The following is a 47,017-nucleotide window of genomic DNA, read 5'->3' on the forward strand; positions in this document are numbered from 1 at the left end:
ATTGGGCATTGGGCATTGGGCATTGGGCATTGGGCATTGGGCATTGGGCATTGGGAAAGAAAACTACTCCCCACTCCCTACTCCCATTCGGCTACGCTCACGGCAAACCTACTCCCCACTCCCTCTATTGAGCGATTTGAGCGCGGGCGGCTATGAGTGCTTTGCTGACCTGTACAAAGCCAGTACCACCATAACTGTTGCGGGCTGCCACAACTTGACGGGGGGATATCGCCTCATAAATATCTGCTGCAAATGCCGGATGTATTTGTTGCCACTCTGACAATTTCAAATCTTTCAGGAGTTTACCTGCGGCAATACTAGTTTTTACCACCTTACCCACAAGGTTGTAAGCTTCTCGGAAGGGGACGCCCCGTGCTGCCAAATAATCTGCTACATCAGTAGCATTGGAAAAATCTTCCGTCACGGCTTGGGCTAAACGCTGGGTACGAAATTCTAAGCCTTCCCTGAGTAAAATTGTCATTGCTTCTAGAGAGGCTTTGATTGTGTTGACGCTATCAAATAGACCTTCTTTATCTTCTTGCAGGTCTTTGTTGTATGCCAGGGGTAATCCCTTCATAATCACTAACATCGCCTGAAGATGACCGAATACTCGTCCCGTTTTCCCCCGCACCAATTCTGGTACATCGGGGTTTTTCTTTTGGGGCATGATACTGGAACCTGTGGCACAGCTATCTTTGAGGGTGACAAAGCGAAATTCTTCAGTTGACCAAAGAATGACTTCTTCTGCAAGGCGGCTGAGGTGAACCATAATCAAGCTAGCAGCAGACAAAAATTCGATCGCAAAATCGCGATCGCTCACTCCATCCAGGCTATTAGCATAAATATCATCAAAATGCAATAGTTTCGCTGTGTAGTGGCGGTCAATGGGGAAAGTAGTTCCCGCTAAAGCACCGCACCCCAAGGGTGAAATATTCACACGGCGAGAAACATCACCTAAGCGTTCCCAGTCGCGTTGCGCCATTTGAAAGTATGCCAGAAGATGGTGAGCTAAACTCAGGGGTTGGGCGCGTTGTAGGTGAGTATAGCCAGGAATCAGGGTTTCAACGTGCTTTTCGGCTATATCTAGTAAAACAGCTTGAAATTCTCGCAATTTGCTTTTGATTTGTTGGATTTGGTCACGGAGATAGAGTCTGGTATCGGTGCCAACTTGGTCATTACGCGATCGCGCCGTATGCAGCTTTTTACCGACATCGCCGACAATTTCTGTCAATCGTCCTTCAACTGCAAAATGTATATCTTCAGCATCGACACCAGGCTGAAATGTCCCCTGGCGGTACTCTTGGCGAATTTGTTCTAAACCGGCAACCAGTTGCTCTCCTTCTTCTTTTGAGATAATGCCAGTGTGAGCAAGCATTTTGGCATGAGCTTGAGAACCAGTGAGGTCATATTCGATTAGTTCAATATCAAAACCTATACTGGCATTAAAACGAGCGATCGCCGGATGTAACCCTGATTCAAATCGCGGACTCCAATTTTCTTCTTTGGTCATAAATATATCAAAAGAGTGGAGGGAGAGTTAAGAGTTAAGAATGAAGAGTTATGAGTTCTTCCTCCTAACTCCTAACTTTTAAATTTAACCGTAGCTAGTTAGATTCCGAATCATATAGCCAATGACTAAACCAATCAACAATGCCCACACTTGACCTGTCTGTATAAAGTGACTCCAAGATTTTTGAATCTGACCCATCAGGTCTGGGTCGGTAATTGTCTGTGCTAGGGCTGTGAAATTTACAGGCAGATGCCAAAATAACTGAGATATCAAATCGCTGTACTGGCTCATATTTGGTGCTTAAGAAGTTGGCGGTGGCAAATCTCAGTATCAGTTTATTTAGATTAAATACTGATAATGTACTGAAATATTCGATATAACTTTAATGTCTTAACTCAAGATGCAGCCGATGCCAACCGCAATTTCTCGGCAGTTCGCAAAATTTGCCCCGCCAAAACTGCTGCGCCAAAACCATTATCGATATTGACTACGCCTACTCCCGCAGCACAAGAGTTAAGCATTGTCAATAAAGGTGCTAAACCGCCAAAACTTGCACCATAACCGATGCTGGTGGGTACGGCAATTACAGGACAACTAGCTAAACCCGCAACAACGCTAGGTAAAGCGCCTTCCATCCCCGCCACGACAATTAACACCGATGCTGACTCAATCAGATGGCGGTTACTTAATAAGCGGTGAATCCCAGCAACGCCAACATCCCAGAGACGCTGGACGTAAAAACCAGAAAGTTCAGCAGTTACAGCGGCTTCTTCAGCAACAGCTAAATCAGCAGTACCAGCAGAAAGAATACCAATTTCACCTTGGAATTGTAGTTCGATAGTAGGGGGAGCGATCGCACAAATTCGCGCCGATGCATAATATCGTAAACCACTAACTTTTGATTCTAGTGCGGCATAAACTGCTGGTTCAATGCGAGTCGCCATCACCACCGGGTTGCGGAGGCGCATTACCTCCATAATTTGAGCAATTTGATCGGGAGTTTTACCAGGACCCCAAATCACCTCTGGGAAACCAGTTCTTAGCTGGCGATGGTGGTCAATTTTGGCAAACTCACCTACAGATTCATAAGCTAAGTCTTTAAGTGAGTCTAATGCCGTATCTGGCGTAACTTTACCATTAGCAACCGCTTCGAGGAGCGATCGCAATGTTTTTTCATCGGTCATTGGTAATTAGCCCTTTGTCTTTTGTAATTTATCAGTCGTCCAATGCCCCATGCGCCATGCCCCATAACTAATCCCTTATTTTGATTTGTTCAATATTCCAGAATGCGCCGCCAAGAGCAGAGAATTTAATGCCTTCAAAACGATTACGCACCGCTGATAATGAATAAGGATTAACCAAGTGAATAAAAGGTAAATTTTCCTGGGTAATCCGCTGTGTTTCGGCATAAATCGCTTTAACCTTAGCTTCGTCTAATTCTCGTGCCGCTTGAATGTAAAGATTCCCTATTTGCGCTTCCCAAGGAGCAACCTCCCAACCCTGAATCGGCTTTTGTCCTGCTTGGGGTTTCTGATTAAACATATGTAATCCGCCTTCAGGTGCCCAGACATTAGCACCATCATTCGGTTCTAATCCGCCGGTCAGACCCATCAAAGAAGCTTCCCAATCCAAGGAGTTAGAAATTTTGTCAGTAAAAGTATTCCATGCCAACGGGGTGAAATCAACTTGAATGCCGATTTTGCTCAAGTCTTGTTTAATCTGCGATCCCATTGCCTCACGGATTTTATTTCCAGCATTAGTAAGCAAAGAGAAACGGACGCGATTCCCCTGAGCATCTACTAACTGATTTTGGTTGTACTTAAATCCTGCTTTTAGTAGTAATTCCTTCGCTTTTTGCTGATTGTAAGGGTAAATTTTCAACCCTTCTTTAGGCGAAAGGTAATAGGGGCTTTGCACAGAAATCGGTGAATCTTGTGGTACACCCAAGCCGCGAAAAGTGTTATTAATCATCGTTTGGCGGTCAATTGCATAGGCTATAGCTTGCCGAAATTGCACATTATTGAACCACCGAGACTTAACCGGATCGACCAGTGGTTTTCCGTCCCTTTTACCTTTGTTGAGATTGAACCAAACAAACGATGTACTGGATGTTGGTCCACCATTATAAATTTTGAAATTACCCTGCTTTTCTTGCACCTTTAGCAAAGAAAAATAATCTGGCGACACTCCCACAGTATCTAACCCGCCAGAACGAAATTGCAGCAAGGAGGTATCTGTTGATTCCACAATTTCCCAAATTACCCGTTCAATATAAGGCTGGGAATTGCCTTGAGCATCCTTGCGCCAGTAGTAGGGATTGCGTCGGAAGACCACACGCTGACTCGTGTCATAGCGCTCTATTTTGTAAGGGCCGTTGGCAATAATTTGGTTCGGAGGAGTATCAACGCCCCATTTGGTCAGAAAGGTCGGATGCCCATTTTGATCTTTCGTTTTTACCGATTCTTGCAATATATGGGCGGGTAAAATTGGCGAACCTGTACTCAATAGAAAAGGTCTAAAGGGTTCGGGTACGCTAAACTCAACCCGCCGTTCATCCACTTTTTGCACAGTGGGTAGCTTCCGACTTTTACCAATCCTCAAGCCGTCTCTCACATCTGTAGGAATCGCTTCGTTAAGGTAAATATTGTTGTAGGTAAACACCACATCATCTACTGTTAGCGGCTGACCATCAGACCATTTCAACCCTTCGCGTAGGGTAAAAACAATTTTTAATTTATCATCGGAAATTTGCCACGATTCCGCTAATGCTGGCTCGACTTTCGCAGTTATCGGATTTTGGGTGATTAACCCCTCGTAAATTAGAGAAAAAACATTTGGAGATTCCTGACTGAGAGGATAGTTAAAGGTTTTGGGATCACTGAGAATGCTACTTACCAATTGCGGTACTTGAGCGGCTACGCTTTTAAAGTTAGCTGGATTGCAAGCGGTAAGTGTAAGTACTGTTGCTGTCAGAATTATTGGCAAGCAAAAATGTTTAATTGCCAAAAAGATTTTCCTAAAAGATTTCATAATTTCAATATGCGAATAGTGTAATCAATTTGATTGACATTGTAGCCAACCAAGGAAGTTTTGAGTTTTATTGAAATACTGAATGCCACTATCTCGTAAAATCTCTATAACTTCACGTCTGCCAAATTCTTTAGAATTAGCGCTTAAAAAGAATTTATTTTCATTAGAATGTAATCCAGCATGAAAAATTATACACTCTAAGATTACTCTATCTATAATGTGCTTATCAAAAATTTCTCTATTTAACGTTCGTTGAAAAATAACCGTACTTAACGTAATCATTTCTGATTTGCTGATCAGCTGATTAAAAGCTACATCCAAACGTTCTTTAACTTCGTTATTTCGTTCAAGAAAGCTAGTTATTGATTGCTCTAGACTAAACAGCAGTAATCGTGCATTATCTGAATTATCTCGCTCTGCTTGATTAATTTGTATATCTAACTTGCGGAGGAAATCTAGATTATATTTTTCTTCTTGTTCCAATGTTGTCAATGATTCTACAAAACAAATACTTGGCACTACTAGACGTAAAGAAGAGGGTGTATTTTGCAGTAATTCTTGTGCTTGTGAATCTTGTCCTTTAGCAATACTCATCAAGAAATTAGTTTCAACGTAAATTATCACTACTAATCATTAATAAAGTTGAGTTGTTCCGTCTTCTAGTAGTTGCAATAAACCAATTTCTGTCATTTCCTTTGTGAAAGGTGGTATTGCAGATTTCCAATGATAGGCCAAGTCACGTAGCCAAGCTTCTATAAGACCTTTAAGGTAAAGACTAAATATCCTTTTGTCGCGGAATTTTGGCTCGTAATGACTAAGCACATCAGCAGTATTAAGACTGATAATCGGCTCTGATAAATTATTGCCATCCCATTGAAAAATCAGAATTTTATTTACATCAACAAGCATAGCAAAGGGAATTGCTATCTTTGCAGCTTGTAAGTAATCAATCAGCCGGAAAATAGCATATTGTTTGGCTTTTGTTTCTTGAAAATTGAATGGTAAACCTTTAACTTCAGCTATGAGAATAATTTGTTCGTCTTTGTCTAAAGCAACAATATCAGGAAAGTCTATATCTTCTATGTTTGCAGCTTGTATGGCTCTAATTTCCCACCAAGTTAAGGTTTGTTTCTCCCTATAAATCATTGATTTCTATCCTCGTGAGTCTTGAATATCTTGATCAGAGACTAAAAGAAAAGTTACTCCGAAACTACTAGCAAGACAACAGCATAAGCACAGATGCCTTCCTCGCGTCCAACGGGGCCTAATTTTTCGTTGGTGGTAGCTTTGATGCCAATTTGATTCGGTTGTAATTCTAAAACCGCCGCTAGTTTGTCGCGCATGTTGTGAATATGCGGTTTTAATTTTGGACGTTCTGCTACTACCACCGAGTCAATATTTCCGATTTGCCAGCCTTGATCCCGAATTAGTTGATGTACTTGAGTTAATAGTACTAAACTATCTGCTCCTGCCCATTGGCGATCGCTAGGCGGAAAATAATGACCAATATCCCCCAAGGATAACGCCCCAAGCATGGCATCCATAATCGCGTGGGTTAGCACATCAGCGTCACTGTGCCCCAACAAACCCAGTTCATGGGGAATTTGAACTCCACCTAAAATTAAAGCGCGATCGCTCACTAGTTGGTGAATATCGTAACCGTTACCAATCCGAATTTTTGTCATTTCGAGTCCAATCCCTTAATTCCTCACTTTTTCCTACGTGCATTTAGCCTCCTGCACACCTGAATACTTAACAGTATTTACCCTGGTATTTCTGTTTCCCCTCATGTGATAAGTATTTTACCCACTTATCTGCCCTTTTTTTTAATACTTACCCTTGAAAGAGGGAACAAGGAACACAAGGGGGACAAGGAAAATAATCATGCACAATAAGCTTTTCCCTAGAATCACTCAGCTGACGTTAAAATGAGTCAGTTAAAGAAAGATTATTGCTAAATGTTTACCATCGACTTAAGCATCAAAAACACTGCTTTCCCGATCTCAGTACAACGTAAGTCAACAGAGGATGCCGAGGCTGTCTATCAGCTAATTTTGGCAGCAATGCGTTCTGGGAACCCTGACATTGTGGAACTCAAGTGCGAGGGCAAGACAGAGAAAAAAATTGCTGTCCGCGCTAGTGAAATTTCTGGAGTGCAGATTGTTCAGAAAGATGGTACAGCCATAGGTGGTGCCAGACCACCTGGCTTTTTCGCTGTAGCTGCTGAGTAACCAAGGTTGACAAATGGCTCAAGTGGGCATTGAAGTCAAGGATTTAAATTTCAGCTGGCCTAATGGAGAGAAAGTTATCAAATCTTGCTCTTTAGAAGTACCCAAGGGTGAGTTTTGGATGCTCTTGGGTACAAACGGCAGTGGGAAATCAACGTTACTTAGGCTGCTGGCGGGGCTATTAGCTCCTGAATCTGGCGCAATTCGGGTTTTGCACCCGGTTGGCTTTGTCTTCCAAAATCCCGATCATCAACTAGTGATGCCAACGGTTGGTGCTGATGTGGCTTTTGGATTGGTGGAAGAAAAGTTGCCACCTGCTGCCATCAGAGCAAGGGTTGAAGAGGCGCTAGGGGCGGTGAATTTGCTTACCCTCCAACGACGCCCTATCTATGCACTTTCTGGGGGACAGAAGCAGCGAGTAGCGATCGCTGGTGCGATCGCCCGTCGCTGTGAAGTCTTATTATTAGATGAACCCACTGCCTTACTAGATCCAGATAGCCAACTGGATTTAGTTGCTGGTGTCCGCCGCCTCGTCAAAAGTCGAGGTCTTACAGCCCTGTGGGTAACACATCGATTAGACGAGTTAAATTACTGTGACGGCGCTTTCTTACTAGAAAAAGGTTCTCTAGTAGATAGGGGGGAAGCCCAACGCCTCAAACAACGTCTGATGGAGTAGTGCTAAATTGGTAAGAAGTAGTAATTATGAATCTTTTCACTCAGCACTCACTACTCGGAACTGATTTGTGTCGAGATTGCTGACAGCCAGACACAAATCTTAATATTCTCCATACCTAACAGCACTGTTTCGGTAAAAAGTACTCAGGATTTTCACACCCAGTAAACGCTCCGCCGTTTAGATGTGGTCTTTTAACTCAGCACTCTTCATTCTCACCACTACTGAAAAAGAACTGCAATGCGCCTTTTAAACAAAGGCGCATTTTTAGTTGGTGCGTCTGTTTTAAATTTGAGTTTTGTGAGACTGCCGTATTTTTTGTTTTGTGTAGCATAGTGTTACACACAAAGCATCAATTATTATAAAACTTATGAATGAATTTTGTAAACTCTAGAAAATTGTGATTAAAAACCATGTCTCGTTCCTTACTCCAAGCCGTTTTGTTAGTGGACGGCTACAATATCATTGGCGCTTGGCCTTGCCTTAAAAAAACGCGCGATCGCGTTGGACTAGAGGCTGCACGGGGCGAACTTGTGGAAGCGATGACTGGTTATAGTGCGTTTCAAGGTTATGAAACTCAGATAGTTTTTGATGCTCAATATCAGAACTGCGCTAGCAATAAAGAAATTGTTACTGAGCTTTTATCAGTTTATTACACTGATTTTGGGCAGACAGCAGATACTTATATTGAAAAATCTTGTGCGTCTTTTCGCCAGCAAATAGCTCTATCTTTGATTTCTCGTGTGATTGTTGCGACATCAGATCGGGCACAGCAGTTGATGATACAGGGGTATGGGGCTGAATGGTTGTCGGCACAACAACTCTGTGGGGAAGTGGAAGCTACCGTCTGCCGGATGCGGCAGAAATATCATCCGCGCAAACAATCTAAGAGTAGGTTTTTAGCTAATGCCATTGATGCTAAGTCGCGGCAGCGTCTGACTGAATTACGAATGGGATTATAGTAGATATTAGTATTTTTTATTTTAAGAGTCTCTGCTTAAGTTGCTGAATGGATTTTGGCTGCAAAATTTCTATAATTAAGCATCTAAAAAAATATTGGCGAAAGTACTTGCCAAATTCTATTTTTAGCCCTAAGATTATAAATCGTGAGTGATCCTCAGTAGCTCAGTGGTAGAGCGATCGACTGTTAATCGATTGGTCGCTGGTTCGAATCCAGCCTGGGGAGTTTAGTAATTTTGGATTATCGATCATTAGCCTATGGTCACTTGACTCGGCTGTGACGTTTCTGAATCATCGGTCTTTTGGTGCTTGTCCTAAACAAGTGCTGGAATTTTAACAAAAACTGCGTAGACGCATACTCCTACAGAGAAGCAAACTACGCAAAGCGTCTCCTAGAGAAGCGGCTTGTCGTTAGGACATCGCAGTTAGAATAGGAATCCATACGCTTTTTTGGTAGAGAGTCGGAACCCCTACTAGAGGATGGGAGAAGTAGGCTAGCGGCGTTTGTAGGTGCTAATGTCGAGGATTACCTCACCCTCAATCCCTCTCCGATATATTGGAGAGGGAAGCTAGATACAGGATGAAGTTTTGCATTTTATTTAATTCACGTTCCTTAAGGGAAGTGGCGATCGCATCAACGGTCTGTTCTGCACTTGTAGCAGTGAACATTTGCCCATTTGCCAAATAAATATTTTTATCAGATACCAAGTTTAAGAGGATAAAGACATTATCAGGCTAGTGCTATTCTTTTAGGTAATTGCACTTAAGCTGAAACTAGGATAAACGCTTTACATGACTTCTAGAGCGCTGCCTGACAATCCTTTTGTGGCTGCGGGGATGATTGAAGATCCCAGGCTGTTTGTCGGTCGTCAAGATGAATTACACGCGATCGCATCTCGGATGAAGGGCGATCAGCCTACAAATATAAATATAGTTGGTGACAAGTGTCTGGATGATTTTGAAAGCCTTTTGAAATATCCCGATAAATTTGATAATGGATTTTATGACAATTTGCGATCGCTGATGGATAGGAACGCCTTGATGCTAGTGGTGGCTTCCCGTAAACAACTGGATGTTTATGCTAACGAGCATCGGTTTGTCTCTAGGTTTTTCAATATTGGTCACACTATTTATTTGAAAGAACTCACTACAGATGAGGCTATTGAACTGTCGCGCTTACCAACTCGCTCTACAATTGGTGCAGCTTTGAGTGTAGATGAACAGAATCATGCACAGCAATGGGGTAAGTGTCATCCTTACAAGTTGCAATTGGCTGGTTATTATTTGTGGGAAGCACGTCAACAAGGCAAGGCTATCAAGTGGGCGAAACAGCAGTTTGAACAACAGCTTACAGATCCTAAATCTAAAGCAAAAGGAAAGTGGTGGCAATTATGGCTGCGTTGGTTAGTTTGGGATTTACCAGTGCGCCTGGGTAGAATAGCCAAGTTTATTGGTGGGGCTGTTGATGATGTGAGCAACTGGATTATCGGGATGGTAATTCTGCTTTTGCTCGTTTTGGTTTTGGTGGGTGTGCTTCATTGGCGTAGCCTTTGGTATGGCGGGAGGCGTGGCGTTTGGCGTAGCCTTTGGCGTGGCGGTAGGCGTGACGGTAGGCGTAGCCTTTGGTATGGCGTTTGGCGTGGCGTTTGGTGTGGCGGGAGGCGTGGCGGGAGACGTGACGCGAGGCGTGACGCGAGGCATGGCGTTTGGCGTGGCGGTAGGCGTAACGTTTGGTGTGCTGGGAAGCGTGGCGGGAGGTGTGGCGTTTGGCGTAGCCCTTGGTATGGCGGGAGGGGTAACGTGGATTTTGGGTGTGTTACGGGGTTATTTCTGGTTGCCAGAATTACTGTGGATACTCACCCTCTTCTTTGTTTCTTCCAATGGCAATCGAGTAAATTGTTTACGATATCTACCCTCTCGCTTTGATGAATTGATTATTTTGCCTCTACCTTTCATGGATGTAATGATTGTGGAGGCTTATCGAAAGAACCCAGATGTTGCCCGTGAGACTATTAATTATCTAATTACATCCACCAATCAGCAAAAAGTTGCAGCACAGGCAATTTCTGGTATTGCTGGAGATATTCTCAATCGTTGTCAGAGGTTGAGCGATATTGTGCAGATTGCCAACCAACTAGCCTGGATTCCCTCACCAGCATCAAAGGAACTTGGCATTGTACTGCCGCAATTTTTAGATATTAGTCAGAATGTACGGGCATCAGAGGAAGCAACTTCACTTTATCGTAAATATGAGTTACTGAACATTCCCATTACTGAATTACGCCAACTGGGGCAAAGTCTAGCTTTGACAAAAGATGCTCGCGTTGCTGTCTCTTTTGGCAACACTGCACAAAGCTGGCTAACTATATTAGAAACGGCACAGCACACTTTAGAGGAACAGGCACAGCAATCAACAGAAATTCGACAAGTTTATATTGCTGGTAACTCACTAGACCCGGAAACAGCGAAGAATCGTTTCAAAGGGCGAATTGACATATTTCGAGAAATCGAATCTTTGGCGCTTTCTGAGCAACCGCCAGTGTTGTTAATCTATGGTGGGCGGAAGACAGGTAAAACTTCAGCGTTGAAATATCTACCTTACAGAATACAAGCAAACATTGTACCTTTGCTGGTAGATGTACAAGGAACAGCAGCAGCTACAACGTTAAAAGGATTGGCTGAAAATTTAGCTCAACAAATTATCGAAGCTGCACGGCGATTACCCCGCAAAGTATTCTTGCCTAATCCAGATGCCAAAAAACTAGCTGAAGATCCATTTCCGGCGCTGCAAACTTGGTTCGCAGAAATAGAACGCAACAACTCCGGTAAGCAATTTCTTCTCTGTTTAGATGAATATGAACGCCTGGGTGAGGTAGTGGAAGCAACAAGCAGCCGTGCGCCACTCAATTTTATTCGTAACCTGCTGCAACACCAACGCAAGTGGATTTTACTTTTTAGTGGTTCACAGGAGTTATCTGAACTTGATGATTACTGGAGTGACTATCTAATTAACACCCGTGCTTTGCGAATGACTTACCTGCATGAATTAGAAGCCCGCGATTTGATTCAACAGCCAGTAGAGAACTTCAGCGATATCTATGAACCAACTGCTATAGATGAAATTATCCAAGTTACTCGCTGTCAACCTTATCTCGTTCAGTTGGTGTGTTATGAGGTGGTGGAGTTGCTAAACCGCGATATCAGAAGAAACAGGCGAGAAGCAGATACAGCAAAAGCGACTGCACAGGATGTTAAGGAAGTTATACCTGTTGTGCTTGAGCGAGGCGATCAGTATTTTCGGGAATTATGGAAGAGTTTAGCAGATAGCGATGTCTACGACGGGCTACGCCTACGCAATTTACTCCGGCGGATAATTCAAGGGGAAACTCCCACACAGCAAGACCAAGGTGTTATCCGCAAACTAACGCGAAAAGAGATTTTGACTCAAGAAGGCAATGCTTTTCAAGTGCCTTTGGTGGAAAAATATATAGAACAGTTGCTAGAAGAAGAGTAATATAGCAATCCTATTTAAGTTGTGGAATTATATCATGTCCGCCAAATTACCCATAATACCCGGACATCATATTAGTCGTGGAGGCAGGGAACAGACAATAGGTAATAGGTAACAGATTTTTTTCACGAAGGATTTACGATTGCTATATTTGGAAATCCCTAAGCGAAGAGTCTACCCACTTTCAAAAACATGGGTGTAGGGAAGAACAAAGTTTTCATCGTTATCGTCGCAACCGACATCGCTACAGACATAACAAATGTTGCTACAGTCATGACGGAACTTGCTACAGGCAAGGCAGAAGTTGCTACAGGCTGCGCGAAACACCGAAACGTCAAGGCAGAAGTTGCTACAGGCTGCGCGAAACACCGAAACGTCAAAGCAGAAGTTACTACAGGCAAGGCAGAAGTTGCTACAGGCTGCGCGAAACACGTAAACGTCAAAGCAGAAGTTACTACAGGCAAGGCAGAAGTCACTACAGACACGACCGATGTCGCTAACGTCGCAGCTTTGGGCTGTAGTGGCTTTTTATAGCAGTTGAAATATAGTTTAGAACATAAATTGATCGTAAAACTCCGACATCAAGACACTTTCAAGCCTATTGCCTGTTGCCTATTGCCTGTTCCCTGCTATAAGTTCAACTTAACTATGAAATATCACAGCAACTAAAGGCAGCAAGGCCAAAAGAAAGCCATGCCAATACTGCCAAGTTATCTGAGGTGTTGGTTCTGGTGGCGCTAATAGGGCTTCGATTCTTTGTTCTAAGCGATCTGCACCAGAGGAACCCAATGCAGCACAGCAAATTTCCGATAATACTGGGCTGCTACTAACTACTAATAAAAGTGATTCCGCTAACACCAGAGGATCTACCTGTAATGCTGCATAACCATCAGCACGGAGTTCGCGCAAAGCTAACAGTTCTTCCCACAAAGGCTCTGTATTCGGCAACCATGCAGTGCAGGAACGCACCCAACCCAGCCAGAAAAACCAGAATGTATCCCTATAATAGTGATGCCCTTGCTCATGGGCTAAGACGCTTTCTAAATGACGTGGTGAGAGAGTTTGCAGTAATCCCTGACTAATCACTAATTCTGGTTGCCAAAAACCAATTTGACCTGCAAACAACGCGCCCGTTTGCAGTAACCTGGCTCGTTTATTCCCCAAATTCACCAGAGGACAGTTACGGGCAGATTCCACAGACTGCCAACCCTGGAAGGCAAGTTTAATACATGAAATGGCAAAAAATGCCAAATAAATTAATGCTAGTAAATAGCTGACTGAGCCTGTATACATCCCGCCCATTTGTCCTTGAGGCCCCATGAACAGCACAGCGATCGCAGTCATGAAAATTAACAAGGGGGGAAAGAGGAACAAAAATAGCGATCGCCCCCATCGCAGACTCCAATTGCCTTGGGGTTGATTCCAAGCGGATCTTAACCACCAGGCAACTGCCAAAGCATTCAAAATCATGATCAGATGCATCATTGTTCCTCCCTGGCTTGGCGTGCAGATTCAATGCGTTTAGCGATCGCGGCTATTTGCTCACTAGCGGCTTCATCCAGGCTATCGGCGAAGGCAGCAACAACATCGGGGTTCCCCACCGCCAAAAATCGCTGTAAATGGTCGTGAGCTTTGATCACATCTGCTTGCTGCTTACTCAACATTGGCCGCCAATAGAATGCTCGCTCTTTCTTGTCGCAGGCTAGCCAACCTTTATCAGTGAGGCGACGTAAGACGGTGGTAACAGAAGTATACGCTAATTCGCGGTTAGGATCAGCCAGAATGCGATCGTGTACATCCTTGACTGTGGCTGAACCAAGTTCCCAGATGATATTTAAAATTTCCGCTTCCAACGGGCCTAAAGATAGTTGTTTAGGGCGGTAATCGGGTAAAGGTGCCATAGCGATTTTGATGGGGAGTCGGGAATGAGTGAATATCCGTCGGTTTGTGCTGTAATCTTGAAGCTGTAACTTTTTCCCCTTTTGGAATGTGGGTTCTTGTTTTAGATTACAAGATAGTGCTGCAAGTCTGAAAGGATAAAAGCATAAAAATGGGCTTTTTGAGTCTTTTTTTATTTGAAAGTCCCTATTGTGAAAAGTCAGATTTTTCCCTACTCCTACTCCCATTTATCTATTGAATGGGTTCCATTGTGCATTTTGATGCTAAAAAATGCTTTGGGAGTAATTGAGATTATGGTTAGTGACAGCAACTAGGTAGAATGTTATTTGCGGCAGTAGTATTAAAGCAGGTGTATCCAGCGCGTGAAGCTATTTGTATATCACACTCCTGAATTGACTCCAACGGATAAAGTGCCAGAATGTGCGATCGCAGTCGATGTCCTGCGAGCCACTAGCACAATTGCGACAGTTTTGGCAGCTGGAGGCGAAGCTGTACAGGTATTCAGCGATTTAGATCAGTTAATTGAAGTTAGCGAAAAATGGCCTGCCCAAAAACGTCTGCGGGCTGGAGAACGCGGCGGCGCCAAAGTAGCTGGCTTTGAGTTGGGTAACTCTCCCCTCGACTGCACACCAGAGTTAGTGCAGGGACGGCGTTTGTTTATCAGTACCACAAATGGCACTCGTGCTTTACAACGGGTGCAAGACTCCCCAAATGTATTAGCAGCAGCCTTGATTAACCGGGCGGCGGTGGTGCAATTTCTCCAAGAGTTGCAACCAGAGACAGTGTGGATTGTCGGTTCCGGTTGGGAAGGCAGTTTTTCCTTAGAGGATACAGTTTGTGCAGGTGCGATCGCTCATAGTCTTTTACAACAAACCACCTTGTCACTGGAGGAATTAGCTGGTAACGATGAAGTAATTAGTGCGATCGCTCTTTACTCTCAATGGCAAGATAACTTATTAGGATTACTTCATCAAGCTAGTCACGGTCAACGATTGTTACGTCTTGAGTGTCAAGAAGATTTAAAATATTGTTCCCAAACTGATATTTTAGATGTCTTACCCATACAACATGAAACGGGAGTTTTAAAAAGTCAAAGGAAATAGGGAATGGAGACAAGGGAGACAAGGGAGACAAGGGAGACAAGCGAGACAAGGGGATGAAGAAAGTGTTTTCACAATGCCCCATGCCCAATGCCCCATGCCCTATGCCCCATTCCCAATTTTCAAATCTGTGAGCATTTGTCGAAGTCTTTGTCGCCAATGGGGGGGATAAGTCCCTAGAATTACGGAAATTTTTTCACAAGCAAGGACGGAATAGGCAGGGCGACGGGCTGGTGTGGGATATTCGGCAGTTGTAATGGGGACAATATGCTCAACTTTCAAAGGGAAGCCTAGCTGTTGGGCTTCTTCAAAAATGGCAACCGCAAAGTCATACCAGCTAGCGACGCCGCTATTAGTGTAGTGATAAGTGCCGCTAATTTTTGGAGTTAACCGGGGAATCATCTCGGCTATGACTGTGGCTATATCTTGCGCCCAAGTCGGGCTACCAATTTGATCGGCAACAACACGGAGTTCTTGGCGTTCTGCACCTAGTTGCAGCATGGTTTTGACAAAGTTACTTTTACCAAAAATCCCATAAACCCAAGCAGTGCGGAGGATGAGGTGATGAGCGCAAGTTACCCGAATTGCTTCTTCTCCAGCGAGTTTGGTTTTACCATAAACACTCAAGGGGTTAGTTGTGTAAGTTTCCTGATAAGGTCTACATCCATTGCCATCAAAAACATAATCGGTCGAAATATGAATTAGAAAAGCTCCTAATTTTTGGCTTTCTTGGGCAAGAATGAAGGGTGCAGTCGCATTAATAGCGGTAGCAAGTTCGGGTTCGCTTTCGGCTTTGTCTACAGCAGTGTAAGCCGCAGCGTTAATAATGATTTGCGGTTGCTTGGATCTGATAACGTTGCGGAGGGTATCGGGTTGGGCAAGGTCTACTGTCGGACGTGCTACTGAGATAATATTCCCGTAGTCTGGGAGAATTTGTTGAAGCTCTTTACCCAATTGACCATTATTACCAATTAGTAGAATTGATGGACTCATCCTGATTAGTTCTTGAACCTAATGCAATTATCAAGCTTAATCAAATATTTCAGCAGTTCTCAAAGGTTTACCTGCTTGGTCTTTAACTGATAAAATTGGTGGCACACTCAGAGGCCAATCTATAGCTAAATCTGGATCGTTCCATAGGATTGTGCGATCGCTTTGGGGTGCGTAATAATCTGTAGTTTTATACAGAACTTCAGCTATTTCTGAAAGCACGAGGAAGCCGTGAGCAAACCCTGGTGGTATCCACAGTAGGCGCTTATTCTCAGCACTAAGTTCAGAACCTACCCACTTACCGAAGGTAGGAGAGCTTTTTCTAATATCTACGGCTACGTCAAAGATAGTGCCGACAACAGCCCGGATCAGTTTACCTTGGGGTTGTTGAATTTGGTAGTGCAATCCACGCAGGACATTTTGTTTGGAGTAAGAGTGGTTATCTTGGACAAAGTTCGTAACAATACGTGTATCTTGAGCAAATTTTTGATCGTTGTAAGCTTCAAAAAAGAAACCGCGATCGTCTGCAAATACTTGGGGTTGAAATTGTAAAACTTCGGGAATTTTGGTATGTACAATGCTCATTAAGATTATTTATAGGATGTGCCGCAGTGTTCTGATTATGAGATGAATTTTGCATTTATATTTTACAGGCACTGTGTTCAACCTTTGACGATCGCTTGTCCTCTTTTTAATCAGTAAATCACGTTAGTTCAATTTGACAGTCATCACCAATCAGAAATCGCAAGGCTTTGGGGCGACGAGGTGCAATAGTCAATTGTGCCCTTTGCCCAATTACGCTATCAATAATACGCTGATGGATTCCGGCAATTTTAGCACTTTCTAAAATTACACTGTTTTCTAAATCGGTATCAATGAGTGTGACATTGTTAGCAATACTACTAGAAGGCCCAATAAAGCAGTTTTCTAAATGACAATTGCTACCAATGACTACTGGCCCCCGAATTGTACAGTTAATTACTTTAGATTTTGCACCGATTTGGACTCGTCCAATAATCTGACTTTGGGCATCGACTTCGCCGACAATTGATGTTGTCAGATAGGTGTCGAGAATTAATCGGTTAGCTTCTAATAAGTCATCTTTTTTACCAGTGTCTAGCCACCAACCTGGGAGATTGTAGGCTAAAACTTGCTTTTTTTGATTAATTAAGTATTGAATAGCATCAGTGATTTCTAGTTCGCCTCTGCTGGAAGGTTGGATATTTGCGATCGCATCAAAGATGATATGAGAAAAGAAATAAACCCCTACCAATGCCAGATTTGAAGGAGGAACTTTGGGTTTTTCAATTAACTGTAATACCCGTCCTTTATCATCTACCTGAGCCACACCAAAGGCGCTAGGATTGGCAACCTCACGTAAAAGAATCAAAGCATCTGGCTGCTGTTGGCTAAATTGTTGCAGAAAGTAATGTAACTCACCTAGTTGAATTAGATTGTCGCCCAAGTACATGACAAAGGGAGAATCTCCTAAAAAGGGATGTGCGACTTGGACGGCGTGGGCAAGTCCAAGTGGCTGGTTTTGGATGATGTAGGTGATGTTCGCTCGAAAGTATTCTCCATTTCCGGTTTTTGCTTGGACTTCTGCCCCAGTTTCCGGGCTGATAATGATGCCAATATCAGTAATCCCAGCAGCAACCATTTCTTCAATTCCATACCATAAAACAGGTTTATTAGCAACTGGTACAAGTTGTTTTGCTCCACTGTAGGTGAGGGGACGTAGGCGTGTACCTTTACCGCCAGAGAGAATTAATGCTTTCATCAGGATTTCGGATTAGTTATAAGTCATTAGTCAAGATAATCTGAAATCTTGACAAAATCCTAAATCCTTGCATTTAAATGGCGTTAGTTTATCTTTTATAAGTAACGGGATAAAACTTCGGCTGTTGCTTTTCCTGTTTTTTCCCAACTAAATTGTTGAGAGTGAATAATACCTTGGCTAGAAAGGCGCGATCGCAATTCCAAATCAGTTGCGATCGCCTGCATTGCCTCTGTAATTTCTCCGGTGTTGTAAGGATTAATCAAAATCGCCGCATCGCCAGCAACCTCTGGTAATGAGGAGAGATTGGAGGTAATAACGGGAGTACCACAAGCCATTGCTTCCAGGACAGGTAAACCAAAACCTTCCCATAGACTGGGGAAAACAAGTGCGATCGCTTGATTGATGATTTTTGGTAGTTCGCTATACGGTACATAGTCGAGGAACTTTACCTGATTAGTTACACCCAATTCTGCAACTTGCACTTTTAAAGTTGGGGTGTAACGCGAATCAATTGGCCCGACTAACCATAGTTCATAGTCTTTGCAGTTAGGTAACGCCGCAAAAGCACTGATGAGTCGCTGGATGTTTTTGTAGGGATCTTGGCGTCCAACGTAGAGAAAGTAGTTGCGGGTGGGGAGGTTGAGATGATGGAAGTGAGTGCGATCGTGCGCTAGAGGAATCGGAGTAATTTTGCTGGCGGGAATTTGGTAAAAATCGGTGATGTCTTTAGCCGTAGTCTGGGAAATGCAAATAATGTGTTGTGCTTGGTTAAGGACTTGGGGAGTGTAGTAACGGTGGTAGGGTGTGAGTGGTGAGAAGCGTTTGCCAAAGCGCAACGGGATCATGTCAAAAGATGTCACCACAAAACGACAGTTGCTATAAAGGGGTGCTTCCGGTAGCGGGGAGAATAAGAGACTCGATTTGAGGTTTTTATAGATTTTTGGTAATTGAAATTGTGTCCAGAGTAGGCGGTTCAAATGACCTTTTGTGCCGTGGTCTGGCGTTAAGTTTGACGGGATTGGATAGCAGTCAAAATCTGGATATTTTTGCGCTAATAATAGAGTGGGTTGAAAAGATTTTAAATAAGGAAAAAGGTTTTGAGCATAGTTGCCTATACCCGTTGGTTGAGACAAGAGAATAGATAAGTTAATAATTAATTGTTTGGCAGAGGTATTATCTACTATTTTCATTAAATAATCGTTCTGTAAGCGTTTAATGTTTCTTTTGCCGTTCTTTCCCAGGAAAATAATTTTGCTCTGGCTTTCCCTTTATTAATTAATTCTTGGCGTAACTGGGAATCACTGATTACTTTCAGGATAGCTTCGGCTAGTTGAACAGGATCATTGGGGTCAATCAATATAGCAGCATCTCCTGAAACTTCTGGTATTGACGAAGTATTAGAAGTGACGACTGGAGCGCCTAGCGTCATTGCTTCCAATACGGGTAAACCAAACCCTTCATAATGAGATGGATAAACAAAAACATCAGCTTTTGAATAAAATAATGCTACTAATTCATCAGATAAGTAGTCAAGATGATGAATTTGGCTTTTCCAAGGTGAACTCTCGATGTCAGCAAATATTGGATCGTAATTCCAACCTTTTTTACCAATTAATATTAATTGATGCTCAATTTTGCATTTTTTCTTTAATAAATTAAAAGCATAGATAATAGCATTAATATTTTTCCTCGGTTCTATTGTACTAACAAAAAGTAGATACGGTTTTGAAAAATCGTAATTAACCTGCTTTTCTAAAGCCGCAATATTTTTTTTATCAGATAAATAATTAGGACTATAGCGACTAGCTAAAGGAGTAACATAGACTTTTTTGGGATCTACGTCTAAATATTCAATAATGTCTTTTCTAGAACTTTCTGAAATTGTCAAAACTATGTCTGTCCATTGTAAACATCGTTTGACTCTTTCCGCATATCTTTTTACAACTGAATCTATATAATTTGGATATTTAATAAAAGTTAAATCATATATATTCATTACCTTTAGACTATTATTACAAGGATAAACAGAGTAATTTGTACCATGTAATATATTTGGGTAATCAAAACATTGTTCAAAGTATGTTTGAAAATAATATAGAAATAAATTTGAAACTTGAGTTGATGTCAATAATAAATCCGAGACTCTGACAGGTATAGGCAGTATATAAATATGAGAATATTCATTTAAACAATTAGGTACAGCTACTTTGCCTAGAAGCCAATTTTTAAGGCCTGGTTGATAGGCAATACCCAGTTGAAACTCTTCTTGAAACTGTAAAGCATTAAGTGAGCGAATTAGATTAGCAACATAAAAGCCAACCCCACTAGGTTTTGGAAATACTGGGGTGGCATCAACTATAATTTTTAGCATCAGAATATTTAGGCTCCGTTTTTGCTCAATTTTTTCAGGTCATAATCAACCATAACCTCAACCAATTGCTCAAATGAGTACTGAGGCTGCCAACCTAACTCCGTTTTAATTTTATTAATGGAACCAACTAACTGCACTGATTCATCAGAGCGATAAAAAGCGGGATCAACTGAGACATAATCTTGCCAGTTTAGATCAACGCAGTTAAAAGCACACTCAACCAGTTCTCTGACAGAGTGAGTTTCACCACTGGCGATGATATAGTCATCAGGTTGTGCTTGCTGCAACATCAGCCACATAGCGTAAACAGCATCTTTGGCATAGCACCAGTCACGACGGGCATCTAGGTTGCCTAATTTTAGTTCATTTGCCAAACCCAGTTTAATTTGAGCAGCTGCGTGCGTGATTTTGCGAAATACAAATTCTGTCCCACGTCTAGGCGATTCGTGAGTATAAGTAATACCACAGCAGTTGTAAAGGTTGTATTTTTGCCGATAGTTGACAGTCATCCAATGAGCGTAAGCTTTGGCAACACCATAAGGATTCCGGGGACGAAAAGCAGTACGTTCAGTCTGGGGCGATTCGTCAGGTTGACCAAAAACTTCACTACTAGATGCTTGGTAGAATCTGGCATCTGGTTTGCAACGACGAATAGACTCTAAGAGGCGAGAGACACCGAGGGCTGTATATTCAGCAGTGAGAGCAGGTTGTGTCCAAGACAGAGGAACGTAGCTTTGAGAGGCGAGATTATAAATTTCGTCAGGTTGAGCTTCGGCAATCACATCCATTAAAGAGGATTGGTCTAAAAGATCGCCAGATAAAATTTGAATTTGGTTAAATAAATGGTTGATACGTTCTAGATTGCTGGTGCTGGAACGACGGACTAGGCCAAAGACTTGGTAGCCTTTTGATAGGAGGAGTTCGGCAAGGTAGGAACCATCCTGTCCTGTTAAACCTGTTATGAAAGCTTTTTTGGTCACAGTAATAACCTTTGAGAAACCTAAGTACTCAGATACGGGGGTAATTAGTTATAGTGGCATGACACGACTAAAGTAGTACAAATTTTAATGAAGGTAACTTAAGTTTTATCAAAGCTTTAGGCTGTTCCTCTGATGCACCAATTTAGCTGTGTCATGCCATTAGGGTCAGAAAATAAGTTTGAGAACCATTGAGATATCCAATTAAAAGAAGAATTTCGACCAGCAGAGCATAAGTGATAATGCAAAAATCAGGCAGAAAAAATCCCCAGTTCCAACTCTTTCAAGATATTCAAAAAAGCCTCTATCTGCTAAACTCCGCTTTTTAATCTAAACTGCGAAAATTAGTAAGTATACCTGATTCTAATTGTTAGATTTTTTCAAATTTAATTCATAGTTTAGCAAGAAGTTAATTACTAATAAAGTATATAGCTTCTGCAACTTTTTTTATCTGCATATCCAAGGTTTTGTAATCCATCCAATTACTTAATTCTTCTCCTATCTTGTCTACCAACTTATACGCTAATACACTACATCTAAACCTTTGAATCTTTTCTCCAAAGCTAACGATCGCCTGAGCATAAATTTCCGGGTTATGTTTATTTTGTAAAAGCTGCTGACCATTTTCTCCTATTTTTGTAAAGAATTGGGGATTCGCCAAAAAACTTTTGAGGTGCTGTTGGATATCCTCAATTTCATAATTTGGACGCACAAATGCAACAGTGTCTTCCGATTGTTCTGCATACCAACCAACCTTTGTAACTAGACTAGGAAGTGCGTGACTCCAAATCCGAAGTTGACTCAGTGATGCTTCTCCCATAGTCGGATGGCGTAGATTAATGGCTAAATTAGCATTTGCCAAAGCCAAGTCTAACTCAGCATCCGCAACAAAATCATGTAGTTTTACTAGATTACTAAGTCCTAATAGTTTAATTTGTTCCTCAATATAATTTTTATTCCAAACTTGCCCATATATATCTAAGAAAAACTTATTTTTTTCAGGTAAGCTAGATAATGCCTTGAACAAAAAATCTAATCCACGGTTGGCACCAATATAGCCAAATACAATTAAGCGATAGGGTGCTTTATTATTTTTACTTTGTGGATTTGCTTGCCATTCACTTATATACGGTAGTGGCGCATAGCCGACAAACCATTGCTTCTCTTGCTTAATAGTTTGGAAATCCACTTTTGTATGTGTGACAACTCCAACTGCATTCTCTAAAGCTAAAAATGTTAGCGGATAGAATTCACTCATGAACTCAATTGAAATATTACCACTCAAGAATTTCCCGACTGCTTGCTCACCCTGAATCCCGTAGTATTTTTTCATCTGAAATAAATAAGCATCTAGATTCGACTTTTGTTCTCGATGTAGATAAATACTAGCAAAAAAGTGCTGTAATCTAATATCATGTAAAACAACTAAACCTGGGCATTGACGACTAACCTGCCATATTGCGAAGTGAAAGTCTGGATTATTGCCTATATGATACACATTTAAATCCGCTTGGTTAATTTCAACCCAAGGAATATTAGGCAAATCATAATGACGCACTATGGCGTACTTCTCCAAAGATGAACTCCAGTGCTGTTGATCTGTCCACAGCACAATTTCAGCATATTTTTGCAACGTAGGAATCAATTGAGATGTATACTCAGCAATGCCGGACTTTGTAGGCGATAGTGGGGAAAACCAGTTAATTTTCATGAGACTAGCTTTTGAACAACTGTAGACCATGAAATGCTGAGGCTATGATAATAATCTCGTCCTGCCTTACCAAGAGCTTGTGCCCAAGAGCGATTTTCCCATAATTGATCCATCGCTGCGGCTAGAGATGTAGAAGTAGGTTCAGCAAATAAACCCGTTTCTTCATGACGGATAAATTCTAAGGAACCTCCTGAATCTGTACAAGTAATAACGGGTTTAGACGCTAGCATTGCTTCCAGAGTGACATAACCATAATCTTCATCCAAAGGTGGGTAAATAACTCCTATACTTTTTGCATAGGTTATAATTTTTTCTTCTTCACTAATTTCACCTAAAAAAACTACTCTATTGGCAATATTTAATTTTTTAGCCAAATCCTTTAAGTGTTCACCATAACTTTCTGTATCTGGTTTACCTGCAAACAATACCTTTACAGGATTCTTTGTTTCTGCAAGGGCTTTGATTACAAGTTCATGTCGTTTGATAGGTGTAAGCCTACTGGGAAAAAACAGATAATCATTTATATCTTCACAATAGAAAAGCTCGGAATTTTGAGGAGGGTGATAAATCGGGATAGAATCTACTTGATTAAATCTCTTTAATCTTCGAGAAACATTTCCAGAAAGAGTATAAATAGACTTATATTCTTTTAATGCTTGATTATCAGCATTAATAATTGCTTCACGAACCTGTAGTCCATTGGGAAATGTAATTAAATCACAATAATTTGTATCCCATAAATCATAAGCTGTGCGATGCTGATGCAAAAGCCACATAACCTTATTAGGGTGAGGTATTAAGTATGCAGGAAACTTTAAACCTATAATTTTATCTACTGCTTGACCACAACATTCTGAGAGGTCTAACAATCTACAAGCCAACATATGATCCAGAATCCGCTGTGGAGGATACCATTTAAAGGGAATTGCAACTATCTCGGCTTCATGACCGGCAGCAGATATAGCTTTTAGAAGACCTTCTGCTAGTATCTCTGCACCTCCTCTAATAAAGGGAACTTGAGTCGTAACTATCAATACTCTCATGGTTTAAATCCTACAAGTGCATAATCTTGTGGCCCATAAAAGTAATCACTGAAACGTTCAGCCAGTTCCGACCCAGTTAATCTAGGTTGAGTAGTTTCAGGATGAAGCTTAATACATCTAACTTTGGATAGACCAAATGATTCTGCCACAAATGTGATCATAGAACTTGGCAGTGGATTACGATGTGTCGGATCTAAATAGAATGTGTTACTACCTACTAAGATATTATCTGGATTTGGTGTTTCAAAAATCACCAATCCTCCTGTCTTAAGCACTCTCATAGTCTCAGTAAATAACTTTAGCAATACCTCAAATGCTAAGTGTTCAATGATATGGAAACCAGTTACTGCACCCAAGCTAGCATCTGGCAAAGATTGCAAATAGCTAATTACATCTCCTTCTATAACCTCTAGTCCTCTAATTCGGCACTGCTCTATCATTACTCTGTTAATATCCAAACCCCTAGTAATGTATCCTGAATCTTGGAGAAGTTCTAGCCATTCACCCCGCCCACAACCCACATCTAAAATTGGGGATTCAGGTGTGCCTACCTTTGCTTGTTCAATCAATGGTAAATAAACTTTTAACCTACTTAAAATTTCTTCACGGCTACCTCTAAATTTCTCCTCAAAAGCAACATAAAAAGCATCTAAAAAATGTATATCTTCATTGATAAAAGTTTTTAATTGCTCTTGACTAAAAGGTTCCGGTAAACGTTTCCTTGCCTCTTCTAGAAACATTGTTATTAGACGCTTCTGCTGCATTAGGTCATTTTTCAGGTAGCTATCGTTTCTGATGTAAAGTTCATCTCTTGTTTGGATACGAGTGTCTGTACTAATAAGACGCTCATTTACTCCTTGCATTTGAGTATCTACAACACCCAAATGCTCACCTATTCCTTGCATTTGAGTATCTACAACACCCAAATACTCACCTATTCCTTGCATTTGAGTATCTACAACACCCAAATGCTCACCTATTCCTTGCATTTGAGTATCTACAACACCCAAATGCTCACCTATTCCTTGCATTTGAGTATCTACAACACCCAAATGCTCACCTATTCCTTGCATTTGAGTATCTACAACACCTAAATGCTCACCTATTCCTTGTACTCTAATATTCATAGCATCCAAGCGCTGTTGAATATTAGTTGATAAACTATTAACTAAAGTATCAATACTGTTAAAGCTGTTATCTATTCTTTGGACGCTTCCATCCAGAGTATCCAGGCGCTCATCCATTTGCACCTTTAAAGTGGTGATTTGCTCTATTAGCTGGCGATTCAGCGCTACAGACTCTTTTAGAGAATCAATTAGATTGAAATTGACTTCTCGTTGATCTTTAAAAATAAAATTAATCGCTCTCAAAATAAATTTTTGTAACTTAGTGTTAAATTTAAAAGGAAAGCGATTCAGCTTATCAGGCCACTTTGTCCGAATACATGACCGAGACTCTGCATTTCTAAGCAAAGCTTCAATATAGCTAATATTTAATATCATGTTTGATGTGTCGAAATTAGATTTTGAATCTAGTGGCTGAGATTTAACTTGACGTTTAGCCACTTCGTTACAAATCTTTTGTATTAATTCCTCAACGTTAATTTCTGGATTGTTTGCTTCAATCATCATTTATATTTTCAAAATATATAAAATTTTCACTTTGACGGGATTATTTCTTTAACTATTTTTGCTGGAATTCCTGCTACTACATGATAACTAGGAACATCGCATTTCACAACTGCGCCTGCCGCTACGACAGAATTTTTACCAATTTTACAAGGGCCTATTATGGTGGCATTGCTTGCGATCCAAGCCCCTTCCTCAACTACAATATCATTTCCTTCAGTTGGAAAATTGTGCATCCTCTCTAACCCAAAATTTCTATAGTCGTGAGTTCCAGTTATTACACTAACATTATGCCCAAAAAAAACATATTCTCCTATTACTATATTTCCAGAAGATAAGTTAAACAATGCATTATTTACAATGCATGTTTGTGACAATTTTAGTCTTTGAGGTTCTCCAAAAACCAAGTATTGTTTTAAATTTACATCTTTGATGCGCTGATCGAAATATCCTTGCGTTAGAGATTGTCTGAGGTAAGTATCAAAATATAATTTTATCCAGCTTTCGATCTGAGATTTCAAAGAATTTTTAATTATTTTGTACATAGTGATTCCTCGTAGAGTCTTATCTTCCTGCCAGATACTTGAAAGACTCCTTCTACCAAATCATTCACTGCTGCTTGTATAACTATGGCATTCTGAATCCAGTCCAGCATTTCTAAATTTTCGTGTGTTCCATCTCCAAATGCGATATCTAAGGCATAATTTCCACCAGCCAAGTGAGGCCAAATAAACTCAAAATCAACTGTTGCTCTTCCTATTTCTGATTTAGATAGCCAGTAGTTAGCAAAATTTTTATCTAAGAGTTCTGTACTCCATCCTGATAAAACAGTTCTCAATCTATCCAGTAATGCTATGCCAACATTTGGTTTTCTAACTTTATCGTATCTGAATGTCGTGATTCTAATTTTTAATACATCTCCAGGATAAACCAACTTAATAGATTGCCCCTCACTATCCAACACAGAGATATCCTCAATTTCTGCACGTCCTGTACCAAATCTTTCAAATCCATAAAAAGCCATATACGGCTTTTTCGTAAACGGATTTAATTCTTTAATGGTGATTTTAGCCAAATCAATTTCTTCTTCACTCGCAGGAATATTATCATTATTATTTGAATCCAAATTTATAGTAGTTCTTTTATTTACTTCTTCATGCACCCATGCTTGATAGTGTTTACATACTTCAGCAGGTTGTCCAGTGTCTACAATAATCCCTTGATTAATCCACATAGCTTTTGAACATAGGCGTGAAATAGATCCTATATCATGAGAGACAAATAATATTGTTCCTCCAGCATCTTGAAAATCTCTAATTTTGGCCATGCAACGATGGACAAAGATACCATCGCCTACTGCTAAAGATTCATCTACAATTAAAACTTCTGGTTTAACGTTGATTGCTACTGAAAATGCTAAACGAACAAACATACCACTAGAGTATGTTTTGACTGGCTGCTCCATGAAATCGCCAATTTCAGCAAAGGAAGCAATTTTGTCAAATTTTTCTTCTATTTCTGCTCGGCTTAATCCTAAAATTTGCCCATTAAAAAATACATTTTGTCTGCCAGTAAATTCGGGATTAAATCCGCTACCTAATTCGAGTAAGGCTGAAACTCTACCGTTAACCCATACCTCGCCTGTAGTTGGTGTTAAGGTTCCAGCAATGATTTGTAGCAATGTACTTTTACCAGAACCATTTTGACCAATAATTCCTAATGTCTTTCCTTTAGGAATTTCCAAGTTAATATTATGTAATGCCCAAAACTCATAAGCCTGGCTCTTACTAGGTAGTAAAATTTCTTTGAGCCTGTCTACTGGACGAGCATACTGCTTGTAGCACTTTGAGATATTCTTCAGCGAAATTGCAATCTCCTCACCCATAACATTGTTTATTTAAACTACTAACGAACTTGACACGGTACAACTTTATCAATTAATAATTAATTAGATGATTAAAATTTCGGTTTTTTGTCGAATCATATCGCTATCTACTATACAGTTCACATTAGTATTTGCTGGTCTTCAGAGCAGTTAAGCTATAAACCTTGATTACAATACATCGGCAAAAGCTGGACGCAAACGCTTGTAAACTGTAAAACCACAACAAAATATAATTGTTGCTACCATACAAGCAACTCCCCATTCACCCCAATGCTTCACCTCGCCAACTAAAACTATGTCACGATAAACTTCAGCAATCGCTGCTATTGGATTTAACCAGAATACCAAATTCCGCCACTCCTCTGGAATTGCTGTTGCTGGATAGACAAGCGGTGTCGCATAAAACCAAATATTTAAAATCAATCCTAAAGTCTGCGGGATATCTCGCAAAAACACTGTTAATCCTGCTGCTAAATAGCCCAACCCTGCTGTTAGCAATAGCTGGGTTAGCCAGACCAAGGGTAATAGCGCCAAGGTAGTATGTAAAGTATGAGAAGTTACCGCCACGAAAAAAATCAATGCCATTAAACCGAAAGAACTTTCAATGAATGTTGACAAAACTGGCACTAGGGGTAACAAAGCGAGAGGAAACACCACCTTCTTAACTAAATTCGGTTGTCCTAGTACCGAATTAGCGGACTGCATTAGACCACCTGTAAAAGCAATCCAAGGAAGTAACCCTGCAAATAGCCACAAACCAAAGGTAAAATCATTTGCTGGTAAACCCTTAAGAGTAGTCAGCTTCACCTTCAGGACAGTGGAAAACACATAAGTATAAATAAATAATTGTGATAGCTGATTTAGCAAAGGCCACAAGTTGCCCAAAACAGAACCCTTGTAACGCGCCTCTAAATCTCGGCGTACTAGAGTTCTCAGTAAGTCGAAGTTCACCCACAACTGTCCATTTATGGGCAAAATCCCCCTCCATCTCCCTAGCTTACGTACAACTCCCCGCATTGTCGGCAACAATTTCTGCTTCCTCGCTCACAACTCACTATTCACTCACCTAATTGCTCTCACAGAAGTATTATATTTATGAAAGTTCCTTTTTTAGGGAATTTAAAATAAAAAATATCCCACTACTTCTTGTAAGGTGGGTGTCTCAACTGCCTTTGGCTGTGGGCGGATAGGATAGCCACCCCAAAAGATTAAATAATTTATTTGTTGAAAATCCCTTTACTGCTTTTAGAATCTATGATCACGAGAAAATTCTCTTGAAATTATCTTCATTACTATACTATCAATCGGCTATTGTCAAGTGTATTTTTACTATAAATATAACTTCTGTTTGCAAGCCTGCTTTGCTTGTTAAGGATGCGAGTTTTTGCTTAACTCAAGTTATCTGGATCAACTCCCTGCGATCGCAAATATTCTGCTAATTTATCAGCCCGTTGGCGCTCTTGTTCAGCTCGTTCTGCCAAGGTTGGCACCCAACCTGCGGCATTATACCAACGTAACCACAAACCTGTTGTTTGCTGATAAGTACCCTGCCATAGTCCTAATCCTAGTTCTAACTTGTCCAGCCAGAAACGGTTTTCTGTTAGGGAAATTGGCTCATAACTAGTGCCAGTGAGTCGAAAGGCGCGGAGATTATTTTCATAACGGTCATAAACAACGTAGTAGGGAACACGCAAAATCCCTTCGTATACTTCCCACTTCGTCGGCGGTTGATTTATCTCCCTTAATTTTTGTCCCAAGTCATCTTGTTCAGTACCTGGGGAAAGTAATTCCACGATTAAAAATGGATCAACTCCCTCTTGCCAAACGACGTAACTTAAGCGTAGGTCTTGTTGTTGACTAGCACTAGGTACTCCCAAAACTAAGTACCAATCAGGACGCTTGTACCACAAAGTATGGCGGGGGTCGTAGTAAAGGTTCAAGTCACTAGCAACTAAAATTTCCTCAGATGAATAGTTGGGAGGTTGACAAGTTTCACTGAGTAAATCCGCCTGAATGCAATGAAATTCGTCTGGCAAACCTGATTCCCCGACTAATTCGCTAGGTAAATCATACATCGTCGGCATGGTTTCTTGGGGCGGACGGGGTGGAATTGGTTGATACATAACTACTACCTTTGTTGCTTAACTCAAACTATCTGGATTAACTCCTAACGATCGCAAATGTTCCGCCAATAGTTGCGATCGCATCTATTCTTGTTCCAACCGCAATTGCGCCTCAAATGCCTGTTGCGCTGTGACAAACATTGGGTATATAAGAGTTTGGTTGTTGATTTAATTTTAAGCTGTAAGCTCAGGAGTTAGAAGTTTGAAATTTTCTCCCTGATCTCCCCGGAATTTGTCAAAGCAGAGTCACGGATTCCGCTACACTGAGACTTGGTTTATTTGAAATCAGGTATGGAAATCGGACAAAAGGTTAAAGTATTTCGTTTGCGCGATCGCGTTTCTGCCCCCGTTGTGAAAAAACTCGGACAAGTGGGTATCATCCAAGGCTACAAAGTCACCGATGGTGCTGGAATTGGTGTAGTAGTACTGTTTGAAGACAATTATTCCACTTGGTTTTTTGAAGATGAAATCAAACCTGTGTAGTCGGAATAACTCAGAACCGGGTTTTTCTTAATATCTGAACTTGAAAGCACAGGCTCAGAGTCTTTATTGAGTGCTAAGTTGGAGTTGAAAAACAAAGGCGGTGAAAATAGGAATCAAGTAATGGCTCTAATATTGACATTTTTGGGCAAAGGCGGCACCGCTCGTACCAAAATTGCGATCGCCGCCGCCAAATTATTGGCAAGTCAAGGCAAGCGCGTACTTCTAGCAGGACATCCAGAACCAGCATTACCAATTCTGCTGGGTACTCCCATTGCTGCCGATCCCCAGGAAATTGCTCCCAATTTGCAAGCAGTCCAGTTTCAAGCATCTGTACTACTAGAACGCAACTGGGACGAAGCGAAGAAACTTGAGGCGCAATATCTCCGCACGCCCATCTTCAAAGACGTTTTTGGTCAAGAACTGGTAGTATTGCCGGGGATGGACAGCGCCCTAGCTCTGAATGCGATCCGCGAATATGATGCTAGTGGCAAATATGATGCGATCGTCTACGATGGCACGGGTGACTCTTTAACGTTGCGAATGTTGGGTTTACCAGAATCTCTCAGTTGGTATGTGCGGCGATTTCGGCAATTGTTTGTCAACTCCGATTTGGGAAAGACGATTACGGAATCGCCCTTGATTCAACCACTGATTAGCAGCTTTTTCAATATCAACTGGACGGCAGATAACTTTTCCGGCCCCACTAATCAAGTCAATAATTTCTTAGAAAAGGGGAGAACCGCTCTTGCTGATCCCAAGCGTTTGGCTGCTTTCTTGGTGACTACTGGAGATCCCATTGAGGTAGCAAATGCTCGTTATTTGTGGGGTAGCGCTCAACAAATCGGTTTAACTGTAGGTGGTGTTCTACTTGTGTCGAGTGAGACAAACGTCAACCTGTCAGAGGAATTTATACCCCTAAGAGTGAGCGTCATTCCCGACTCGCCAACAGGTGACTGGCAACCACTGATAGATGCCCTACCCAACTTTGAAGCAGAAGCGTTACAGGCTCCCAAACCAATTGAGATAGACATCCACAATCGTCAAGTACGCTTATTCTTGCCAAGTTTTGACAAAAAGCAAGTCAAACTCACCCAATACGGGCCAGAAGTAACAGTAGAAGCAGGAGATCAGCGACGGAATATTCCCTTACCCCCGGCTCTGAGTGGCAGACCCGTTGCTGGAGCAAAGTTTCAGAATAATTATTTGATAATTTCCTTTTAAGTTACGGGAGTGGGGAATGGGGGACAAGGGGGACAAGGGAGACAAGGGGGACAAGGGGGACAAAGGGGACAAGGGGGACAAGGGGGACAAAGGGGAATAACTTATGCCCAATGCCCCATTCCCAATGCCCCATTCCCAATACCCTATTCCCAATGCCCCATTCCCAATGCCCAATGCCCTATTAATCAGTAAATATTATGTCAGAATCAACTCCCATTACCCCAGATCCCAATCCATCTGAGGCGCTAGACTCAGTAGTAAATAATCCCAATGAGCAAGCGATTGCATCTGCCTCTAGCAGCGCGAAAACTAGGCAACTGTTGGGGATGAAAGGTGCAGCGTCTGGGGAAACTTCAATTTGGAAAATTCGTTTGCAGCTAATGAAGCCGATTACCTGGATTCCCCTAATTTGGGGCGTAGTTTGTGGTGCGGCTTCTTCTGGTAACTATACCTGGACACTGGAAAATGTGTTGAAGGTAGCAACCTGTATGTTATTGGCTGGGCCATTGATGACAGGTTACACCCAAATCCTCAATGATTACTACGATCGCGAAATTGATGCGATCAATGAACCCTATCGCCCGATTCCCTCTGGGGCAATTCCCCTACCCCAGGTAATTATTCAGATTTGGGTATTACTGATTGCTGGCATTAGTTTGGCATTTGTGCTAGATGTGTGGTCTGGTGATGAATTTCCGACAATTACAGCGATCGCAATCATCGGTTCTTTCATCGCCTACATTTATTCTGCACCTCCCCTGAAACTCAAGCAAAACGGCTGGCTAGGCAGCTACGCCTTGGGTGCAAGCTATATTACCCTACCTTGGTCTACAGGACACGCTTTGTTTGGTGATCTCAATTCCACAATTGTAATTTTGACAATGTTTTACAGCTTGGCTGGATTGGGTATTGCCATTGTCAATGATTTTAAGAGTGTAGAAGGTGATCGTCAGCTAGGATTACAGTCATTACCCGTAATGTTTGGTATCACCACTGCGGCATGGATTTGTGTAGTGACGATTGATGTCTTTCAAGGATTGATCGCAGCTTATCTCGTCAGCATCCATGAGAATTTGTACGCCGCAATACTAGTACTGTTAATCATCCCGCAAATCACCTTGCAGGATATGTATTTTCTGCGCGATCCTGTGAAGAATGATGTTAAATACCAAGCCAGCGCCCAACCGTTCCTTGTTCTAGGAATGCTCGTCACTGGTTTAGCACTGGGTCATGCTGGCGTTTAACTTAATACTTCTTAGGAATTAGGAGTTAAGATATTAGCACTTACGCAAAATTCTCTCAAAAACCTGACTTGTCGTAGTGGTAATTCATGTAGCTTTAGCTTCCCGCAGGGTATTACCGCTACTTTGGAACTTTTTTGCGTAAGTCCTGGATACTTCTAACTCCTAATTTGTATTAAGACATACCGTGTTTAAACTGCTATCTTTCCTGATTCATGCAATTCAACCTTTCTTAATCCCGATTTGCTTTGTCGTTGCTTGGACTGTAATTATTCTCCTTGTTGTGAATCTCTGGGCGGCGGCGCGAGATAGTGTGACTACAGCCAAGCAAATGCATCAAATTCCCTGTACTGGTTGCCAATTTTTTACCGACAATTACCGTCTTAAATGTACTGTACGCCCATCTATTGCCAATACAGAAGAAGCGATCAATTGTTCTGACTATCAACCAAAGACGAATCCTTATTTGTATTAGGGAGTGGGGAGTGGGTGAATTGTATACCCATTTACTTCACTATTCATGAAGTTGCCTTGGAGAAGCATCATAAGCTAGACGAGGTATACATGCTTGGAATCTCACAAGCCTCCTTACTGTAGCTCCGAAGGTGGTTAGTGAAGCTGTTGATAAGATTAAAGATAAGGTCACTGTTTATTCTGGGGGACTTTTAATAAAAACACATCGATTCGGCTCTTTTTCTTAGTTTGTGTTATCGTTGCTGGTCTTTATGGTGTAGTCACGCTAAAGCCTACAACGATTGTATTTCAAATGCTTCCAGCAATGATTGCTCTCATTATTGTTTCATCCCTAAGTTTTGACAGCAATTTTTTTGGGCCTTTTTCAAAGAATGATATTCAGAAATTTTCCTTGTAATGTATTTATATGGATGATGATCATAAAAATTATTGTTATCAATATAATATATACGAAAAAAAGCACTTATAAAAATTAGTTTGTGTTTTTATGGACACGTCACTCCGTTCTCTTAAAGATGCATTTAAAAATGCGGCTCTTAGAGCTAGATATAACAACAATCAAGGTCTTTATGCATTTATTCTGGTAACACCATCTGATAAGTTTGCTTTCCAAGAATTAGTGGGTTCTTATGAGGAGATTCACTGGGTAACAGGCAAATATATTCGAGTCATTGGGCCTTCCATTACAGTTGATAATCAACGCGTCCCGCGAGAAAAGGTAGCAGAACTTATCACATCAAAATTCAGCACAGAATATTTTTCACAATTCAAACATAATCAAACTAGAGAATCATATGACTTTGCTCGGTTTATCGATCTTCCTGAAAATAATCTTCCTGCTATAGTGTTTTTTGATACACTTCTTAATCCCACCGAATATGCAGTATGGAAGATAGATTTTAATAGTTCTGGCTTAATAACATTGTTCCGTAGCCTAGCTACTCACTTAAATGAGAAATGCTGCTGGCAAGATATCGAGGCGCTTCAATAGTTAGAGAAACATGGAAGCGCTAAAGTGCATACTCTTGAATCAAAATTACAAGGGCAGAAATCTCGTATCAACAACCGGAAGGAAAGGCTGCAAAAATCTATTGCAATACAAGAACAACAGGCTCTTTCAGATGCTATCAAACAAGCAGAGTCCCGTCTTAAAATAATTGCAAAAATGATAGAAGCAGAGAAAAATAATATCTGCATTTTTGAATGTGGTTGAGGGCATTCGCCGATCAGTTGAAAGCCGAAAGTAAATGTTTACAGCCTAAAGACACTAAACCAGTAGACCCTCCGAAACAGGTATTATCTCTAGATAACGATGATATATTAGTTATCACTGAAAAAGTGATTGACGATAAAATCAAAAAATCAGGATTACCTTTTGAAAGAATTGTAAGCTTCTGGTGAATTAAAGGTAAAGTCATCTATTCATATAAAACCTGCTATAATTTTTAGTTTTTTATCTTGCCCATTGCTGCAATATATAAGCATAAAAAGCCTCTTTATCTACCTGATCCATTGCATAAATTTTCCGACCACTAGAGACTACTTTAGTACGCCCCTGACTCAGACCGGTGGTGATAATTTCAGTTTCCCATCCGCGCAACTGATAGAATTCCGGGTGTGCCAAATAAGCTGTCGCCAGTACATCCCAAAAATAATAATCTTGAGGGATAACCAGTGCATAACATTGTCCAGCTAAATCAGAGATGGGATAGTGGCGTTGTCGTCCCATTTTTTGCACTAATTCTGATGTGACTGGGACATTGTTAGTTAAATCCAAAGGACACATAATAATTTCAATTTGGGTTTGCCATACCCGCGCTGCTGAAATTGCGTCCCAATAAACATTCCATTCGGCAGAACCATCTTGTCCTGCTTCTAAACTTTTTTCCACATTACCAGCAACATTCAACGCACCCCCCATCCAAACAATTTTGTGAATCTTCGCTTCAATTTCCGGTGCTTTGTCTAAAGCCACTGCAACCGTCGTCAGCGGCCCCGTTACCATCAACGTTACGGGGCTTGATGCCTCCTGCAACACCTTGATCATGAAATCTTGACCTGTTTCGGCAACCAGAGGCGTGGTGATGGTTTCGCTTAGATTGAGAATGGGGAGATGGTCAACGATAAACGAATCACGGCGATAAAGAGTAGGAAATGGATTGATACCGCGCACAGTGCTTTCTGCAACCGAGATATGAGAAAATCCCATCAAATCGATAATTTTACGTGTGGCGCTAACAGCCGGTTGGATATAACAATCTGCTGGAGTGACTACAACACCAAGAAGTTCAATATGATCCATCGTCAACAGCAGCATAGTTGCTAGATAATCATCCACACCGCCATCGTGATCCATTAATACAAGTTGTTTTGACATAAAGGGAGAATTAATCATGAATGAGTTTATGGAAGCTGCAATTCAAGAAGCAAAACAAGGTAGACAAGAAGGTGGTATTCCCATAGGTTCGGTTCTGGTCAAGGATGGTAAAATTCTTGGCAGAGGACACAATAAACGTGTGCAAGATGGCGATCCTGTCACTCACGCTGAAATCGATTGTCTCCGCAATGCTGGTAGAGTTGGCAGCTACAGAGGCACAACACTCTATTCAACTTTAATGCCGTGTTATCTGTGCGCTGGGGCTGTGGTACAATTTGGGATTAAAAAAGTCATTGCTGGAGAATCTAGAACTTTTCCTGGTGCTAAAGAATTTATGGTATCTCACGGCGTGGAAGTAATTGATCTTAATCTTGACGAATGCGAACAAATGATGAGTAAGTTTATTCAAACTAACCCCGAACTTTGGAATGAAGATATCGGTAATTAGAGGCGATTAATCGCGTCTGTACAGGAGTTTGGAGAGACGCGATTAATCGCGTCTGTACAGGAGTAGCCCTGCCAAGGTGACTTTTGATCAGAGAATTATGGCAGGGATGAAGGAGGCTACTGATCACTCCTAACCCAGCAAAAGTGTGCTGTTATTATCAATCGGGGTAAGAGTTTCACTAGGAGGCATGTCTGGGTTGGGCTGCGCCAATGCATTATAGGTCTGAATGTAACGCCGCACTTCTAGCGGAAAGTTGGGGTAATCTAATACTGCATCCCCATCGGCAATAGTTGACCAAAAGTCTCGCAAACTAGGAGCTAATTTTTTGGCCTGTGATAATGGTAAGTTTAATGGAGACTGAGTTAGTAACTTGATTAAAAAGGGGAAAGAGCGATCGCCCATCCACTGCCGCGATGACTGTTGCAAGTCAGGAAACTCCGGCACTGACTCTACCCGATGGGATAAAATTTGCAACGATTCTTTACCTTCGTTATCCCGATGAAACTCTAGCACCCGATAAGGATGAGGATAGCTAACTAAAGAACCAGTGGTAATATCATACACTCCATCTGAGTAAGCAATATCCTGAATGTGCAAATGCCCAGTAAATACTAGCTTGACTCCGTAGCGCCTCAGCAATTGCAACAGTTCTGCTGAATTCGCCAACATATAGCGATTTGCCAGTGGATGGCTCGATTGATTGGGCAAATGCTCCACTACATTATGATGCACCATCACTAGAACTAATTCATCACCAGATGCCGCCAGTACCTCTTCTAACCACCGTAGCTGTTTGGTATCCAAACACCCCACTTGTTCACCCTGTTCATTAAAAGAGTTAGAATTCAGTCCAATCAGCTTAACTCCAGGCAATAACTGACGAATGTAGTACATCTGCTGTGGATCTTCATAGCCAAACTTCGTGTAATAGTACGGAAAATCCGCAAAAGCAATTGATTGTTGCGAAGCCAACAGCACAGGAACGTCATGATTACCAGGAACAACATAGACGGGAAAAGGTAGCTGGGCTAAACATTGTTGCAACCAGGCGTGGTTCTCTGGTTCGCCATGCTGGGTTAAATCTCCTGGTAACAATAAGAAATCTAAATCGAGTTGTATTAAATGTTCTAGTACACTTTTAAATGCTGAGATGCTAACTTCCACTAGATGAAACCGACTGGGATGATCCCAGATTGTGTGGGGAAGTGCCAAGTGTAAGTCGCTAACTACCGCAAACCGAAAATTGAGAGTCATTGATTTATGAAAATGTTAAAAGCAGGGGTTAAAACAAGCCTTTTCCCAAAAGTATAACTCTTACTTTCTCTCACTGCTTAGGAATGCGTCTATTTAACATTTGTATACATTAGAACTGATGCAAAACTACACAGGGTAGGAGCAATTCGTGAATTGCCCCTACTACTCCCCTTTTCGATAAAATAACTTAGCAGATCAGCAAGTAACAGGTTTAGAATCATGGCTCAAGCTAGTATTGGGATTATTGGTGGTAGCGGTCTTTACAAAATGGACGCGCTCAAAGATGTAGAAGAGGTGCGAGTTGAGACTCCTTTTGGTTCACCATCTGATGCTTTGATTCTGGGGACTTTGGATGGTACACGGGTAGCTTTTTTGGCGCGTCATGGTCGCAATCATACGCTTTTACCCTCTGAGTTACCGTTTCGCGCTAATATTTATGCGATGAAACAATTGGGTGTGGAGTATTTAATTTCAGCTAGTGCTGTGGGTTCCTTGAAAGCAGAGGCGAAACCACTGGATATGGTGGTGCCAGATCAGTTTATTGATAGAACAAAAAATCGGATTTCAACCTTTTTCGGTGAAGGAATTGTTGCTCATATTGCCTTTGGTGATCCGATTTGTAAGAATTTGGCTGTTGTGTTGGCAGATGCGATCGCATCTCTCAATTTACCAGAAGTTACTCTCCATCGCGGCGGTACTTATGTGTGCATGGAGGGGCCAGCTTTTTCCACTAAGGCAGAATCAAATCTTTACCGCAGTTGGGGTGCAACAATCATTGGGATGACGAATTTACCAGAGGCGAAGTTGGCAAGGGAAGCCGAAATTGCCTATACAACTTTAGCGCTGGTGACAGATTATGATTGTTGGCATCCAGACCATGACAGTGTGACAGTGGAGATGGTAATTGGCAATTTGCTGCGGAATGCTGTAAATGCTCAAAAGGTGATTCAAGAAACTGTGCGGCGCTTGAGTGAAAATCCGCCGCCGAGTGAGGCGCATTCGGCGTTGCAATATGCGATTTTGACTCAGTTGGATAAAGTACCAACGGCGACAAAGGAAAAGTTAGGGTTATTGTTGCAGAAGTATTTGTAGTATATGAATGTGCGATCGCAACCACGGGCTACGCTTATGCAGTTTCTTAGTAGAGTTTTGCGTAAAAGCGTAGCGTTTTTAATGCAGGGGAACGCATTGGCATTGCAGGGGATTGCAAAATTTAATTTGCTACAAATTAATGAAATGCTGTATTTAGATTAGAGTAAGTGCGATGTCTACGATGGGCTATGATCATAAAATCATACAGGCGATCGCTTTATCCCAAGTTCGGGCGTCACCGAATAGCCCGTACTTCTCTACGAGACGCTGCGCGAACGGCAAGTGTTACCCTGAGCTTGTCGAAGGGCTCAGTAACCAGCGTAGACATCGCTCATTACTATAGCAGTTCTCAGTTGAGTGAAATACAGACCTAACAAGAACAGCCCCAACCTTTGTAGGATTGGGGAGTAAGATTCAAAGCCTCGTAGCCCCGTGGGGAGAGGTTTTGAAACCCAGTTTCAGTTTTTCTCTGCTTGTATGAAACCACCCTGATCTCCACCAACGAAGAAGGGGTAAACGACTGTTGTCAAAATATATAGATTTACCTAGAATTATAACAAGTAATTCTCGGTAAAGAATGGATAGGCTGATTAGCATTGGTGAACTAGCCGAATTAAAAGCCGTGAGTGTTGATACAATCAGACGCTGGGAGCGTGAAGGCAAAATTAAATCTGTAAGAACAGATGGTGGTCATCGTCGGTATAAACTTACTGACTTCGTAGAACAAGCTGTTGGAAAAACAATAGCTTATGCAAGAGTTTCAAGTCACGACCAAAAATCAGACTTAGACAGACAAGATGCCGTTTTGTCTGCTTATTGCGCTTCCAGGGGATGGAGTTACGAAGTGATTCGGGATCTTGGTAGTGGGATGAACTACCGCAAAAAGGGATTAACTAAGCTCATTACAACACTTTTGGATGGTGAAGTTGCAAGGCTAGTGATTACTCACAAAGATCGTTTATTGAGATTTGGTTCGGAATTAGTATTTGCGATTTGTGAATATCATGGCGCAGAAATCATAATTCTCAATAGGAAAGAGGATGCAACCTTTGAAGAAGACCTCGCCTCAGATGTTCTGGAAGTGATAACAGTTTTTTCTGCACGACTATATGGCTCTCGCTCCAGTAAAAACAAAAAGCTCCTTGAGAAGAAAAGCAAAATCTCTAGAAGAGTAGTAGTGTATAGAGGAATAACCACATTGAAGGGTCGAATCAATGTCTACTATTACCTACTGCAAGGGATTACCCACACCAGAGACAGAAATGAACGCACTTGGGCAAACCGAGCTTGAAATGTTCCTGGAGTCGTATACACCGATTTTTCGCAGTGGAGCAATGGAAACAGTTAATCATTTGCTTTTTGGTGATGAGTTTAATAAATCTCAATGGAACACGCATTTACAATTGAGCTATGGCATCAATAAGCGACACGCTAATGGTGTAATTAGTTTTGCTAAGGGGAAAGTGGATGCTGCCAAGGCTCATAGGGAACTGCATATCAAAACTATTGTAGGTAAGATAAAATCAATTGAGAAATGGCTAAAATCATCTGAGCGTAAATTAAAGTTAGCTAGGAAGTTTTACGCGAAAAAGAATTGGCAGCATTCTAAAACCGGGTGTAACTTTCCTCTGTCTTGTTCATTAAAATACCGTGATACCAACTGGAGTAATTTAAAATTCCAAATTCATGGTAAAAAACGCAAACTTGTACTATTTAAAAATAAATTAGAACACCTGAAAGTTAAACCTATCAGGGTTTACGTGCCCCACGGCAATGTTTTTATAGTCGGTTCTAAAGATGAATCTTTTGGGAATCAAGTTGCACAGTGGGACAGTCAAACAATCAAAATTCGTGTCCCCCAGTGCCTAGAGTCTAGATTTGGTAAAACAGTTAGTTCTAATATTGGTAATTTTGATTGGAACATAAACCGATTACCGGATATTGGAGCGCATACTTGGCATTTCTTCTGCAAAAATGGCAGATGGGTTACAGCAGTTCAGTTCACTCCAAAACCTGTAAAACAACAGTCGCGGAGTGTTAACTATGGTGGAATTGGGATTGACCTAAATCCTGGCTCTATTGGATGGGCTTATGTTGACCCAGATGGTAACTTAAAAGCTAAAGGTCAGATACTTTTACAAATGGGATTACCCAATGGTAAACAAGACTCAAACATTGTTGGAGCAGTTTTACAACTTGCAGCATTAGCAGGTTCTTTTGAGTGTCCTGTGGTATGTGAAGAGTTAGATTTCGCAGATAAAAAAGAACGATTGGGTGAAGAATCAAGAAAATACGCTCGAATGTTATCAAGTTGGGCGTACAGCAGGTTTTACGAATTACTTCAATCAATCCTATCGAATCGTGGTATTGAACTTATAACGGTCAATCCAGCCTATTCCAGCCTCATTGGATTGGTAAAATACATGAAAATGTACGCGTTATCTAGCGATTATGCTGCGGCGTTAATAATTGCCCGTCGTGGAATGAAACTCTCTGAACGATTACCCAGTGCCATAAACGCCTACTTTGAGGTGAACTCAGAGAAGCACGTATGGCACTGGTGGTCACAACTGAATAAACAAATCAAACGTTCCGGTAAAATAAATCGCAGACACGATTTTTTTACTGTTTCTAACTGGGATTTTCTGATCAACCTCATTTCTGGGGAAGCGCAAGCATTAGAAAAGAGCGTTTAAAACTTATACCGCAGAGTTAATCTAGATTTGCATAGATTTTTAGAAGCTGTAAGATTTTACTTACATCCTAAAGACTGGCGAGTATCCACACCAGTTTTAGAATTCACACCACTTGCCTTCACACAAAGTTTTTTCACTTGTATGCCATCTAAAATCGCATTCGTAAAATCAGCACCAGTGACATCCACGCCATCAAAAGTAGAACGCAGCATCATTGCATCGGTCAATACAGCATCACTTAAATCAGCATTCTTAAACCTTGTTAGATAGGCTATGCCTTCACTAAAATCAGCACCATGTAAATTTACTTGCTGCAATACGCTACCGTTAAACACGCTACCACGTAAGTTAGCATTGCTAAAATTAGCATTCTCTAACTTGAGATTGGTAAACTCAGTGCCAATTAAACTTTGACCAGAGTAATCCTTGCCCTTAAGTTCATCATTCCCCACAGAACGGGTAATACTGGAAGAACTTGCAGCTTGCGCCGATAGGGGAAAGAAAAAAAGAACCATAGCTAAGACAAAGCTAGCTAACAGTTGCCAATATTTCATAATCTCTTCTTAATAAATCTCAACACTTGTACCATTAACTATTAAAGCTTACAGAAGGGGAGTGGGGAGTGGGGAGTGGGAGATGAGGGGGATGAGGGAGATAAGGGGGAATTATTGAACAAGTCTCTCCCTTGTCTCCCCCCTCTTCCTTGTCTCCCTTGTCTCTTATCCATGCCCAATGCTCAAATTTGCTCACAAGTCTGTAAAACTAGAAGGCATCTCGTAGGATGATAGATGTTGAGGTGCGATCGCAAAATAATTACCTGTGGCTAATCAAGAAGACAACGCCCAAACTGTGGCGCGAACTCCCTTATATCAATTGGGTGTAGAACTCAAAGCCCGACTTACCAGCTTTGGCGGCTGGGAAATGCCCGTGCAATTTAGTGGCATTAGCCGCGAACACGAGGCTGTAAGAAATACAGCCGGAATGTTCGATATTTCCCACATGGGCAAATTTACCCTCCAAGGTAAAAACCTGATTTCCCAACTCCAGCTTCTAGTGCCTTCAGACTTGAGTCGTTTGCAACCCGGTCAAGCACAATACACCGTATTGTTAAATCCCCAAGCCGGAATTATTGACGACATCATTGTTTATTACCAAGGTGAAGACGCCACTGGGACACAGAGAGCATTTATCATAGTCAATGCCGCAACCTCCAGTAAAGATAAAGCATGGCTATTGCAACACCTTGACTTGGATAAGGTGCAATTCCAAGACCTTTCACCAGAAAAAGTCTTAATTGCCGTGCAAGGGCCAAAAGCGATTAAATATCTCCAGCCATTAGTGCAAGAAGACTTACAACCAATCAAAGCCTTCGGACATTTAGAAGCAACATTACTAGGTAAACCTGCCTTCCTAGCCCGCACAGGTTACACCGGAGAAGATGGCTTTGAAGTGATGGTAGATCCAGATGTGGGAGTAGAATTGTGGCGAAGTCTCCATAATGCTGGTGTTATCCCCTGTGGACTCGGTGCGAGAGATACCCTGCGGCTAGAAGCGGCGATGGCACTTTACGGACAAGATATCGATGACATCACCACACCCTTAGAAGCAGGTTTGGGGTGGCTAGTTCACTTAGATACCAAAGGCGATTTTATTGGTCGGGAAGTTTTAGTACAGCAAAAAGCCGTTGGAGTGCAGCGCCGATTGGTAGGTTTGCAAACCCAAGGACGCAACATTGCCCGTCACGGTTATCAAGTGTTATCCGCAGGTAAAATTGTGGGAGAAGTTACCAGTGGCACTCTGTCGCCCACACTTGGTTATCCCATTGCTTTAGCCTACGTTCCCAGCCAGTTAGCAACTGTCACTCAGCAGCTAGAAGTCGAAATTCGCGGCAAAGCTTATCCAGCAGTTGTAGTTAAACGTCCCTTTTATCGGTCAAAAAATCGTGTCGCCAACTGATAAGCGTCGAGGTTTTTGAGGAATAATGTGTTGTAAGTTACTCAATCTACAGTAAGGTTCATTTACTAGATATGGCTTGGATGACTGTTAGGGTAATAATTTTTTTGATAAGGGAGAGGAAGTGATATGTCTTTTGAATATCCTCAAGATTTCAGATACCTGGATTCTCATGAATATGTGCGACTAGATGGGGAAATTGGCACCATTGGCATTACTGAATTTGCCGTACATGAATTGGGTGATATCGTCTTTTTGGAACTGCCAGAAATTGGTGACGCTCTTACCAGGGGAGAAAACTTTGGCACAATTGAATCAGTGAAAGCCGTTGAAGAACTGAATTCACCCATAACAGGCACAGTTATAGAACGCAATGAAGCTTTAATTAATTCTCCTGAAGAAGTCTCAGAAGACCCCTACGGGGAAGGGTGGTTTTTGAAAGTGCGCGTCAATGACCCTGGCGAAGTTGAGGATGCCTTGACAGCAGATGAGTATCGCGCCCTGGTAGAAGGGGAGTAGGGAGTAGGGAGTTAGGGAGTAGGGGGGGATGAGGAGGACAAGGGGGACAAGGGGGACAAGGGGGACAGAATTAATTACACAATGTCATTGCGAATGGAGCGTACTTTTTTGGAGAAGCAAGCTACGCGGTAGCCTCTGGTAGAGAAGCGGAATCAAGCAATCACAAAGGCTGGGCTTGCTTTGCAATAACTGTAAATATTTTTGTGTCATCTACTTAAAATTTTCTCCCTCATCTCCCTCATCTTCCACTGCACCCGAAGATAAATCATGAAATTTAGATGAACTGAAAAGTTACATCTAAATTTCATGAGTATTTATTGCAAAATATTAAATAGTACCATCTGGAGAGTAATTTGTGGTATCACACGCCCCCATTCTCAAGTCTAATGAGCAGCAAGTGCTGGACGAAAGAAGTCAAAAGTTAAGTAGTTTTGCGCCAAGACACATTGGCCCTAACTCTGATGACATCCAGCAAATGCTTAAGGTCTTGGGGTTTCCCAGCCTGGATGCCCTAATTGACCAAACAGTTCCACAGATAATCAGGCTGAAGCAACCGCTAAAGTTACCAGAAGCAGAAAGTGAGTATGCAGCACTGGCATCATTAAAAAAAGTTGCTGCCAAAAATCAGGTTTTCCGCTCATACATTGGTATGGGATATTACGACAGTATTACCCCACCTGTGATTGGGCGTAACATTTTAGAAAACCCCGGTTGGTATACTGCCTACACTCCTTATCAGCCAGAAATTGCCCAAGGGCGACTAGAAGCGCTGCTGAATTTTCAAACCCTGATTATCGATTTAACAGGTTTGGAAATTGCCAATGCTTCGTTACTCGATGAAGCCACAGCAGCAGCTGAAGCAATGAGTCTAAGCTATGGTGTCTCTAAAAATCAGGCAAATGCGTATTTCGTCTCTGGTGATTGCCATCCCCAAACTATCGACGTGTTGCAAACACGGGCGAAACCATTAGGGATTAAGATCATTGTCGGCGATCATCAAACATTTGATTTTGATCAACCAATTTTTGGGGCTGTTCTGCAATATCCTGCAAGTGATGGCATCATTTATGACTACCGCGCTTTTATAGAAAAAGCCCATGCTAAGGGTGCATTGGTGACGGTAGCAGCAGATCCTTTAAGTTTAACTTTGCTAACGCCTCCTGGGGAATTTGGCGCTGATATTGCTGTCGGCAGCACCCAGCGCTTCGGTATTCCGTTGGGGTTTGGGGGACCTCATGCGGCATACTTTGCTACGAAGGAAGAATATAAGCGACTGGTTCCAGGGCGAATTGTGGGAGTATCAAAAGATGCTCAAGGTAAGCCTGCATTGCGTCTCGCCTTACAAACCCGCGAACAGCACATCCGCCGTGAAAAAGCTACTAGTAATATCTGTACTGCACAGGTGCTACTGGCGGTAATGGCGAGTATGTACGCCGTCTATCATGGCCCGGTTGGACTGAAACAAATTGCTGAAAATATCCACTCCTTGACGGTGTTGCTAGCAGCAGGACTGAAGCGTTTAGGTTACAAAGTCGTTTCAGAATCTTACTTTGATACGCTGCGAGTAGAACTGGGAAGACGCAATTTAAAAGATATTCTGGCAGCTAGCGAACAACTTCAAATTAACCTGCGGGTTTTTGATGCAACTGCTGTTGGTATTTCGCTAAATGAAACAACTACACCAGAAGACTTAATCGACCTCTGGCAGATTTTTGCTGGTACAGATGATTTACCTTTTACCCTAGAAGAATTAATTTCTCCGTCTCTTCCCCATTTCTCCCTCCCCCGCACAAGTACATATCTCACTCACCCAGTCTTTAACCGCTATCACTCAGAAACTGAGTTGTTGCGCTATCTGCACAAGCTGGAAAGCAAGGACTTATCGCTAACTACATCGATGATTCCCTTGGGTTCTTGCACAATGAAGTTAAATGCAACAGCTGAGATGATTCCGGTAACTTGGGAGGAATTTGGCAAGATTCATCCATTTGCCCCGGCATCGCAAACGCAAGGTTATCAAATCCTGTTTAAACAACTTGAGGCATGGTTAGCTGAAATTACCGGGTTTGCGGGAATTTCTCTACAACCAAATGCTGGTTCTCAAGGGGAGTATACGGGACTTTTGGTGATTCGTCAGTATCACGAAAATCGGGGTGAAGGACACCGCAATGTCTGTTTGATTCCCACCTCTGCACACGGAACAAACCCTGCAAGTGCGGTGATGTGCGGGATGAAGGTGGTGGCAGTTGCCTGTGATTCACAAGGTAATATTGATGTCGATGACTTAAAGGCTAAGGCAGAAAAACACAGCAATCAACTCGCCGCCTTAATGGTGACATATCCTTCAACTCACGGTGTTTTTGAGGAGCCAATTCAGGAAATCTGCGCTGTTGTTCATAGTCACGGTGGACAAGTTTACATGGATGGGGCAAATATGAACGCCCAAGTGGGAATTTGCCGTCCTGGGGATATTGGCGCAGATGTCTGTCACTTGAATCTGCACAAAACCTTCTGTATTCCTCATGGTGGCGGTGGCCCTGGTATGGGACCCATTGGAGTTGCTTCTCATTTGGTGCGATTTTTGCCCGGACACCCTGTTGTGGGGAGTGGAGAAGAAATTTCTAATTCTCAACGTATTGGTGCGGTTGCTGCCGCGCCTTGGGGTAGTCCTAGTATCTTGGTGATTTCTTGGATGTACATTGCCATGATGGGTGCAGCTGGTTTAACCCAAGCAACTAAGGTGGCGATTCTCAACGCTAACTATATCGCCAAGAAACTGGAATCGTTCTATCCGGTTTTGTATCAGGGGAAAAATGGTCTAGTTGCCCATGAATGTATTTTAGATTTGCGATCGCTCAAAAAATCGGCTGCGATCGAAATCGATGATGTTGCCAAGCGTCTCATGGACTACGGTTTCCATGCGCCGACTGTCTCCTGGCCTGTAGCGGGTACAATCATGGTAGAACCTACAGAAAGTGAATCTAAACAAGAGTTGGATCGTTTCTGTGATGCATTGATTTCTATTCGCCAAGAAATTGCCGAAATAGAATCAGGTAAGGTAGATATCCAAGATAATGTTTTGAAGAACGCACCGCACACTGCCGAAAGTCTCATCGTCGGAGAATGGCAGCATCCTTATTCTCGTGAACAAGCTGCCTATCCTGCGCCTTGGACTCGTGAGTATAAATTTTGGCCAGCTGTTGGTCGCATTGATGCAGCCTTTGGCGATCGGAATTTTGTTTGTTCTTGTCTGCCAATGGATGCTTATTAGTTGTATAAATATCCCCCCAAACCCCTTTTTTAAGGGCTATCGTGTACATACAAGTCTCTGTTGACGCAATTTACAGTTTATCGAATAGCCCAAAGAAACCTCACCCTGGTTATGCTACGCAAAACCTGTCCCTCTCCGTGAGTTCAGAGAGGGATGTCCGCAAGGACAAGGTGAGGTTTTTGTTTGCTAATAATTATCAAACTACAATTGTTTGAGCGAATTTACGATTTTCAGGTTTAGGTTTAACTGTAATCTCTACGTCACTACCTAACTTATTTAGATAAACTATCAATCTATCTGTTGAAAAACCACTTAATCTACCTCTAATTAGTAAAGAAACTTTTGGTTGATCTATTCCTATAATTTCGGCTGCTTGAACTTGTGTTAAATTTAGATTAGTAATGATTTCACTGATTTTACGTACTAGTTCAGCTTTCAATAATCTTTGTTCAGGATTAGATAAACCTAAGTCAGCAAATACATTTCCGTTAGTAACATCAACTTTATTTTCTTCCAGGACTTACGCAACTGGCACAAATAGCGGGCAGGGCGCAGCCTTGACACGCGAC

The 47,017-nt window shown here is 41.8% G+C and carries 48 protein-coding genes, 1 tRNA gene and 1 pseudogene; 23 read left to right on the top strand and 27 right to left on the bottom strand.

Annotated features, from left to right (window positions below; genetic code table 11):
• Positions 1 to 124 precede the first annotated feature (124 nt).
• The 7 genes from argH to ispF form a co-directional block, all read right to left on the bottom strand.
• Positions 125 to 1,510 (bottom strand): argininosuccinate lyase, encoded by a 1,386-nt coding sequence (gene argH / locus HWQ38_RS21615; protein WP_292797592.1) that lies wholly within the window; start codon positions 1,508 to 1,510, stop codon positions 125 to 127.
• Between the two features lie 84 nt (positions 1,511 to 1,594).
• Positions 1,595 to 1,801: a hypothetical protein gene (locus HWQ38_RS21620; RefSeq protein ID WP_292797594.1), complete on the bottom strand. Its 207-nt coding sequence runs from the start codon at positions 1,799 to 1,801 to the stop codon at positions 1,595 to 1,597.
• A gap of 104 nt (positions 1,802 to 1,905) precedes the next feature.
• Entirely contained in the window at positions 1,906 to 2,694 is a 789-nt protein-coding gene (gene larB / locus HWQ38_RS21625; protein ID WP_292797597.1) for a nickel pincer cofactor biosynthesis protein LarB, read from the bottom strand.
• Between the two features lie 67 nt (positions 2,695 to 2,761).
• Positions 2,762 to 4,540, bottom strand: coding sequence for an ABC transporter substrate-binding protein (locus tag HWQ38_RS21630; protein ID WP_292797599.1), 1,779 nt, complete (start codon positions 4,538 to 4,540; stop codon positions 2,762 to 2,764).
• A 24-nt stretch (positions 4,541 to 4,564) separates the two neighbouring features.
• Positions 4,565 to 5,164, bottom strand: coding sequence for a PIN domain-containing protein (locus HWQ38_RS21635; RefSeq protein WP_292797601.1), 600 nt, complete (start codon positions 5,162 to 5,164; stop codon positions 4,565 to 4,567).
• Between the two features lie 9 nt (positions 5,165 to 5,173).
• Positions 5,174 to 5,686, bottom strand: coding sequence for a hypothetical protein (locus HWQ38_RS21640; protein WP_292797604.1), 513 nt, complete (start codon positions 5,684 to 5,686; stop codon positions 5,174 to 5,176).
• A 53-nt stretch (positions 5,687 to 5,739) separates the two neighbouring features.
• Positions 5,740 to 6,225: a 2-C-methyl-D-erythritol 2,4-cyclodiphosphate synthase gene (gene ispF / locus HWQ38_RS21645; protein ID WP_292797606.1), complete on the bottom strand. Its 486-nt coding sequence runs from the start codon at positions 6,223 to 6,225 to the stop codon at positions 5,740 to 5,742.
• Positions 6,226 to 6,498: 273 nt separating this feature from the next.
• Here ispF and HWQ38_RS21650 point away from each other — a divergent pair, with 273 nt between their 5' ends.
• The 4 genes from HWQ38_RS21650 to HWQ38_RS21665 all read left to right on the top strand — a co-directional run bounded on the left by HWQ38_RS21650 (position 6,499) and on the right by HWQ38_RS21665 (position 8,627).
• Positions 6,499 to 6,771, top strand: coding sequence for a hypothetical protein (locus tag HWQ38_RS21650; RefSeq protein ID WP_292797608.1), 273 nt, complete (start codon positions 6,499 to 6,501; stop codon positions 6,769 to 6,771).
• Positions 6,772 to 6,784: 13 nt separating this feature from the next.
• The gene (locus HWQ38_RS21655) at positions 6,785 to 7,444 is read left to right on the top strand and encodes an ABC transporter ATP-binding protein (protein ID WP_292797611.1); all 660 of its coding nucleotides are present in this window, start codon (positions 6,785 to 6,787) and stop codon (positions 7,442 to 7,444) included.
• 410 nt (positions 7,445 to 7,854) lie between these two features.
• A complete protein-coding gene (locus HWQ38_RS21660; RefSeq protein WP_292797613.1) occupies positions 7,855 to 8,403 on the top strand; it encodes an NYN domain-containing protein in 549 nt (182 codons plus the stop codon).
• Positions 8,404 to 8,555: 152 nt separating this feature from the next.
• Positions 8,556 to 8,627, top strand: a tRNA-Asn gene (locus HWQ38_RS21665).
• A 311-nt stretch (positions 8,628 to 8,938) separates the two neighbouring features.
• Here HWQ38_RS21665 and HWQ38_RS21670 read toward each other — a convergent pair.
• A complete protein-coding gene (locus HWQ38_RS21670; protein ID WP_292797615.1) occupies positions 8,939 to 9,070 on the bottom strand; it encodes a hypothetical protein in 132 nt (43 codons plus the stop codon).
• 898 nt (positions 9,071 to 9,968) lie between these two features.
• On the opposite strand from HWQ38_RS21670, the gene HWQ38_RS21675 reads away from it, so the two are divergent.
• Both HWQ38_RS21675 and HWQ38_RS21680 read left to right on the top strand, forming a co-directional pair.
• Positions 9,969 to 11,915 (top strand): AAA family ATPase, encoded by a 1,947-nt coding sequence (locus HWQ38_RS21675; RefSeq protein ID WP_292797618.1) that lies wholly within the window; start codon positions 9,969 to 9,971, stop codon positions 11,913 to 11,915.
• 189 nt (positions 11,916 to 12,104) lie between these two features.
• A complete protein-coding gene (locus tag HWQ38_RS21680; protein ID WP_292797621.1) occupies positions 12,105 to 12,446 on the top strand; it encodes a hypothetical protein in 342 nt (113 codons plus the stop codon).
• 108 nt (positions 12,447 to 12,554) lie between these two features.
• On the opposite strand, the gene HWQ38_RS21685 is transcribed toward HWQ38_RS21680, so the two are convergent.
• Positions 12,555 to 13,394, bottom strand: a complete 840-nt coding sequence (locus HWQ38_RS21685; RefSeq protein ID WP_292797687.1) for a M56 family metallopeptidase — start codon at positions 13,392 to 13,394, stop codon at positions 12,555 to 12,557.
• Positions 13,394 to 13,813, bottom strand: coding sequence for a BlaI/MecI/CopY family transcriptional regulator (locus HWQ38_RS21690; RefSeq protein ID WP_292797623.1), 420 nt, complete (start codon positions 13,811 to 13,813; stop codon positions 13,394 to 13,396). Before HWQ38_RS21690 ends, HWQ38_RS21685 begins: the two co-directional genes overlap by 1 nt.
• Positions 13,814 to 14,173: 360 nt before the next feature.
• Here HWQ38_RS21690 and HWQ38_RS21695 point away from each other — a divergent pair, with 360 nt between their 5' ends.
• Positions 14,174 to 14,914, top strand: a complete 741-nt coding sequence (locus HWQ38_RS21695) for a 2-phosphosulfolactate phosphatase family protein (protein ID WP_292797626.1) — start codon at positions 14,174 to 14,176, stop codon at positions 14,912 to 14,914.
• A 99-nt stretch (positions 14,915 to 15,013) separates the two neighbouring features.
• Here HWQ38_RS21695 and rfbD read toward each other — a convergent pair whose 3' ends face one another.
• The 13 genes from rfbD to HWQ38_RS21760 form a co-directional block, all read right to left on the bottom strand.
• A complete protein-coding gene (rfbD, locus tag HWQ38_RS21700) occupies positions 15,014 to 15,904 on the bottom strand; it encodes a dTDP-4-dehydrorhamnose reductase (RefSeq protein WP_292797629.1) in 891 nt (296 codons plus the stop codon).
• Between the two features lie 36 nt (positions 15,905 to 15,940).
• Positions 15,941 to 16,486, bottom strand: a complete 546-nt coding sequence (gene rfbC, locus HWQ38_RS21705) for a dTDP-4-dehydrorhamnose 3,5-epimerase (RefSeq protein WP_292797632.1) — start codon at positions 16,484 to 16,486, stop codon at positions 15,941 to 15,943.
• Between the two features lie 118 nt (positions 16,487 to 16,604).
• Complete coding sequence (locus HWQ38_RS21710; protein WP_292797635.1) at positions 16,605 to 17,681, bottom strand: glucose-1-phosphate thymidylyltransferase; 1,077 nt, start codon at positions 17,679 to 17,681, stop codon at positions 16,605 to 16,607.
• Positions 17,682 to 17,776: 95 nt separating this feature from the next.
• Positions 17,777 to 18,871 (bottom strand): glycosyltransferase family 1 protein, encoded by a 1,095-nt coding sequence (locus HWQ38_RS21715; protein WP_292797638.1) that lies wholly within the window; start codon positions 18,869 to 18,871, stop codon positions 17,777 to 17,779.
• Positions 18,871 to 20,052: a glycosyltransferase family 1 protein gene (locus HWQ38_RS21720; RefSeq protein ID WP_292797641.1), complete on the bottom strand. Its 1,182-nt coding sequence runs from the start codon at positions 20,050 to 20,052 to the stop codon at positions 18,871 to 18,873. The genes HWQ38_RS21715 and HWQ38_RS21720 overlap by 1 nt, the downstream gene beginning before the upstream one ends.
• Before the next feature lie 8 nt (positions 20,053 to 20,060).
• Positions 20,061 to 21,032: a GDP-mannose 4,6-dehydratase gene (locus tag HWQ38_RS21725; protein ID WP_292797643.1), complete on the bottom strand. Its 972-nt coding sequence runs from the start codon at positions 21,030 to 21,032 to the stop codon at positions 20,061 to 20,063.
• Positions 21,033 to 21,438: 406 nt separating this feature from the next.
• On the bottom strand, positions 21,439 to 22,740 hold the full coding sequence (locus tag HWQ38_RS21730) for a glycosyltransferase (RefSeq protein ID WP_292797644.1): 1,302 nt from the start codon (positions 22,738 to 22,740) through the stop codon (positions 21,439 to 21,441).
• Positions 22,737 to 23,783, bottom strand: coding sequence for a glycosyltransferase family 4 protein (locus HWQ38_RS21735; protein WP_292797645.1), 1,047 nt, complete (start codon positions 23,781 to 23,783; stop codon positions 22,737 to 22,739). Before HWQ38_RS21735 ends, HWQ38_RS21730 begins: the two co-directional genes overlap by 4 nt.
• On the bottom strand, positions 23,780 to 25,414 hold the full coding sequence (locus HWQ38_RS21740) for a class I SAM-dependent methyltransferase (RefSeq protein ID WP_292797646.1): 1,635 nt from the start codon (positions 25,412 to 25,414) through the stop codon (positions 23,780 to 23,782). The genes HWQ38_RS21735 and HWQ38_RS21740 overlap by 4 nt, the downstream gene beginning before the upstream one ends.
• 26 nt (positions 25,415 to 25,440) lie before the next feature.
• Positions 25,441 to 25,956 carry an acyltransferase gene (locus HWQ38_RS21745; RefSeq protein ID WP_292797648.1) on the bottom strand — a complete coding sequence of 172 codons (516 nt, stop codon included), beginning with the start codon at positions 25,954 to 25,956 and terminating at the stop codon, positions 25,441 to 25,443.
• The gene (locus HWQ38_RS21750) at positions 25,944 to 27,296 is read right to left on the bottom strand and encodes an ABC transporter ATP-binding protein (RefSeq protein ID WP_292797649.1); all 1,353 of its coding nucleotides are present in this window, start codon (positions 27,294 to 27,296) and stop codon (positions 25,944 to 25,946) included. Before HWQ38_RS21750 ends, HWQ38_RS21745 begins: the two co-directional genes overlap by 13 nt.
• A gap of 168 nt (positions 27,297 to 27,464) precedes the next feature.
• The gene (locus HWQ38_RS21755) at positions 27,465 to 28,313 is read right to left on the bottom strand and encodes an ABC transporter permease (RefSeq protein WP_292797690.1); all 849 of its coding nucleotides are present in this window, start codon (positions 28,311 to 28,313) and stop codon (positions 27,465 to 27,467) included.
• A gap of 371 nt (positions 28,314 to 28,684) precedes the next feature.
• Complete coding sequence (locus HWQ38_RS21760; RefSeq protein WP_292797650.1) at positions 28,685 to 29,419, bottom strand: Uma2 family endonuclease; 735 nt, start codon at positions 29,417 to 29,419, stop codon at positions 28,685 to 28,687.
• Positions 29,420 to 29,710: 291 nt separating this feature from the next.
• On the opposite strand from HWQ38_RS21760, the gene HWQ38_RS21765 reads away from it, so the two are divergent.
• The 9 genes and pseudogenes from HWQ38_RS21765 (at position 29,711) to HWQ38_RS21800 (ending at position 34,239) form a co-directional block, all read left to right on the top strand.
• Positions 29,711 to 29,902, top strand: a complete 192-nt coding sequence (locus tag HWQ38_RS21765) for a DUF2862 domain-containing protein (RefSeq protein WP_292797652.1) — start codon at positions 29,711 to 29,713, stop codon at positions 29,900 to 29,902.
• 120 nt (positions 29,903 to 30,022) lie between these two features.
• A complete protein-coding gene (locus tag HWQ38_RS21770; protein WP_292797653.1) occupies positions 30,023 to 31,123 on the top strand; it encodes an ArsA family ATPase in 1,101 nt (366 codons plus the stop codon).
• A 9-nt stretch (positions 31,124 to 31,132) separates the two neighbouring features.
• Positions 31,133 to 31,315 carry a hypothetical protein gene (locus HWQ38_RS21775; protein WP_292797654.1) on the top strand — a complete coding sequence of 61 codons (183 nt, stop codon included), beginning with the start codon at positions 31,133 to 31,135 and terminating at the stop codon, positions 31,313 to 31,315.
• Positions 31,316 to 31,320: 5 nt separating this feature from the next.
• Positions 31,321 to 32,367, top strand: coding sequence for a chlorophyll synthase ChlG (gene chlG / locus HWQ38_RS21780; protein ID WP_292797656.1), 1,047 nt, complete (start codon positions 31,321 to 31,323; stop codon positions 32,365 to 32,367).
• A 184-nt stretch (positions 32,368 to 32,551) separates the two neighbouring features.
• On the top strand, positions 32,552 to 32,839 hold the full coding sequence (locus tag HWQ38_RS21785; protein ID WP_292797657.1) for a hypothetical protein: 288 nt from the start codon (positions 32,552 to 32,554) through the stop codon (positions 32,837 to 32,839).
• Between the two features lie 183 nt (positions 32,840 to 33,022).
• A pseudogene (locus HWQ38_RS40550) lies at positions 33,023 to 33,235 on the top strand (DUF1304 family protein); the annotation flags it as partial.
• Between the two features lie 90 nt (positions 33,236 to 33,325).
• A complete protein-coding gene (locus HWQ38_RS21790) occupies positions 33,326 to 33,829 on the top strand; it encodes a hypothetical protein (protein ID WP_292797659.1) in 504 nt (167 codons plus the stop codon).
• A gap of 24 nt (positions 33,830 to 33,853) precedes the next feature.
• Positions 33,854 to 34,051, top strand: coding sequence for a hypothetical protein (locus HWQ38_RS21795; RefSeq protein ID WP_292797661.1), 198 nt, complete (start codon positions 33,854 to 33,856; stop codon positions 34,049 to 34,051).
• Complete coding sequence (locus HWQ38_RS21800) at positions 34,042 to 34,239, top strand: hypothetical protein (protein WP_292797663.1); 198 nt, start codon at positions 34,042 to 34,044, stop codon at positions 34,237 to 34,239. Before HWQ38_RS21795 ends, HWQ38_RS21800 begins: the two co-directional genes overlap by 10 nt.
• A 52-nt stretch (positions 34,240 to 34,291) precedes the next feature.
• On the opposite strand, the gene HWQ38_RS21805 is transcribed toward HWQ38_RS21800, so the two are convergent.
• On the bottom strand, positions 34,292 to 35,215 hold the full coding sequence (locus HWQ38_RS21805; RefSeq protein WP_292797693.1) for a nucleoside hydrolase: 924 nt from the start codon (positions 35,213 to 35,215) through the stop codon (positions 34,292 to 34,294).
• Positions 35,216 to 35,231: 16 nt separating this feature from the next.
• Here HWQ38_RS21805 and HWQ38_RS21810 point away from each other — a divergent pair, with 16 nt between their 5' ends.
• The gene (locus HWQ38_RS21810; protein WP_292797664.1) at positions 35,232 to 35,663 is read left to right on the top strand and encodes a nucleoside deaminase; all 432 of its coding nucleotides are present in this window, start codon (positions 35,232 to 35,234) and stop codon (positions 35,661 to 35,663) included.
• 129 nt (positions 35,664 to 35,792) lie between these two features.
• On the opposite strand, the gene HWQ38_RS21815 is transcribed toward HWQ38_RS21810, so the two are convergent.
• The gene (locus HWQ38_RS21815) at positions 35,793 to 36,917 is read right to left on the bottom strand and encodes a metallophosphoesterase (RefSeq protein WP_292797666.1); all 1,125 of its coding nucleotides are present in this window, start codon (positions 36,915 to 36,917) and stop codon (positions 35,793 to 35,795) included.
• A 219-nt stretch (positions 36,918 to 37,136) separates the two neighbouring features.
• Here HWQ38_RS21815 and HWQ38_RS21820 point away from each other — a divergent pair, with 219 nt between their 5' ends.
• The 3 genes from HWQ38_RS21820 (at position 37,137) to HWQ38_RS21830 (ending at position 40,705) form a co-directional block, all read left to right on the top strand.
• Complete coding sequence (locus HWQ38_RS21820) at positions 37,137 to 38,009, top strand: S-methyl-5'-thioadenosine phosphorylase (RefSeq protein ID WP_292797668.1); 873 nt, start codon at positions 37,137 to 37,139, stop codon at positions 38,007 to 38,009.
• 577 nt (positions 38,010 to 38,586) lie between these two features.
• Positions 38,587 to 39,300, top strand: a complete 714-nt coding sequence (locus tag HWQ38_RS21825; protein ID WP_292797671.1) for an IS607 family transposase — start codon at positions 38,587 to 38,589, stop codon at positions 39,298 to 39,300.
• The gene (locus HWQ38_RS21830; protein WP_292797674.1) at positions 39,224 to 40,705 is read left to right on the top strand and encodes a hypothetical protein; all 1,482 of its coding nucleotides are present in this window, start codon (positions 39,224 to 39,226) and stop codon (positions 40,703 to 40,705) included. The genes HWQ38_RS21825 and HWQ38_RS21830 overlap by 77 nt, the downstream gene beginning before the upstream one ends.
• 56 nt (positions 40,706 to 40,761) lie before the next feature.
• On the opposite strand, the gene HWQ38_RS21835 is transcribed toward HWQ38_RS21830, so the two are convergent.
• Positions 40,762 to 41,259 carry a pentapeptide repeat-containing protein gene (locus tag HWQ38_RS21835; RefSeq protein WP_292797677.1) on the bottom strand — a complete coding sequence of 166 codons (498 nt, stop codon included), beginning with the start codon at positions 41,257 to 41,259 and terminating at the stop codon, positions 40,762 to 40,764.
• A gap of 265 nt (positions 41,260 to 41,524) precedes the next feature.
• Here HWQ38_RS21835 and gcvT point away from each other — a divergent pair, with 265 nt between their 5' ends.
• The 3 genes from gcvT to gcvP all read left to right on the top strand — a co-directional run bounded on the left by gcvT (position 41,525) and on the right by gcvP (position 46,448).
• Positions 41,525 to 42,661, top strand: coding sequence for a glycine cleavage system aminomethyltransferase GcvT (gcvT, locus tag HWQ38_RS21840; RefSeq protein ID WP_292797680.1), 1,137 nt, complete (start codon positions 41,525 to 41,527; stop codon positions 42,659 to 42,661).
• 126 nt (positions 42,662 to 42,787) lie between these two features.
• Entirely contained in the window at positions 42,788 to 43,177 is a 390-nt protein-coding gene (gcvH, locus tag HWQ38_RS21845; protein WP_292797682.1) for a glycine cleavage system protein GcvH, read from the top strand.
• Between the two features lie 355 nt (positions 43,178 to 43,532).
• Complete coding sequence (gene gcvP / locus HWQ38_RS21850) at positions 43,533 to 46,448, top strand: aminomethyl-transferring glycine dehydrogenase (RefSeq protein WP_292797684.1); 2,916 nt, start codon at positions 43,533 to 43,535, stop codon at positions 46,446 to 46,448.
• A gap of 196 nt (positions 46,449 to 46,644) precedes the next feature.
• Here gcvP and HWQ38_RS21855 read toward each other — a convergent pair whose 3' ends face one another.
• Complete coding sequence (locus HWQ38_RS21855) at positions 46,645 to 46,965, bottom strand: helix-turn-helix domain-containing protein (protein ID WP_292797696.1); 321 nt, start codon at positions 46,963 to 46,965, stop codon at positions 46,645 to 46,647.
• Between the last annotated feature and the right edge of the window lie 52 nt (positions 46,966 to 47,017).

Source organism: Nostoc sp. NMS7 (genome assembly GCF_017115085.1).
Lineage (GTDB): Bacteria > Cyanobacteriota > Cyanobacteriia > Cyanobacteriales > Nostocaceae > Nostoc.

Coding starts and splice junctions, on each gene's coding strand:
- HWQ38_RS21660 (WP_292797613.1), top strand. CDS start 7,855: ATGTCTCGTTCCTTACTCCAAGCCGTTTTGTTAGTGGACGGCTACAAT.
- HWQ38_RS21715 (WP_292797638.1), bottom strand. CDS start 18,871: ATGAAAATAGTAGATAATACCTCTGCCAAACAATTAATTATTAACTTA.
- HWQ38_RS21680 (WP_292797621.1), top strand. CDS start 12,105: ATGGGTGTAGGGAAGAACAAAGTTTTCATCGTTATCGTCGCAACCGAC.
- HWQ38_RS21730 (WP_292797644.1), bottom strand. CDS start 22,740: ATGAAAATTAACTGGTTTTCCCCACTATCGCCTACAAAGTCCGGCATT.
- HWQ38_RS21650 (WP_292797608.1), top strand. CDS start 6,499: ATGTTTACCATCGACTTAAGCATCAAAAACACTGCTTTCCCGATCTCA.
- HWQ38_RS21710 (WP_292797635.1), bottom strand. CDS start 17,681: ATGAAAGCATTAATTCTCTCTGGCGGTAAAGGTACACGCCTACGTCCC.
- HWQ38_RS21800 (WP_292797663.1), top strand. CDS start 34,042: ATGTGGTTGAGGGCATTCGCCGATCAGTTGAAAGCCGAAAGTAAATGT.
- HWQ38_RS21745 (WP_292797648.1), bottom strand. CDS start 25,956: ATGTACAAAATAATTAAAAATTCTTTGAAATCTCAGATCGAAAGCTGG.
- HWQ38_RS21760 (WP_292797650.1), bottom strand. CDS start 29,419: ATGTATCAACCAATTCCACCCCGTCCGCCCCAAGAAACCATGCCGACG.
- HWQ38_RS21765 (WP_292797652.1), top strand. CDS start 29,711: ATGGAAATCGGACAAAAGGTTAAAGTATTTCGTTTGCGCGATCGCGTT.
- HWQ38_RS21640 (WP_292797604.1), bottom strand. CDS start 5,686: ATGATTTATAGGGAGAAACAAACCTTAACTTGGTGGGAAATTAGAGCC.
- HWQ38_RS21740 (WP_292797646.1), bottom strand. CDS start 25,414: ATGATGATTGAAGCAAACAATCCAGAAATTAACGTTGAGGAATTAATA.
- HWQ38_RS21630 (WP_292797599.1), bottom strand. CDS start 4,540: ATGAAATCTTTTAGGAAAATCTTTTTGGCAATTAAACATTTTTGCTTG.
- HWQ38_RS21620 (WP_292797594.1), bottom strand. CDS start 1,801: ATGAGCCAGTACAGCGATTTGATATCTCAGTTATTTTGGCATCTGCCT.
- rfbC (WP_292797632.1), bottom strand. CDS start 16,486: ATGAGCATTGTACATACCAAAATTCCCGAAGTTTTACAATTTCAACCC.
- HWQ38_RS21820 (WP_292797668.1), top strand. CDS start 37,137: ATGGCTCAAGCTAGTATTGGGATTATTGGTGGTAGCGGTCTTTACAAA.
- ispF (WP_292797606.1), bottom strand. CDS start 6,225: ATGACAAAAATTCGGATTGGTAACGGTTACGATATTCACCAACTAGTG.
- HWQ38_RS21720 (WP_292797641.1), bottom strand. CDS start 20,052: ATGCTAAAAATTATAGTTGATGCCACCCCAGTATTTCCAAAACCTAGT.
- rfbD (WP_292797629.1), bottom strand. CDS start 15,904: ATGAGTCCATCAATTCTACTAATTGGTAATAATGGTCAATTGGGTAAA.
- argH (WP_292797592.1), bottom strand. CDS start 1,510: ATGACCAAAGAAGAAAATTGGAGTCCGCGATTTGAATCAGGGTTACAT.
- HWQ38_RS21805 (WP_292797693.1), bottom strand. CDS start 35,215: ATGTCAAAACAACTTGTATTAATGGATCACGATGGCGGTGTGGATGAT.
- HWQ38_RS21770 (WP_292797653.1), top strand. CDS start 30,023: ATGGCTCTAATATTGACATTTTTGGGCAAAGGCGGCACCGCTCGTACC.
- HWQ38_RS21830 (WP_292797674.1), top strand. CDS start 39,224: ATGTCTACTATTACCTACTGCAAGGGATTACCCACACCAGAGACAGAA.
- HWQ38_RS21810 (WP_292797664.1), top strand. CDS start 35,232: ATGAATGAGTTTATGGAAGCTGCAATTCAAGAAGCAAAACAAGGTAGA.
- HWQ38_RS21735 (WP_292797645.1), bottom strand. CDS start 23,783: ATGAGAGTATTGATAGTTACGACTCAAGTTCCCTTTATTAGAGGAGGT.
- HWQ38_RS21750 (WP_292797649.1), bottom strand. CDS start 27,296: ATGGGTGAGGAGATTGCAATTTCGCTGAAGAATATCTCAAAGTGCTAC.
- HWQ38_RS21835 (WP_292797677.1), bottom strand. CDS start 41,259: ATGAAATATTGGCAACTGTTAGCTAGCTTTGTCTTAGCTATGGTTCTT.
- HWQ38_RS21655 (WP_292797611.1), top strand. CDS start 6,785: ATGGCTCAAGTGGGCATTGAAGTCAAGGATTTAAATTTCAGCTGGCCT.
- HWQ38_RS21815 (WP_292797666.1), bottom strand. CDS start 36,917: ATGACTCTCAATTTTCGGTTTGCGGTAGTTAGCGACTTACACTTGGCA.
- HWQ38_RS21670 (WP_292797615.1), bottom strand. CDS start 9,070: ATGTTCACTGCTACAAGTGCAGAACAGACCGTTGATGCGATCGCCACT.
- HWQ38_RS21685 (WP_292797687.1), bottom strand. CDS start 13,394: ATGCATCTGATCATGATTTTGAATGCTTTGGCAGTTGCCTGGTGGTTA.
- HWQ38_RS21825 (WP_292797671.1), top strand. CDS start 38,587: ATGGATAGGCTGATTAGCATTGGTGAACTAGCCGAATTAAAAGCCGTG.
- HWQ38_RS21755 (WP_292797690.1), bottom strand. CDS start 28,313: ATGCGGGGAGTTGTACGTAAGCTAGGGAGATGGAGGGGGATTTTGCCC.
- HWQ38_RS21790 (WP_292797659.1), top strand. CDS start 33,326: ATGGACACGTCACTCCGTTCTCTTAAAGATGCATTTAAAAATGCGGCT.
- chlG (WP_292797656.1), top strand. CDS start 31,321: ATGTCAGAATCAACTCCCATTACCCCAGATCCCAATCCATCTGAGGCG.
- HWQ38_RS21690 (WP_292797623.1), bottom strand. CDS start 13,813: ATGGCACCTTTACCCGATTACCGCCCTAAACAACTATCTTTAGGCCCG.
- larB (WP_292797597.1), bottom strand. CDS start 2,694: ATGACCGATGAAAAAACATTGCGATCGCTCCTCGAAGCGGTTGCTAAT.
- gcvH (WP_292797682.1), top strand. CDS start 42,788: ATGTCTTTTGAATATCCTCAAGATTTCAGATACCTGGATTCTCATGAA.